Source organism: Fictibacillus sp. UD, from assembly GCF_043558025.1.
Classification (GTDB): Bacteria; Bacillota; Bacilli; order Bacillales; family Fictibacillaceae; genus Fictibacillus.
Map to the genome: position 1 here is coordinate 1 of NZ_JARUHH010000005.1, position 57,671 is coordinate 57,671.

The 57,671-nt window shown below is 41.9% G+C and carries 56 protein-coding genes, 1 rRNA gene and 1 riboswitch (1 of these 58 running past the window's edge); of the genes, 42 read left to right on the forward strand and 15 right to left on the reverse strand.

Annotation, left to right across the window (positions count from 1 at the left end; genetic code table 11):
- Positions 1–126: 126 nt before the first annotated feature.
- Positions 127–242 (forward strand): 5S ribosomal RNA (rrf, locus tag P8610_RS09815).
- 220 nt (positions 243–462) lie between these two features.
- On the opposite strand, the gene P8610_RS09820 is transcribed toward rrf, so the two are convergent.
- Positions 463–642 carry a hypothetical protein gene (locus P8610_RS09820; protein ID WP_394604240.1) on the reverse strand — a complete coding sequence of 60 codons (180 nt, stop codon included), beginning with the start codon at positions 640–642 and terminating at the stop codon, positions 463–465.
- An 18-nt stretch (positions 643–660) separates the two neighbouring features.
- On the opposite strand from P8610_RS09820, the gene P8610_RS09825 reads away from it, so the two are divergent.
- The 15 genes from P8610_RS09825 (at position 661) to purD (ending at position 15,257) form a co-directional block, all read left to right on the forward strand.
- Positions 661–1,188 (forward strand): DUF2179 domain-containing protein, encoded by a 528-nt coding sequence (locus P8610_RS09825; protein WP_066242783.1) that lies wholly within the window; start codon positions 661–663, stop codon positions 1,186–1,188.
- Between the two features lie 3 nt (positions 1,189–1,191).
- On the forward strand, positions 1,192–1,395 hold the full coding sequence (locus tag P8610_RS09830; protein WP_289497367.1) for an NETI motif-containing protein: 204 nt from the start codon (positions 1,192–1,194) through the stop codon (positions 1,393–1,395).
- An 82-nt stretch (positions 1,396–1,477) separates the two neighbouring features.
- Positions 1,478–1,580, forward strand: a riboswitch (purine riboswitch).
- 106 nt (positions 1,581–1,686) lie between these two features.
- Positions 1,687–2,172 carry a 5-(carboxyamino)imidazole ribonucleotide mutase gene (gene purE, locus P8610_RS09835; RefSeq protein WP_394604241.1) on the forward strand — a complete coding sequence of 162 codons (486 nt, stop codon included), beginning with the start codon at positions 1,687–1,689 and terminating at the stop codon, positions 2,170–2,172.
- Positions 2,165–3,319, forward strand: coding sequence for a 5-(carboxyamino)imidazole ribonucleotide synthase (purK, locus tag P8610_RS09840; protein ID WP_394604242.1), 1,155 nt, complete (start codon positions 2,165–2,167; stop codon positions 3,317–3,319). The genes purE and purK overlap by 8 nt, the downstream gene beginning before the upstream one ends.
- Positions 3,316–4,608: an adenylosuccinate lyase gene (purB, locus tag P8610_RS09845; protein ID WP_153236641.1), complete on the forward strand. Its 1,293-nt coding sequence runs from the start codon at positions 3,316–3,318 to the stop codon at positions 4,606–4,608. The genes purK and purB overlap by 4 nt, the downstream gene beginning before the upstream one ends.
- A 465-nt stretch (positions 4,609–5,073) precedes the next feature.
- A complete protein-coding gene (purC, locus tag P8610_RS09850) occupies positions 5,074–5,796 on the forward strand; it encodes a phosphoribosylaminoimidazolesuccinocarboxamide synthase (protein WP_394604243.1) in 723 nt (240 codons plus the stop codon).
- Positions 5,784–6,038, forward strand: coding sequence for a phosphoribosylformylglycinamidine synthase subunit PurS (gene purS, locus P8610_RS09855; RefSeq protein ID WP_137791366.1), 255 nt, complete (start codon positions 5,784–5,786; stop codon positions 6,036–6,038). Before purC ends, purS begins: the two co-directional genes overlap by 13 nt.
- Positions 6,035–6,718 carry a phosphoribosylformylglycinamidine synthase subunit PurQ gene (gene purQ / locus P8610_RS09860; protein ID WP_394604244.1) on the forward strand — a complete coding sequence of 228 codons (684 nt, stop codon included), beginning with the start codon at positions 6,035–6,037 and terminating at the stop codon, positions 6,716–6,718. Before purS ends, purQ begins: the two co-directional genes overlap by 4 nt.
- Complete coding sequence (purL, locus tag P8610_RS09865; protein WP_394604245.1) at positions 6,702–8,933, forward strand: phosphoribosylformylglycinamidine synthase subunit PurL; 2,232 nt, start codon at positions 6,702–6,704, stop codon at positions 8,931–8,933. Before purQ ends, purL begins: the two co-directional genes overlap by 17 nt.
- A complete protein-coding gene (gene purF, locus P8610_RS09870) occupies positions 8,909–10,327 on the forward strand; it encodes an amidophosphoribosyltransferase (protein WP_289497359.1) in 1,419 nt (472 codons plus the stop codon). The genes purL and purF overlap by 25 nt, the downstream gene beginning before the upstream one ends.
- A gap of 14 nt (positions 10,328–10,341) precedes the next feature.
- Positions 10,342–11,382, forward strand: coding sequence for a phosphoribosylformylglycinamidine cyclo-ligase (purM, locus tag P8610_RS09875; protein WP_394604246.1), 1,041 nt, complete (start codon positions 10,342–10,344; stop codon positions 11,380–11,382).
- Complete coding sequence (gene purN / locus P8610_RS09880) at positions 11,379–11,969, forward strand: phosphoribosylglycinamide formyltransferase (protein WP_394604247.1); 591 nt, start codon at positions 11,379–11,381, stop codon at positions 11,967–11,969. Before purM ends, purN begins: the two co-directional genes overlap by 4 nt.
- Positions 11,966–13,504, forward strand: coding sequence for a bifunctional phosphoribosylaminoimidazolecarboxamide formyltransferase/IMP cyclohydrolase (gene purH, locus P8610_RS09885; RefSeq protein WP_394604248.1), 1,539 nt, complete (start codon positions 11,966–11,968; stop codon positions 13,502–13,504). The genes purN and purH overlap by 4 nt, the downstream gene beginning before the upstream one ends.
- A gap of 326 nt (positions 13,505–13,830) precedes the next feature.
- On the forward strand, positions 13,831–13,971 hold the full coding sequence (locus tag P8610_RS09890; RefSeq protein WP_394604249.1) for a hypothetical protein: 141 nt from the start codon (positions 13,831–13,833) through the stop codon (positions 13,969–13,971).
- Between the two features lie 17 nt (positions 13,972–13,988).
- A complete protein-coding gene (gene purD / locus P8610_RS09895; RefSeq protein WP_394604250.1) occupies positions 13,989–15,257 on the forward strand; it encodes a phosphoribosylamine--glycine ligase in 1,269 nt (422 codons plus the stop codon).
- On the opposite strand, the gene P8610_RS09900 is transcribed toward purD, so the two are convergent.
- The 3 genes from P8610_RS09900 to P8610_RS09910 all read right to left on the reverse strand — a co-directional run bounded on the left by P8610_RS09900 (position 15,235) and on the right by P8610_RS09910 (position 16,956).
- On the reverse strand, positions 15,235–15,339 hold the full coding sequence (locus P8610_RS09900; RefSeq protein WP_353958323.1) for an EYxxD motif small membrane protein: 105 nt from the start codon (positions 15,337–15,339) through the stop codon (positions 15,235–15,237). The genes purD and P8610_RS09900 overlap by 23 nt on opposite strands.
- A gap of 67 nt (positions 15,340–15,406) precedes the next feature.
- Positions 15,407–16,678 carry an MFS transporter gene (locus P8610_RS09905; protein WP_394604251.1) on the reverse strand — a complete coding sequence of 424 codons (1,272 nt, stop codon included), beginning with the start codon at positions 16,676–16,678 and terminating at the stop codon, positions 15,407–15,409.
- A 17-nt stretch (positions 16,679–16,695) separates the two neighbouring features.
- A complete protein-coding gene (locus P8610_RS09910) occupies positions 16,696–16,956 on the reverse strand; it encodes a YgaP family membrane protein (protein ID WP_066242825.1) in 261 nt (86 codons plus the stop codon).
- 90 nt (positions 16,957–17,046) lie between these two features.
- Between P8610_RS09910 and P8610_RS09915 the strand changes: the two genes are divergently transcribed.
- From P8610_RS09915 to P8610_RS09935, 5 genes are all read left to right on the forward strand, one after another.
- Complete coding sequence (locus tag P8610_RS09915; protein ID WP_289497351.1) at positions 17,047–18,795, forward strand: adenine deaminase C-terminal domain-containing protein; 1,749 nt, start codon at positions 17,047–17,049, stop codon at positions 18,793–18,795.
- A gap of 49 nt (positions 18,796–18,844) precedes the next feature.
- Complete coding sequence (locus P8610_RS09920; RefSeq protein ID WP_394604252.1) at positions 18,845–19,873, forward strand: DUF3048 domain-containing protein; 1,029 nt, start codon at positions 18,845–18,847, stop codon at positions 19,871–19,873.
- Positions 19,874–19,891: 18 nt separating this feature from the next.
- Positions 19,892–20,197, forward strand: coding sequence for a YerC/YecD family TrpR-related protein (locus P8610_RS09925; protein ID WP_066242834.1), 306 nt, complete (start codon positions 19,892–19,894; stop codon positions 20,195–20,197).
- Positions 20,198–20,615: 418 nt separating this feature from the next.
- Positions 20,616–21,038 carry a MarR family winged helix-turn-helix transcriptional regulator gene (locus P8610_RS09930; protein ID WP_394604253.1) on the forward strand — a complete coding sequence of 141 codons (423 nt, stop codon included), beginning with the start codon at positions 20,616–20,618 and terminating at the stop codon, positions 21,036–21,038.
- A 74-nt stretch (positions 21,039–21,112) separates the two neighbouring features.
- A complete protein-coding gene (locus P8610_RS09935; protein ID WP_394604254.1) occupies positions 21,113–21,643 on the forward strand; it encodes an NAD(P)H-dependent oxidoreductase in 531 nt (176 codons plus the stop codon).
- A 1-nt stretch (position 21,644) separates the two neighbouring features.
- Here P8610_RS09935 and P8610_RS09940 read toward each other — a convergent pair whose 3' ends face one another.
- Complete coding sequence (locus P8610_RS09940) at positions 21,645–22,178, reverse strand: GNAT family N-acetyltransferase (protein ID WP_394604461.1); 534 nt, start codon at positions 22,176–22,178, stop codon at positions 21,645–21,647.
- A gap of 161 nt (positions 22,179–22,339) precedes the next feature.
- Here P8610_RS09940 and P8610_RS09945 point away from each other — a divergent pair, with 161 nt between their 5' ends.
- From P8610_RS09945 to gatB, 10 genes are all read left to right on the forward strand, one after another.
- Complete coding sequence (locus tag P8610_RS09945; protein WP_394604255.1) at positions 22,340–23,032, forward strand: heptaprenylglyceryl phosphate synthase; 693 nt, start codon at positions 22,340–22,342, stop codon at positions 23,030–23,032.
- A gap of 70 nt (positions 23,033–23,102) precedes the next feature.
- Positions 23,103–25,343, forward strand: coding sequence for a DNA helicase PcrA (gene pcrA, locus P8610_RS09950; RefSeq protein ID WP_394604462.1), 2,241 nt, complete (start codon positions 23,103–23,105; stop codon positions 25,341–25,343).
- A 21-nt stretch (positions 25,344–25,364) separates the two neighbouring features.
- Positions 25,365–27,371, forward strand: a complete 2,007-nt coding sequence (ligA, locus tag P8610_RS09955) for an NAD-dependent DNA ligase LigA (RefSeq protein ID WP_394604256.1) — start codon at positions 25,365–25,367, stop codon at positions 27,369–27,371.
- A gap of 42 nt (positions 27,372–27,413) precedes the next feature.
- Positions 27,414–28,625 (forward strand): CamS family sex pheromone protein, encoded by a 1,212-nt coding sequence (locus P8610_RS09960; RefSeq protein ID WP_394604257.1) that lies wholly within the window; start codon positions 27,414–27,416, stop codon positions 28,623–28,625.
- 563 nt (positions 28,626–29,188) lie between these two features.
- Positions 29,189–30,736, forward strand: a complete 1,548-nt coding sequence (gene pruA, locus P8610_RS09965) for an L-glutamate gamma-semialdehyde dehydrogenase (protein ID WP_289497342.1) — start codon at positions 29,189–29,191, stop codon at positions 30,734–30,736.
- Positions 30,737–30,909: 173 nt separating this feature from the next.
- Positions 30,910–31,266, forward strand: a complete 357-nt coding sequence (locus P8610_RS09970) for a DUF3905 domain-containing protein (RefSeq protein ID WP_289497340.1) — start codon at positions 30,910–30,912, stop codon at positions 31,264–31,266.
- An 88-nt stretch (positions 31,267–31,354) separates the two neighbouring features.
- Complete coding sequence (locus P8610_RS09975) at positions 31,355–31,609, forward strand: YciI family protein (protein ID WP_289497339.1); 255 nt, start codon at positions 31,355–31,357, stop codon at positions 31,607–31,609.
- 391 nt (positions 31,610–32,000) lie between these two features.
- The gene (gene gatC, locus P8610_RS09980) at positions 32,001–32,291 is read left to right on the forward strand and encodes an Asp-tRNA(Asn)/Glu-tRNA(Gln) amidotransferase subunit GatC (protein ID WP_394604258.1); all 291 of its coding nucleotides are present in this window, start codon (positions 32,001–32,003) and stop codon (positions 32,289–32,291) included.
- Between the two features lie 15 nt (positions 32,292–32,306).
- Positions 32,307–33,764 carry an Asp-tRNA(Asn)/Glu-tRNA(Gln) amidotransferase subunit GatA gene (gatA, locus tag P8610_RS09985; RefSeq protein WP_394604259.1) on the forward strand — a complete coding sequence of 486 codons (1,458 nt, stop codon included), beginning with the start codon at positions 32,307–32,309 and terminating at the stop codon, positions 33,762–33,764.
- A 12-nt stretch (positions 33,765–33,776) separates the two neighbouring features.
- Positions 33,777–35,207, forward strand: a complete 1,431-nt coding sequence (gene gatB / locus P8610_RS09990; protein ID WP_289497336.1) for an Asp-tRNA(Asn)/Glu-tRNA(Gln) amidotransferase subunit GatB — start codon at positions 33,777–33,779, stop codon at positions 35,205–35,207.
- A gap of 39 nt (positions 35,208–35,246) precedes the next feature.
- Here gatB and P8610_RS09995 read toward each other — a convergent pair whose 3' ends face one another.
- A complete protein-coding gene (locus tag P8610_RS09995) occupies positions 35,247–36,617 on the reverse strand; it encodes a short-chain fatty acid transporter (protein ID WP_394604260.1) in 1,371 nt (456 codons plus the stop codon).
- A gap of 129 nt (positions 36,618–36,746) precedes the next feature.
- The gene (locus tag P8610_RS10000; protein WP_394604261.1) at positions 36,747–37,580 is read right to left on the reverse strand and encodes a TetR/AcrR family transcriptional regulator; all 834 of its coding nucleotides are present in this window, start codon (positions 37,578–37,580) and stop codon (positions 36,747–36,749) included.
- Between the two features lie 94 nt (positions 37,581–37,674).
- Here P8610_RS10000 and P8610_RS10005 point away from each other — a divergent pair, with 94 nt between their 5' ends.
- Positions 37,675–40,758, forward strand: a complete 3,084-nt coding sequence (locus P8610_RS10005) for an efflux RND transporter permease subunit (RefSeq protein WP_394604262.1) — start codon at positions 37,675–37,677, stop codon at positions 40,756–40,758.
- A gap of 122 nt (positions 40,759–40,880) precedes the next feature.
- Here P8610_RS10005 and P8610_RS10010 read toward each other — a convergent pair whose 3' ends face one another.
- Positions 40,881–41,834: a hypothetical protein gene (locus P8610_RS10010; RefSeq protein ID WP_394604263.1), complete on the reverse strand. Its 954-nt coding sequence runs from the start codon at positions 41,832–41,834 to the stop codon at positions 40,881–40,883.
- A gap of 104 nt (positions 41,835–41,938) precedes the next feature.
- On the opposite strand from P8610_RS10010, the gene P8610_RS10015 reads away from it, so the two are divergent.
- Entirely contained in the window at positions 41,939–42,436 is a 498-nt protein-coding gene (locus tag P8610_RS10015; protein ID WP_394604264.1) for a hypothetical protein, read from the forward strand.
- Positions 42,437–42,509: 73 nt separating this feature from the next.
- Here the strand turns inward: P8610_RS10015 and P8610_RS10020 are convergent, their stop codons facing one another.
- From P8610_RS10020 to P8610_RS10050, 7 genes are all read right to left on the reverse strand, one after another.
- The gene (locus P8610_RS10020) at positions 42,510–43,442 is read right to left on the reverse strand and encodes an ABC transporter ATP-binding protein (protein ID WP_394604265.1); all 933 of its coding nucleotides are present in this window, start codon (positions 43,440–43,442) and stop codon (positions 42,510–42,512) included.
- Positions 43,435–44,415: an ABC transporter ATP-binding protein gene (locus P8610_RS10025; protein ID WP_394604266.1), complete on the reverse strand. Its 981-nt coding sequence runs from the start codon at positions 44,413–44,415 to the stop codon at positions 43,435–43,437. The genes P8610_RS10020 and P8610_RS10025 overlap by 8 nt, the downstream gene beginning before the upstream one ends.
- A gap of 15 nt (positions 44,416–44,430) precedes the next feature.
- Positions 44,431–45,366 carry a hypothetical protein gene (locus P8610_RS10030; RefSeq protein ID WP_394604267.1) on the reverse strand — a complete coding sequence of 312 codons (936 nt, stop codon included), beginning with the start codon at positions 45,364–45,366 and terminating at the stop codon, positions 44,431–44,433.
- On the reverse strand, positions 45,363–46,184 hold the full coding sequence (locus P8610_RS10035; RefSeq protein ID WP_394604268.1) for an ABC transporter permease subunit: 822 nt from the start codon (positions 46,182–46,184) through the stop codon (positions 45,363–45,365). Before P8610_RS10035 ends, P8610_RS10030 begins: the two co-directional genes overlap by 4 nt.
- Before the next feature lie 194 nt (positions 46,185–46,378).
- Positions 46,379–47,176, reverse strand: coding sequence for a CPBP family glutamic-type intramembrane protease (locus P8610_RS10040; RefSeq protein WP_394604269.1), 798 nt, complete (start codon positions 47,174–47,176; stop codon positions 46,379–46,381).
- A 164-nt stretch (positions 47,177–47,340) separates the two neighbouring features.
- A complete protein-coding gene (locus P8610_RS10045) occupies positions 47,341–47,499 on the reverse strand; it encodes a hypothetical protein (protein ID WP_394604270.1) in 159 nt (52 codons plus the stop codon).
- A gap of 54 nt (positions 47,500–47,553) precedes the next feature.
- Positions 47,554–48,045, reverse strand: coding sequence for a GNAT family N-acetyltransferase (locus tag P8610_RS10050; protein ID WP_394604271.1), 492 nt, complete (start codon positions 48,043–48,045; stop codon positions 47,554–47,556).
- Between the two features lie 263 nt (positions 48,046–48,308).
- On the opposite strand from P8610_RS10050, the gene P8610_RS10055 reads away from it, so the two are divergent.
- The 9 genes from P8610_RS10055 to P8610_RS10095 all read left to right on the forward strand — a co-directional run.
- Positions 48,309–49,217: a diacylglycerol kinase gene (locus P8610_RS10055; protein WP_289497320.1), complete on the forward strand. Its 909-nt coding sequence runs from the start codon at positions 48,309–48,311 to the stop codon at positions 49,215–49,217.
- A 71-nt stretch (positions 49,218–49,288) separates the two neighbouring features.
- A complete protein-coding gene (locus P8610_RS10060) occupies positions 49,289–49,915 on the forward strand; it encodes a class I SAM-dependent methyltransferase (RefSeq protein WP_394604272.1) in 627 nt (208 codons plus the stop codon).
- Between the two features lie 105 nt (positions 49,916–50,020).
- The gene (locus P8610_RS10065; RefSeq protein ID WP_394604273.1) at positions 50,021–51,346 is read left to right on the forward strand and encodes a S8 family serine peptidase; all 1,326 of its coding nucleotides are present in this window, start codon (positions 50,021–50,023) and stop codon (positions 51,344–51,346) included.
- A gap of 125 nt (positions 51,347–51,471) precedes the next feature.
- Positions 51,472–52,848 carry a 23S rRNA (uracil(1939)-C(5))-methyltransferase RlmD gene (gene rlmD / locus P8610_RS10070; protein ID WP_394604274.1) on the forward strand — a complete coding sequence of 459 codons (1,377 nt, stop codon included), beginning with the start codon at positions 51,472–51,474 and terminating at the stop codon, positions 52,846–52,848.
- Positions 52,849–52,891: 43 nt separating this feature from the next.
- Positions 52,892–53,089, forward strand: a complete 198-nt coding sequence (locus tag P8610_RS10075) for a hypothetical protein (protein ID WP_394604275.1) — start codon at positions 52,892–52,894, stop codon at positions 53,087–53,089.
- Between the two features lie 482 nt (positions 53,090–53,571).
- Positions 53,572–53,820, forward strand: coding sequence for an acyl carrier protein (locus P8610_RS10080; protein ID WP_394604276.1), 249 nt, complete (start codon positions 53,572–53,574; stop codon positions 53,818–53,820).
- A complete protein-coding gene (locus P8610_RS10085) occupies positions 53,813–55,207 on the forward strand; it encodes an AMP-binding protein (protein WP_394604277.1) in 1,395 nt (464 codons plus the stop codon). The genes P8610_RS10080 and P8610_RS10085 overlap by 8 nt, the downstream gene beginning before the upstream one ends.
- Before the next feature lie 113 nt (positions 55,208–55,320).
- Positions 55,321–56,772, forward strand: coding sequence for an MBOAT family O-acyltransferase (locus tag P8610_RS10090; RefSeq protein WP_394604278.1), 1,452 nt, complete (start codon positions 55,321–55,323; stop codon positions 56,770–56,772).
- Positions 56,773–56,844: 72 nt separating this feature from the next.
- A protein-coding gene (locus tag P8610_RS10095) for a hypothetical protein (RefSeq protein WP_394604279.1) crosses the window boundary here: on the forward strand, positions 56,845–57,671 show its 5' portion. 79 nt of this gene lie beyond the right edge of the window; only the first 827 of its 906 coding nucleotides appear in the window; it begins with the start codon at positions 56,845–56,847; its stop codon lies beyond the right edge, outside the window.

Genomic DNA, 57,671 nt, shown 5'->3' on the forward strand with positions numbered 1-57,671 from the left:
GAGCTGACAGATACTAATCGGTCGAGGGCTTATCCTTAAAATGCATAACGTTTGGAAACGTCGTATCTAGTTTTGAGAGAACATACTCTCTACATTTAATAAATCATGGTTAACGTCATGATAAGGTCTAGTGATGATGGCGAAGAGGTCACACCCGTTCCCATACCGAACACGGAAGTTAAGCTCTTCAGCGCCGATGGTAGTTGGGGGTCTCCCCCTGTTAGAGTAGGACGTCGCTAGGCAAAGAAGGTGGGACGAACTTTATGTTCGTTCCATCTTTTTTTGTTTATTGATAATCTAATCATCTATACTAATTTTCAAACAGACTCAATAAATCGAAAATAGACTCAATAAATTAAATTTAGACTCAATAATCATTCCGTCAGACTCAATAATTATAAATTAGACTCAATAATTGCTGAGAAGACTCAATTCCTCACAAACGAGCAGCACGCAGTCGCCTCAACCGACACCAACACCAACACCATTAATCATCAAAGCAAGAATATGGTGGTTTGGCATCGCCAAACTTCCTACCAAACCACCTATCAAACTCCACATTAAATCTACAACTGTTTTTGCATCTATTCTCCAGTTTCCAACTTGTCCAAAAAGTGTTATTCTTAACGAAGTATTTTTCACCTTGGGAGGCTTGCCATCATGTTGGATAACGCATTTGTTATGGTTGGGATCATATTATTGATCAATATTGTGTACGTTTCGTTTTTTACGATCAGGATGATCCTGACGCTTAAAGGACAAAGGTACCTGGCTGCTTTTATTAGTGTGTTCGAGGTAATTATCTATGTGGTTGGCCTCGGGCTTGTATTAGATAACTTAAATGAGATTCAAAATCTGATTGCGTATGCGGTTGGTTATGGAATTGGTGTTTTAGTAGGAATGAAGATTGAAGAAAAGCTGGCACTTGGATATACTACGGTTAACGTTATTACAACTGATCTTGCAGGCGGACTGCCGAACGAGCTTCGCAACAAAGGATATGGTGTTACAAACTGGCTTGCAGAAGGTCGTGAAGGACAGCGTTTGATGATGGAGATCTTAACATCGCGTAAATCAGAAATGAACCTATATAATACAGTAAAAGATTTGGACCCGAAGGCATTTATTATTTCACATGAGCCGAAAGCGTTTCATGGCGGATTTTGGGTCAAGGGCATCAGGAGGTAACAGATGGATAAGAAACCTTCTAAGAAGAAGTTTTCTGTTGAAGCAGGAGAAACCATTTCCGATTGTCTGGATCGTATGGCCAATGAGGGCTATACGCCAGTACGCCGTATGGAAGAGCCTGTTTTTCATGAAGTGAAGCGTAACGGAAGAATGGAACCAGAAGTAAAGGAACAAAGGATTGTTTTTGAAGGTAAACTCATCAAATAAGAGCAAAACACGAACATTAAGTATTTTATGATACATAATGTTCGATTTTTGTTGACAAAACAAAACGTCCATTGCTACAATAAAACCAGAAGAATAAAGCCCTCATATAATTTCGGGAATATGGCCCGTAAGTCTCTACCTGATGACCGTTATTTCATCAGACTATGAGGGAAAGCATCTTTCTGTCTATTTTTATCGGATACGTATGTCCAGTTGGCTGCTTTCTCTCATATTTAGGGAGAAGCATACTAACTGGACTTTTTTATTTTTTCTGACAATAAGGAGGCTGCCATGGCTAAAGTTGGCGTGATCATGGGAAGTGTTTCAGATTGGGAAACAATGAAAGAAGCGTGTGACATTCTAGATAAACTCGAAGTAGCTTACGAGAAAAAAGTGGTTTCTGCACACCGTACACCAGATCTCATGTTCCAATACGCAGAAGAGGCGGAACAGAGAGGTATTGAGGTAATCGTAGCTGGAGCAGGCGGTGCAGCTCACTTGCCAGGAATGGTTGCAGCAAAAACGATTCTGCCTGTTATCGGTGTACCGGTTCAATCCAAAGCGCTTAACGGTATGGATTCACTTTTATCCATCGTTCAGATGCCAAAAGGCGTTCCTGTTGCAACGGTAGCCATCGGCAAAGCCGGAGCAGCGAATGCAGGACTTCTAGCTGCTCAGATGGTAGCGGTACATGATGAAGGAATAAAACAGCGGTTAAAACAACGCCGTGCTACAGCACAACAAATGGCGATTGAAAGTAGTGAGCAGCTTGTATAAAACAATACGACCACAACAAACAATCGGAATATTAGGCGGAGGACAGCTCGGCCGCATGATGGCATTAAGTGCAAGAGAAATGGGCTTGAATGTTGTTGTTTTAGAGCCAGGTGAGAATTCACCATGCGGTCAGGTCGCGGATCAGCAGATTGCCGCGGCTTATGACGATCGCGAAGGCATCAAAGAGCTTGCAGAACGAAGCGATGTTGTCACATACGAGTTTGAAAACATAGATGCAGTTAGTGCGAACTGGCTGGAAGAGAATGCGAACTTACCACAAGGAAGCCGACTCTTGGCAGTCACGCAGCACCGTTTAAAAGAAAAAGAAACGCTTCAAAAAGCAGGTGTACCTGTCGCACCGTATCGTCCAGTAACAGATTTCAGCTCGTTACAAAGTGCAATTAAAGATTTAGGTTACCCTTCTGTACTCAAAACGTGCAGAGGCGGTTATGACGGGAAAGGGCAGTTTGTGATCAAGCAGGAAAGTGACCTTGAGATTGCAGCAACACTTTTAGAGAAAGAGACAGATTGTGTGCTGGAAGCCTGGGTTAATTTTGAAAAAGAAATATCTGTGATCATCACAAGAAGTGTGAGCGGTGAGGTTAAATCGTTTCCAATCGCAGAGAATATACACAAAGATAATATCCTGCATAAAACAATCGCACCGGCACGCATCACAAACGAAACTGCGGATCAAGCAAAGCTCCTAGCGGGGTCAATCGCAACGGAACTAGAGCTTGTTGGAACGCTTGCCGTAGAGATGTTCGTCGCAAAAGACGGTACGATCTATGTAAACGAACTGGCGCCGCGTCCGCATAACTCCGGGCATTATACGATCGAAGCGTGTGAAACTTCACAATTCGATCAGCACGTGCGCGCAGTATGCAACTGGCCGCTCGGCAACACGGATTTAATAAAACCAGCCGTGATGATCAACATTTTAGGAGAACATCATGAGACTGTGTTACGCGAGATCGGTAAATTAGGAGAAGCGAAACTGCATCTGTACGGAAAGAAAGAAGCGAAAGCGAAACGTAAGATGGGGCACATCACGGTTTTAGGTGATACGATTGAACAGGCACTTGAAAAAGCTGAAAAAGTGTCCGCACTATTTTTAAGTGATAACAAAACGGAGGTAACACAATGATTGAACGCTATACACGCCCTGAAATGGGAGCGATTTGGACAGATGAAAACAAATACCAAGCATGGCTAGAAGTAGAGATTCTTGCTTGTGAGGCTTGGGCTGAACTAGGTGACATCCCAAAAGAAGACGTAAAGAAGCTTCGCGAAAATGCGTCGTTTGATATTAACCGTATCCTAGAGATTGAAGAAGAAACACGCCACGATGTTGTTGCGTTTACACGAGCGGTATCTGAAACACTTGGAGAAGAGCGCAAATGGGTGCATTACGGACTGACTTCCACAGACGTAGTTGATACAGCACTATCTTACCTTTTAAAACAAGCAAACGATATTTTAGCAAAAGATCTTGATCGTTTTGTTGAGATTCTAGCTGAGAAAGCGAAAGAACATAAATATACGGTTATGATGGGTCGTACGCACGGGGTGCATGCTGAGCCGACAACGTTCGGATTGAAGCTTGCTCTATGGTACGAAGAGATGAAACGCAACGTAGAACGCTTTAAGCAAGCGTCTGACACGGTTCGTTTCGGTAAAATCTCTGGAGCGGTTGGAACGTATGCAAACATCGATCCTTTCGTTGAAAAATATGTTTGTGAAAAGCTAGGTCTAGAAGCTTCACCGATCTCAACTCAAACATTGCAGCGTGACCGTCACGCACACTACATGTCAACGTTGGCGCTTATCGCAACGAGCATCGAAAAGTTCGCTACAGAAGTTCGCGGCCTTCAAAAGAGTGAGACGCGTGAAGTAGAAGAGTTCTTTGCAAAAGGTCAAAAAGGATCATCTGCTATGCCTCACAAACGCAATCCGATCGGTTCTGAAAACATGACTGGTCTTGCTCGTGTGATCCGCGGTTACATGATGACAGCTTATGAGAATGTATCACTTTGGCATGAGCGCGACATCTCACATTCATCCGCTGAGCGTGTGATCTTACCAGATGCAACGATCGCATTGAACTACATGCTGAACCGTTTTGGCAACATCATCAAGAACCTAACCGTGTTCCCAGAAAACATGAAGCGCAACATGGATCGCACATACGGATTGATCTACTCACAGCGTGTCCTTCTCAAACTGATCGATAAAGGCATGGCACGTGAAGAAGCATACGACACAGTACAGCCAAAAGCGATGCAAGCTTGGGAAGAAGGCGTACAGTTCAGAACATTAGTAGAAGCTGAACAAAAAATCACCGAAAAATTAACACCTGAAGAAATCTCTGAATGCTTTGATTACAGTTACCATCTGTCACACGTAGATACGATCTTCGACAGATTAGGACTTTAAAGGGTTTTATATAAGAAGAATTGCTTTAATAAATGGTTAGTTGTAAATCTTTTATGTTTGAACATCACTGAAAAGTTGATTGTAGTGGAAGGTACGAGACTCCTGGGGGACGAGCGGGGCAGTCCGAAAAGCGAAAGCGGCTCGTCCAGCCCCGACAAGCAAAAGGCGAATGGGCTAAGAAGGCGTTTTTTGCCTTCATGACCGTTTGACTTTTGACCTCGAGGGGCTAGCCGCTGTAGCTGGACAGGTGAGACTCTTAACAGCGCAGAGCGCTAAGAGGCTCACCGCACGCCCCCCGGAAAGCGAGTGCCTGGAACGGAAATCAACCTCTTTCAAGCTACGAAGATTAAACAGACTTTTTTGCAGTACTTCAACTAAAAAGAGAGTGATATATCGAGCTCTCTTTCTCTTTGCCTTTTTTAAAAGATCGAATATTGGGAATCTTCATATAACGGAGGGGTCAGGATGGAGAAGCTAGAGCAGCTATACGAAGGAAAAGCGAAACGCATCTACAGCACAACAGACGAAGAAGTGGTTTGGGTAAGCTACAAAGACTCAGCAACAGCATTCAACGGTGAAAAGAAAGCAGAAATCGCAGGAAAAGGCAGACTGAACAACGAGATCTCTTCCATTCTATTTGAACTGCTGAAAGACAAAGGCATTCAGTCTCACTTTGTAAAACGCATTTCAGAAACAGAGCAGCTCGTTAAGAAGGTAACCATCATTCCCTTAGAAGTGGTTGTTCGCAACATCGCAGCAGGTTCTTTATCAAAGCGCACCGGGATTCCTGAGGGACAAATCCTTCCGCGAACAATCATCGAATTTTATTACAAAAATGATGATCTTGGAGATCCGCTTATTACAGAAGAGCACATCGACATCATGAATTTGGCGGCGAAAGAACAGCTCGATCAGATTTCAGAACAAGCTTTACAGATCAACGAAGTGCTAACATCTTATTTTGCTCAGAAAAACGTAAAGCTCGTTGATTTCAAGCTGGAGTTCGGAACAGATGCAAACGGAAACTTAATGCTCGCTGACGAGATCTCGCCTGACACATGCCGTTTATGGGATGCAGAAACGAACGAGAAGCTCGATAAAGATGTATTCCGCCGTGAATTAGGAAGTTTAACAGATGCTTATGAAAAAATACTACAACGTCTAGGAGGCCTATCATGTACAAAGTAAAAGTGTATGTAACGTTAAGAGAGAGTGTATTAGATCCACAAGGCAAGGCAGTGATGAGCTCGCTTCATAAAATGGGACAGTCAGAAGTTGAAGATGTACGTATTGGTAAGTATCTGGAGTTAACGCTTCAAAAAGGCGACTACGATCTAGATGAGAAAATCGTTAACATGTGTTCTAAACTTTTATCCAACCCGGTTATTGAAGACTACCGGTATGAGGTGGAGGAGGTTGTTGCACAGTGAAGTTTGCTGTAATCGTTTTTCCAGGATCAAACTGTGACACAGATATGTATCATGCTGTAAAAGACGAGCTCGGCGCAGAAGTTGAGTACGTTTGGCATGATGCAACGAACTTAAGTCAATTTGACGGTATTTTATTGCCAGGCGGTTTCTCTTACGGAGATTACCTCCGCACTGGCGCCATCGCGCAATTTTCAAACGTAATGACGGAAGTTGTAAAAGCAGCTAAAGAAGGAAAACCAGTTCTTGGCGTTTGTAACGGATTTCAGATTTTATTGGAAACAGGACTTTTACCAGGAGCAATGCGCCGCAATGAATCATTGAAATTCATCTGCCAGCCAGAAGAGCTTGTGGTTGAGAACGCAACGACAACCTTCACTTCTCAGTACGAAAAAGGGGAAGTGATATCTGTTCCTGTAGCGCACGGTGAAGGCAACTATTATTGCGATGAAGAGACACTGCAACAGCTAAAGGCAAACAACCAGATCGTCTTCACGTATAAAAACAATCCGAACGGATCCGTTGAAAACATTGCAGGCATCACGAACAAAGAGGGCAATGTACTCGGTATGATGCCGCATCCAGAGCGCGCGGTTGATGAGCTTTTAGGTAGCAAAGATGGTCTTAAATTATTTCAATCTATTGTGAAGAGCTGGAGGGAACGTTATGTCGCTGCAACATGAACCAACAAGTTCACAAATTAAAGAACAAAAATTATACCGTGAAATGGGTTTAAGTGATTCAGAGTTTGAACTCGTAGAAAAGATTATCGGCAGATCTCCTAACTGGACGGAAACAGGTCTATTCTCCGTTATGTGGAGTGAGCACTGTTCTTATAAAAATTCAAAGCCTGTACTAAGCAAGTTTCCGACGAAAGGTGAACGCGTGCTGCAAGGTCCTGGTGAAGGTGCTGGAATTGTGGATATTGGTGACGGTCAAGCGGTTGTATTTAAGATCGAATCTCATAACCATCCTTCAGCGATCGAGCCTTACCAAGGAGCTGCAACAGGTGTTGGCGGAATCATTCGTGACGTCTTTTCGATGGGAGCGCGTCCGATCGCGATGCTGAACTCACTTCGTTTTGGTGAATTAGAATCGCCGCGCGTGAAGTATTTGTTCGAGCAAGTGGTAGCGGGTATCGCAGGTTACGGCAACTGTATCGGAATCCCGACAGTAGGTGGAGAAGTCCAATTTGATCCATCGTACGAAGGAAATCCTCTCGTTAACGCGATGTGTGTGGGTCTGATCGATCACAAAGATATTAAGAAGGGCCAAGCAAAGGGTGCTGGAAACTCTGTGATGTACGTTGGGGCGAAAACTGGCCGTGACGGAATCCACGGTGCAACGTTTGCATCTGAAGAGCTTTCTGAAGCATCAGAAGAAAAGCGTCCGGCTGTTCAAGTTGGAGATCCTTTTATGGAGAAACTTGTTATGGAAGCATGTCTAGAGCTTATTCATAACTGTGATGCACTTGTAGGGATTCAAGATATGGGTGCGGCAGGCCTTACAAGTTCGTCTGCTGAGATGGCGAGTAAAGCGGGTATGGGAATCGAGATGAACCTTGATCTTATTCCACAGCGCGAAACAGGAATGACGGCGTACGAGATGATGCTATCAGAATCTCAAGAGCGCATGCTGTTAGTTGTTGAAAAAGGCCGCGAACATGAGGTAGAAAAGATTTTTGCGAAGTGGGATCTAGATTGTGTAACAGTTGGAACGGTTATCGAGGAACAAGTACTGCGCCTTACTCATCAAGGTGAGATCGTAGCAGATGTACCGGTAGATGCTCTTGCAGAAGATGCGCCAGTTTATCATAAGCCATCAAAAGAGCCGGCGTATTATGCTGAGTTTCAAGCGCAAGAAGATTATATCCCGGAGATTACTAGCTTCAAGTCTACGTTGCTATCTCTTTTAAAGCAGCCGACGATCGCTAGCAAAGAGTGGGTTTACAACCAGTACGACTATATGGTGCGCACGAATACCGTTGTAGCACCTGGATCGGATGCGGCCGTTGTAAGAATCCGAGGAACGAAGAAAGCGTTAGCGATGACAACAGACTGTAACTCTCGCTATCTATATCTTGATCCTGAAGTTGGCGGTAAGATTGCTGTTGCTGAGGCAGCTCGTAATCTCGTATGCTCTGGTGCACAGCCGCTTGCTGTTACAGACTGCTTAAACTATGGAAATCCTGAAAAGCCAGAGATCTTTTGGCAGCTTGAAAAGTCGGCTGACGGTATGAGCGCCGCTTGCAACAAACTGGCAACGCCAGTGATCGGCGGAAACGTATCACTATATAACGAAACAAACGGTGTAGCCGTTTACCCAACGCCAGTTATTGGAATGGTTGGTTTGATTGAAGATACAAAACATATTGTGACGCAAGATTTTAAAGAAGCGGGCGACATCATCTATCTAATTGGTGAGAGCAAAGCTGAATTTGGCGGAAGTGAGCTTCAAAAGATGAAAGAAGGACGCATTTTCGGTAAAGCGCCTCACATCGATCTAGAAGTAGAAGAAACAAGACAGCGTGAGCTTTTAGCGGCGATTCATAAAGGATTGATTCAATCTGCGCATGACGTAGCAGAAGGCGGATTGTCTGTAGCACTTGCTGAGTCTGTGATGGACGGCAAAGTAGGAGCGAGCGTTACGCTGACAGATGAGCCGATTGGAAGTCTTTTCGGAGAATCTCAATCCCGTTTCTTAGTCACTGTAAAACCAGAAAATCAAGATGAGTTCCAACAGCTTGTAAAAGACGCAAAAATCATAGGTTTTGTACGTTCTGAGAGCGGTCTAGCGATCGATAATGAGCAGGGTGAAGAGTTGTTATCCTGTACGCTCCAGGAGATGCAAGACGCCTGGAAAGGAGCTATTCCATGCTTGCTGACATCAAAGGCTTAAACGAGGAATGTGGTGTTTTCGGTATTTGGGGTCACCCGGATGCTGCGCAACTAACGTATTACGGTTTGCACAGCCTGCAGCACCGAGGACAAGAAGGAGCGGGAATCGTTGTAACAGACGGTGAGCGGTTACGCATTCATAAAGGAAGCGGCTTAGTAAACGATGTGTTCAGCAAAGGCGAACTAGAAGGATTAATCGGACATGGTGCAATCGGCCATGTTCGGTATTCCACTGCAGGCGGCAACGAGCTTGCCAACGTTCAGCCATTATTGTTCCGTTCGCAAACGAGCTCACTTGCTCTTGCACATAACGGAAACTTGGTGAATGCCAATGCGCTAAAGCATCAGCTGGAATCGCAAGGAAGTATTTTTCAGACAACATCGGATACAGAAGTTCTTGCTCACTTGATCAAGCGCAGCGGTTATTTTACTTTAAAAGAAAAAGTGCAGAACGCATTAACGATGCTAAAAGGCGCGTATGCATTCTTAGTCATGACAGAAAACGAAATGATGGTAGCATTGGACCCGAACGGACTGCGTCCATTGTCTCTAGGCATGCTTGGTGATGCGTATGTAGTCGCTTCTGAAACGTGTGCCTTTGACGTAGTTGGAGCAACATACGTGCGTGACGTGCAGCCAGGAGAACTTCTTATCATTAATGAAGATGGGTTAACGGTTGATACGTTCTCAACATCTGTTCAGCGCTCCATGTGTTCGATGGAATATATTTATTTTTCTAGACCAGACAGCAACATTGAAGGAATCAACGTTCATGCAGCGCGTAAAAGCCTTGGGAAAAAGATGTTTGAGGAAGCACCGATCGAAGCGGATGTTGTAACAGGTGTGCCTGATTCCAGTATTTCAGCGGCAATCGGTTATGCAGAGGCATCCGGTATTCCGTATGAGATCGGTTTGATCAAAAACCGCTATGTTGGCCGAACATTCATTCAGCCTTCTCAAGAGCTTCGCGAACTTGGAGTAAAGATGAAGCTATCGCCTGTTCGAGGAATCGTAGAAGGCAAGCGTGTCGTGATGGTCGATGATTCGATCGTACGCGGAACGACGAGCCGCCGCATTGTGAAGATGCTGCGTGCCGCGGGCGCGACAGAGGTTCATGTGCGGATTACCGCACCGCCGATCGCTCATCCATGCTATTACGGCATTGATACATCAGAGCGTGCAGAACTCATCGCTTCTAAGCATTCCGTTGATGAGATCCGTGAAATTATCGGAGCTGATTCATTAGCTTTTATTTCTGTTGAAGGGTTGATGGAGGGGATTGGACGTTCGAATGCAGAGCCGAATTGCGGGCAATGTTTAGCATGCTTTACAGGACGATATCCAACAGAAATTTACCCAGATACGGTTTTACCATATGAAAAAGAGCTTGTTTAAAGGGGGAGAAGACGATGGCAGAAGCATATAAGCAAGCAGGAGTGAACATCGAAGCAGGTTATGAAGCGGTGAATCGCATCAAAAAACATGCGCTCAGAACAAAGCGTCCAGAAGTGCTGGCAGGACTAGGCGGATTTGGTGCAATGTTCGATCTATCAGGCTTCTCGCATAAAGAGCCTGTGCTCGTTTCAGGAACAGATGGTGTAGGGACAAAATTGATGCTCGCATTTGCTGCTGATAAGCATGACACGATTGGTGTTGATGCCGTTGCCATGTGTGTGAACGACATTGTAGCGCAAGGCGCTGAGCCGCTGTATTTCCTGGACTATATTGCTTGCGGCACACTTCACCCTGAGAAAATTGAGCAGATTGTAAAAGGAATCGCAGATGGCTGCGAGCAGGCAGGATGCGCACTCATCGGTGGTGAAACAGCAGAAATGCCTGGGATGTATAACAGTGAAGAGTATGATCTTGCTGGGTTTACTGTTGGAATTGCAGAGAAATCAAAGCTTATAAACGGATCTTCTATCAGTGAGAACGATGTATTAATCGGGCTTGCTTCAAACGGGCTTCATTCCAATGGTTTTTCGCTCGTTCGTAAAGTTTTATTAGATAAAGCTGGTCTTGATTTGAACGAGCAGATTGAAGGCTTTTCTAAAACGCTTGGTGAAGAGCTTTTAACACCGACTCGTATCTATGTAAAACCATTGCTCGAAGTATTTAACCAGTTTGAAGTAAACGGTGTTGCCCATATTACAGGCGGTGGTTTTATTGAAAACATTCCGCGTATGCTGCCTGAAGGTCTTGCGGCAGAAGTGGACTATGGCTCATGGCCGGTTCCTGAAATCTTTGATCTGATCGAGGAAAAAGGGAACTTGACACGTAAAGAGATGTTTACGACGTTTAACATGGGAATTGGTATGGTGCTCTCGGTTTCAGAAGAAAATATGCTTCCAATCATCCGTCTTTTAGAAGAAACAGGTGAAAAACCTTACATCATCGGGCGCGTTAAACAAGGTGAAGGTGTGATCTTTGGCGGAGGAAGTATCGAATGAGAAAAATAGCTGTATTTGCTTCTGGAAGCGGAAGTAACTTTCAAGCGATCGTAGATGCGGTTGTTGCAGGAGAGCTTCAGGCGGACATTCAGCTTTTAGTGTGCGATAAGCCAGGAGCAAAAGTGGTGGACCGTGCACGAAAGCAAGGTATTCCTATTTTTACGTTCATGCCAAAAACCTTTGCAACAAAAGCTGACTTTGAAAAAGAAATCGTTAGTGAGCTGCATGCATACGGCGTGGAATTCATCGTTTTGGCAGGTTATATGCGACTGATTGGCGAGGTTCTATTAGACGCTTACGAAGGCAAGATCGTCAATATCCACCCATCCTATCTGCCTGCTTTTCCTGGTAAAAATGCTGTCGGACAGGCGCTGGAAGCCAATGTTGCAGAAACAGGCGTAACCGTTCATTATGTAGACAGTGGGATGGACACAGGACCGATCATTGAACAAGTAAGAATCCCCGTATTGCCTGGCGATACAGAGATTACGCTGCAGGAGCGTATACAGAAAGCAGAACACCAATTGTACCCAGCCATCATTAGCAAACTATTACAAAAAGACACCGTAGGAGGCATCGTACGATGAGCATCAAACGAGCACTCATTTCAGTATCAAACAAAGAAGGATTACTTCCCTTTGCAGAAAAACTAGCCAGTCACGGCGTAGAGATCATCTCTACAGGCGGAACGAAAAAAGCGTTACAAGACGCGGGTATCCCTGTAATCGGGATTTCTGAAGTAACTGGTTTTCCTGAGATCATGGACGGACGTGTAAAAACACTTCATCCTAAAATTCACGGCGGCCTTCTTGCTGTCCGTGACAATGATACACATAAAAAAGCGATGCAAGAAAACGAGATTTCTCCGATTGATCTTGTTGTCGTGAATTTATATCCGTTTAAAGAAACGATTGCAAAAGAGGGGACAACTTTTTCTGATGCGATTGAAAACATCGATATCGGCGGACCGAGTATGCTTCGTTCTGCAGCGAAGAACCATGCATACGTAACGGTGGTTGTAGACCCAAAAGATTATGGTACAGTTGCGGGTGAACTTGAGAGTGCAGGAGCGGTAAGTGAAGAAACGCGCCGCAGACTTGCAGCGAAGACGTTCCGTCATACTGCAGCATATGACGCGTTAATTGCTGAATATTTAACAACTGCTGTAGAAGAAGAGCATCCAGAATCGTTTACAGTAACTTATGAAAAGAAGCAGGATCTTCGTTATGGCGAAAACCCTCATCAGAAAGCAGCTTTTTATGCAACACCTTTGAGTTCAACGCTTTCTTTAACAGATGCTGAACAGCTTCACGGTAAAGAGCTTTCATATAACAACATCAACGACTCAGATGCAGCGCTTTCTATTGTAAAAGAGTTCACTGATCCTGCAGTTGTTGCCGTTAAGCACATGAATCCATGTGGAGTGGGAACAGGTGCGACCATTCTTGAAGCCTACACAAGAGCTTTTGAAGCGGACCCTGTTTCAATCTTCGGAGGAATCATTGCAGCTAATACAGAAGTGGATGCTGAAACAGCTCAGAAGTTAAGCGAGATCTTCCTTGAGATCATTATTGCTCCTTCGTTTACAGATGAGGCGTTAGAGATTCTAACAAAAAAGAAGAACATCCGTCTGTTAAAACTAGATTTTACAGAGAGAAACGGGATCGCGAAGAAAATCACAACCGTTTCTGGCGGAATGCTCGTTCAAGATGAAGATGTTTTCGGATTAGATGATGCGAACGTGACAATTCCTACAAAACGTCAGCCGACTGAGCAAGAGTGGAAAGATTTGAAGCTTGCTTGGAAAGTTGTAAAGCATGTGAAATCAAACGCGATCGTTTTAGCGAAAGATGAAATGACGGTAGGCGTTGGTGCAGGTCAGATGAACCGTGTTGGCGCAGCCAAGATTGCCATTGAACAAGCAGGCAATCGTGCACAAGGCTCAGCATTAGGATCAGATGCGTTCTTTCCGATGGATGACACCGTAGAAGCAGCGGCACGCGCTGGCGTAACAGCAATTATCCAGCCAGGCGGATCCATCAAGGATGAAGATTCTATCAAAAAAGCAGACGAACACGGAATCACGATGGTGTTCACAGGCGTAAGGCACTTTAAGCATTAATTCTTTTCAGAAGGTTGTTTAGCTGAAAGTAGTAGATTTCCGCTACAGGTTGCACGCTTTCCATGGGGCGAACGGTGAGCCTCCTGCCGCTTTGCGCCGTTAGGAGTCTCCACCTGACCGCTTCAAGGTTGTCTCTCTGCTCCTGCGTCTACAAATTTATGCTAACGAAGTGACTTCCTCGTCGCATGCCTTGCGAGAAGCTTCTCATGTGGCAGGCAGGCAACCTTCCGCTACAATCAACTTGCTAGAGGAAAAAACATATTAAAAAAAAGCAATAATCTTATAGATAAGAGTCTTTTCATTTCTTCATTGAAAAGTTGATTGGAGTGCAAGGTCGAGACTCCTGCGGGACAGGCGGGCGGGTGAGACACTTATACGTGAAACGTACGAATGTGGCTCACCGCCTGCCCCGCGGAAAGCGAGCACCTGGAACGGAGATCAACAGCTTTCAAAAACTTCAAAGCTAATAAAGGAGGTAGCAACCATGAACGTTCTTGTAATTGGCAAAGGTGGGCGTGAGCATGCGCTCGTGTGGAAGTTTGCGAATAGCCCGAGTGTTACACAAGTGTTTGCTGCACCAGGAAACCCAGGTATGGCGGAACAAGCAACGTGTGTTTCCATAAAAGAAAACAACATTGATGAGCTTGTGTCTTTTGCAAAATCTGAAGAGATTGCTCTGACGTTTGTTGGTCCTGAAGTACCTCTTCTAGACGGGATCGTAAATCGTTTTAAAGAAGAAGGACTTATGATTTTCGGTCCTTCAAAAGAAGCAGCGCAGATCGAAGGCTCAAAATCGTTTGCAAAAAACCTCATGAAAAAGTACGGCATTCCAACGGCATCTTCAGAAACGTTTACGGATTACGATAAGGCACTTTCTTATGTACGAGAGAATGGGGCGCCGATCGTATTAAAAGCGGATGGACTTGCCGCTGGCAAAGGCGTTATTGTAGCTGCAACACTAGAAGAAGCTGAAGAAGGACTTTACGAATTGATGGTAGACAAGCGTTTTGGGGCGGCGAGTGAAAAAGTCGTCGTTGAAGAATTTCTTGAAGGTGAAGAGTTTTCATTAATGTCATTCGTACATGATGAGATCGTACTTCCGATGGAAATTGCGCAAGATCATAAACGTGCCTATGACGGTGATAAAGGTCCAAACACAGGGGGAATGGGGGCATATTCTCCTGTGCCGCAAATTCCAGCATCCGCTGTTCAAAAAGCGATTCAAGAAATTGTACAGCCAACGGTTTTAGCCATGAAACAAGAAGGAACACCTTTTACTGGAATTCTATATGCAGGCTTGATTTTAACATCAGAAGGTCCAAAGGTGATCGAGTTTAACGCGCGTTTTGGTGATCCTGAAACACAGGTTATCCTGCCTCGGCTGGAAAACGATCTATCAGAGCTGTTATTATCTCTGTTAGACAGTAAAAAGCCGGAGCTTCAATGGTCTGAAGAATCCGTACTTGGCGTTGTTCTAGCTTCTGATGGATATCCTGTTTCATCCTCTGAACCTCAAGTGATCGAAGGACTTCAAAATATAAAGAACGAAACGAGTGTGTTTCATGCAGGTACGAAATCTGCGGATAATTCTCTTAAAACAGATGGCGGCAGAGTGCTATTAGTTGCTTCTAAAGGAAAATCGCTAAGTGAAGCACAAGAAAAGGTATACGCTGAAATGAGGAAGATTACGTGCGAAGGATCATTTTACCGTAAAGATATCGGGTTTAAAGCTATTTCACACGTTTCTTCTTAATAAAAACATACGAGATGGCGATAATTCCGCCGATGAGCAGGATATATAGAAATGCGGTGTCCATTAAGTATTCTGAGCTCATGGTTCTGTTGACCTCCTTTTTAAAGTTTTTGGCTGACTGACAGCGGACTTCATTCTCCGCTCGTTCGTCAGCCTTCTTCTATTGGATTAGGATGTGATGTTGCTGAATCGGTGTTGGGTGCTGCTGTCGGTGTCAGTTTAGGCGGTTGGATGATGGACAATGGTTTCCAGCGACGCAGCAGCTGCATGCCAACGAAGATTCCAATACCAGCTGCAGCATAAGTTACATAAGGTACTGCACTTTGACCGCCATCAGCAAATTCAAACAATCTGCCTCCTAAAGAGTTTCCGATCGCTTCACCTATACCAGTAAAAACACTTGCTAATCCAAAGAACATTCCAAGAAACTTTGCCGCTGCAAGCTGAGATATAGAAGTATCCAATGTCGGCATGATCAACATCTCACCTGTAATAAAGATAAGCCCGGCAAACACGAAGAAAAACAGGGTATTCGCAAAGTACAAGCTTCCAAGTGATAAACCGATGCAGATCGTTCCTAAACCTACAGCAGTTAAGGGGTGGATGTTGCGGATGATATTTTTGGTGATAAGTGTCTGCACTAAAATAACCGTGATGCTATTAATGGTCCAAATAATGCTGATATCTTTTCCGTTGGCCAACACATTTTCAGCACGAAGCGGAAGCACTAAAGCGAACTGAACGTAAAGTGCCCAAACAAAGATCGTGGCGATAACAAACATGAGAAAGGGAATGTTTTTTAACGCTTGCCTGTACTCACTCCATTTCACCTCACCGCAATTCTCATCCCCGCAGCCTGGCGGCAAGAAGAACCAGCTGATCATGCTCGCGCCTAAATAAATGACAGCTGCCGTAATAAAAATAAGTCTCGAATTATTTGTAAACAAGGCAAACACCATTAACCCCGCAATTGCCATACCGATATTTGCGAAAATACCACGAAGTGAAAACGCAGTAGACCTCATGTCATCTTTCACGAGTGAAGAAATAAATGCTTTCGTTGAAGGTGCGTTTAGCCCAAGTCCTAATCCACTAACTGCTGCTGTTAACAGAATGAGAGAATAGGTTGAAAAATAAGCGAAACCAATTAGCCCTCCAGCTCGTATAAGAGCACCTAATGCAATAATAAAACGTCTGCCTGTCCGGTCAGCAAATACGCCGCCGACCACACTTCCGACCTGCATAAAAACGGAGATGACAGCTAGCGTAAACCCAATCTGTGCTGCCGTTAAACCTGTTTCCACTTTTAAAAGGATGGGCAATACAGGCAGAACAAGATAAGAACCTAGATGAGTAATAAAGACAACGACCAATAAACTAAAAAGCGGTTTGTTGCCTTTTAAAATAGAATGAGTCGGCATGATGTTCCCCCTTCGGATTAAGAAGGATTAAAAGGTGAACCTTCCTTTGCGATATTACCTAGATCCATGTCGTTCATTTCTTTGCTTTTGTGAAGCAAATCCGTCATTGGGCAGTAGCGAACGATTCCTTCTGCCACTTTCATTGCCGCCATTAAAATCATTAAAATATACGATTCTTTGTATGGCTTGCGTGTAAGTTTTGCCGTATAAACCGATAGCAGTGTTAAGCCGGCAATAATCCGAATCATGCTGTTAACTAAACCAATATTTTGTCTCATAAAGATACTCCCTTCGAATTTCACCAATTTGCTTGATGAATATGGTATTCTTGAAAAAACGAAATTTTCAGAGAAGACAGGTGATCCAACATGAACCAACACATCGCGTTTTGGACAAAAGCGCAAATGCGCAAACAAGTGGCTGTCATCCAAGGTGAATCGGCACCGTCACTTGTCTTAAAAAACGCTGTTTATTTAAACACAGCCTTAAAAAAATGGGTAAAGGCAAATATTTGGATACTTCAAGACCGTATTATCTATGTGGGCGATAAGCTGCCTGCAAAAGACTCCGGAACGGAATTTACGGATCTCGAAGGTAAGTTTGTTGTGCCTGGATATATTGAACCGCATTGTCATCCGTTTCAACTTTATAATCCCCAGTCGCTCTCCCGATATGCATTGCAACGCGGGACGTCTGTATTTTTAGCCGATAACTTTATGCTGCTTTTTGAAATGAGTATTTCGAAAGCGCTTTCTTTTATGGAAGACGTGAACGATCTGCCGTCTAATTTCTTTTGGTGGTGCCGATATGACGCGCAAACAGAGCTTTTAGAAGAAGAGAATTATTTCTCTGAAAAATCGGTTAGACAGCTGCTTGAAAGCCCATATGTTCTTCAAGGCGGAGAATTAACAAGCTGGCCGCGCGTACTCCAAGGTGATGATACATTGCTTCACTGGATGCTGAAGACGAAGAAAGCGGGTAAGAAGATCGAAGGCCACCTGCCAGGTGCATCAGAAAAAACGTTAACGGCGATGACATTGCTTGGGGTAGACTGCGATCACGAGGCGATGACTGGTACGGAAGTGATGGACCGATTGAACGCTGGGCTTCAAGTATCTCTTCGTTATTCATCCATCCGTCCAGATCTGCCTAAACTTTTGCGCCAGATGAAAGAAGAAGGCATCACGAACTATGAGCGAATCTTTTTTACAACGGACGGTTCAACACCAGCGTTTTATGAAGAAGGCGTGACTGATAAAATGCTTGAGATCGCGCTTGAAGCTGGAATCGATCCAGTTGATGCGTATATGATGGTTTCCTATAATGTGGCGCGATATTATGGCCTGGATCACCTTTTCGGTATGGTGGCTCCTGGACGCGTGGCGCATTTGAACATTTTAGATGATATTTCGAATCCTCTACCTGTTTCTGTTTTGGCGAAAGGAAAATGGATGAAGCGTGATGGCGAGGATGTTAGTGAAGACAAAGATTTTGCGTTTGATTGGGAAGGACACGGTATACGAAAAAGAGAGATCAATTGGGATCTTCACGACGAAGACTTTCAGTTTTCTGGTCTCGTTGGAATAGAAATGTACAATAGTGTCATTACTCGGCCATATAATGTATCGATCAATCCTTTTTCTGAAGAAATTAACGAAGAATCAGATGAGTGCTTCTTAATGCTGATCGATAAAGATGGAAAGTGGAGAACGAACACCATTGTAAAAGGTTTTGCCAAGAATCTGTATGGCTTTGCGAGCTCTTATTCCAACACCGGAGATCTGCTCATAATTGGTAAGAGCAAAAAAGATATGGCAGTGGCGTTCGAGCGATTGAAAGAGGTCGGCGGGGGCATCGTGCTTGCTGAGAAAGGCGAGATTGTTGCTGAAATAAAACTTCCGTTAGCGGGAGGAATGTCGAATCTTGGCATAGAAGAACTAGTACAAGAAGAAAAAAGGCTGACGAATGCCCTAAGAGAGCGCGGGTATCAGTACGAAGATCCGATCTATTCTCTTCTGTTCTTTTCTTCCACACACTTGCCATACATCCGCATTACGCAAAGAGGCATTTACGATGTAAAAAAGAAAGGGTTACTCTTTCCTTCGATTATGCGTTAATATAGAAAAGGATTGGGCAAAATAATACGATACAAAGGTAGTGAGCCCAATGAAAAAATGGTACATCATCTTGATGGCGATCATCACGGTATTAACGCTGTCTGCATGTAAAGACGCAAGAGATAAAGTATTAGAAGACGGTAAAGTAGATAAAGCTGAAGCATCTGATTCTAAAAAAGATAAACAAGAAGAAGCCTACACTTCATTTTTTCCATTGACTGGCTTAGGAACGAATGACGAGGTCGACCACCGGGCGGTTGCTGTTATGGTGAACAACCACTCGAAAGCAAGACCTCAATCAGGACTTCATAAAGCAGACATTGTGTACGAAGTATTAGCTGAGGGAGAACTCACTCGTTTTCTAGCGATTTTTCAAAGTGAGATGCCGGACGTAGTAGGCCCAGTTCGGAGCGCAAGAGACTATTATATTGAACTCTCAGAAGGCTACAACTCTTTGTTCGTAGCACATGGCTTCAGTCCAGAAGCGAAAGAGATTCTCTATAGCGGCAGAGTCGATCAATTGAACGGAATGGACTATGACGGAAGTCTTTTTGAACGAGCTGATTTTAGAAAAGCCCCTCACAACTCTTACATCACCTATGAAAATATTGAAAAAGGGATGAAGAAAATCGGAGCTGAAGAATCGGATGATCAAGACATGCTTCCGTTTCTTACGAGTAAGGGTGCTTCAGATATAGAGGGAACACCAGCGGATGAAGTTGCGATTTCGTATAAAGGTGGAGATACGGTAGGTTTTACGTACTCTGATAAAAAGAAGACGTACGCGAGAAGCAGTAACAATGAACCGACTATAGACCGCGAAACCGAAACCCCAATCACTGTAAATAATGTATTCATTGTTGAAGCGGCCCACCGGGTAATCGATGATGCCGGCAGACGTGAGATCAACTTAACGTCAGGCGGAGATGCTATTCTAATACAGAACGGTGTCGCACAAAACATTTCGTGGAAAAACGAAAACGGAAGAATCGTTCCGGACGGCGGAGCGTTTGTTCCGGGTAAAACATGGATCAACATTGTACCGAGTGGCATGGCAGATTCGGTTAAGATGCATTAAAAAAGGAGTGCATGTTACATGCAAATTGATAAACTGCGAGGAAAAGCGCTAGATCAGCTGTTTGAATCAGTTCTATCGCTAAAAGATATGGAAGAATGCTATCGTTTCTTTGATGATCTTTGTACGATGAACGAGATTCAATCTCTTGCGCAAAGACTTGAAGTAGCACGCATGCTGCGTGAAGGAAAGACGTATCACAAGATCGAGAGTGAAACGGGTGCGAGTACTGCGACGATTTCACGCGTAAAACGCTGTTTGAATTTCGGAAACGACGCTTATGCGATGGTGCTCGACCGCGTTCATGAAGAGGAAGAAGCGAAATAACCTGCCAATGTGGTGGGTTTTTTTTGTTGGGGCTTGCTGTGCTTGCTGTAGAGAGCATGTCGATAAATGTCGAGGATTGTAGACTCGTGGATAAACGCCTAAAACTTGTGGATTGAAGGCCAAAACTCGTGGATTGAAGCGAAAAACTTTTGGATTCGAGACTAAAACTTTTGGATTCAACCTCCAACACGATCGTTTCAACCTCTGTAAGACTACTATAATGATTGATTTGTAAGCTTGGCAATCGCCAAGCTCCCTAATTTGGTTGGATTTCGTGTACTGTTACTAATGCTATTTATTTTAGAGCTGTTTTTTTAGCGCAAATGTCCAAAACGATTTATTATTCATTGACTTTACATGCTACACAATTTATAGTTGTATGTACAAACAACGTATCAAACGTAAAGAGGTGCAATTAATGCCCGAAAAGTATCTAGAAAACTGCTTATACTTTACTGTAAACAAGCTTTCTCGCATCATTACAAAAATGGCAGAGGAATCGTTCAGGCCGACTGGGATTTCTCCGACGCATGGTTTTCTTATGATGCTCGTGAACAACAAACCAGGAATCTCACAATCGGAACTGGCGGAAGAACTTCATATGACGCCAAGTACAATTACGCGTTTTGTGGATAAGCTTGTCGTTAAAGGACTTGCAGAACGCAAAGTGCAGGGGAAGATGTCGCACATTCATCCAACACAAGCTGGCATTGAGATCCAAACAGAACTCGAGAAAGCGTGGAAAAATCTTTACCGAACTTACTCTGATATTTTAGGAGAAGAAGAAGGGAAAGCACTAACAAAAGCTACGCATCTTGCAGCAGGGCAGCTCGATTCATAAATGAGCGCTCTTTTACTATTATAGTTGTTTGTACAACCAAACGTAATTACTTAAAACATAAAGGAGACCTATAAATGAAAAAAACATTAGTCATCATCGCGCATCCCAATCTTCAAACATCTACCGTAAACAAAAGGTGGGCTGAAGAAATCGAAAAGCAAGACCATGTAACGGTACGTAAGCTTTACGATCTTTACCCGGATGGAAAAGTAAACGTTGAAGAAGAACAGCGCATGCTGCTGGAGCACGATCGCATCGTACTCCAATTTCCGTTCTATTGGTACAGCTCGCCGTCACTGTTAAAAGAATGGCAAGATGCTGTGCTTTTATATGGATGGGCATATGGACCTGGTGGAGATTCACTTCATGGAAAAGAGTTAGTGATTGCGATTTCAACAGGAGGTCCGCAAGTTTCTTATCAAGCAGGAGGCTACAACCACTATTCGATTAGTGAACTGCTGCGACCGTTCCAAGCGACTTCTAATTTAATCGGAACTCGTTACATTGCGCCATTCGTATTCCATAGTGCGATTCGCGCATCAGAGGAATCGGTTGAACAAAGCGCAGCAGAATACGTCTATTACGTTTTAAATCCTGAAATATAATTTAGTTAAATTCATTTTTCATCAAGCTCATCTGGACTTGGTCGCGGCAATTTCCGCGGATCCATTCAGCCTGCCGGACAACTCCTTCTGCCTGAAAGCCGAGCCGGCGGGCGAGCTTGATGCTTTTTTCATTTTGAACCGCGGCGCGAAGCTCAACACGGTTCAGCATTAACGTATAATACGCATACATAAGCATTCCTCTTACCGCGCGATGAGCGATTCCGCGTCCCTCAAATCCTGTACCAACCCAATAACCGAGCATGCCGGACTGGTTGTGCCATTTTAAATCATACAAAGCGACAGAACCTGCTACTTGTCCGCGATACCAAATAAACAGAACGGTATCGGTCTGTTCTTTCATCTTTTTATTTACTGTTTTAATAAACTGTTTCATTTCACCGTTTGACTGTGTATAATCCACCCAGCTGATCCACGGGCCTAGGTGCCGCCGTGAATGCTCGAGCAATCTGTAAATGGCATCTGATTCTTTAACGTCTGCTTGCTTTAGCATGATTTCATCGTCAATATGCCACATAAGCACAGGCATTCCTCCTAAAAACGAGTATGAACTTCACAATCTTTCCACATGATGAATCATAGAGTGAGAACTTTATTTTTGATATAATGCAGAAGTACAGAATCGGCCTGTTGTAAATAGCAGGCACGGGTTGTTTTAAATAGGAAAGGAAGAACACAATGTTTGATTATCGTAAATGGAAGCATGTGTTTAAGCTTGACCCAGATAAAGAGATCAGCGAAAGCGACCTTGAATTGATTTGTGAGAGCGGAACGGATGCTGTTATTGTTGGCGGATCTCTTGGGGTTACGCTTGATAATACATTGGACCTTATGTCGCGCATCCGCAGATATGCGGTTCCTTGTGTGCTTGAAGTATCCAACATTGAATCACTAACACCAGGGTTCGATTTTTACTATATACCTACCGTATTAAATGCGAAGGATGCTAACTTTATAACAGGTCTTCACACAGAAGCTTTAAAAGAGTTCGGTGACATCATGAATTGGGACGAGATTATTACAGAAGGTTACTGCATCTTAAACCCGGATTGTACGGCAGCTGAGCGATCGAGTGCTGACACGAGTCTCTCGGAAGATGATGTTGTAGCATATGCCCGCATGGCCGAGAAAATGTTCAAGCTTCCGATCTTTTATTTGGAATACAGCGGTACGTATGGTGATGTTAATATTGTAAAAAAAGTGAAGAACGTGCTTGAAGATGCTGTTTTATATTATGGCGGCGGGATCACATCAGCTGAACAAGCGGGTGAGATGGCAGAATTCGCTGACACGGTAGTAGTCGGGAACATCATCTATTACGATCTAAACGCAGCTATTGAAACGGTTAAAGCCGTTAAAGGTAAAAGTTGATAAAATCTCAAAAATGAGTGAAAATAAATGAAATAAGAATATATGTTCGGGCGGTGAAGTGAAAATGAGTATGCATCAAATGATTGAAAAGCTATTAACAGGACTGAATCCTGAGCAAAAAGCAGCGGTAAAACATACAGACGGGCCATTGTTGCTGATGGCTGGTGCCGGAAGCGGCAAGACGAGAGTGTTAACTCATCGTATCGCTTATTTAATGATGGAAAAAGAAGTGGCACCATGGAATATCTTGGCGATCACATTTACGAATAAAGCAGCAAGAGAGATGAAGGAAAGGGTCGCTAAGATCACTGGACCAGTAGCAGAAGAGATCTGGATTTCTACGTTCCACTCTATGTGTGTTCGTATTTTGCGCCGCGACATCGATCGAATCGGAATTAATCGTAACTTTACGATTTTGGATGCGACAGATCAATTGTCTGTTGTAAAAGCGGTATTGAAAGATTTGAACTATGATCCGAAAAAGTACGAGCCTCGCGGAATCTTAAGTGCCATTTCATCCTTAAAAAATGAACTGAAAACGTCAGCGGATTTTGCAAAGGTGGCGAACGGCCATTTTGAAGGTGTTGTGAGTGAAGTTTATGAAGGCTATGAAAAGCGTCTAAGAAAAAATCAAGCCTTGGATTTTGACGACCTAATTATGACGACGATCCACCTTTTTGCGAAGGTTCCTGAAGTGCTCGAGTTTTACCAGCGCAAGTTTCAATATATTCACGTGGATGAGTATCAAGATACGAACCGCGCGCAATATATGCTCGTTAAGATGCTTGCAGACCGATTCCGCAACCTTTGTGTTGTAGGGGACTCCGATCAGTCGATCTACGGCTGGCGCGGTGCGGATATCGCAAACATTCTATCCTTTGAAAAAGACTACAATGATGCTGAAGTCATTTTATTAGAGCAAAACTATCGTTCTACGAAAAAGATTCTTCAAGCTGCAAACAAGGTAATCGAAAACAACATGAATCGTAAGCCGAAGAATCTTTGGACAGACAATACAGATGGCGCTAGCATCACGTATTACCAAGGTGACGATGAGCAAGGCGAGAGTTATTACGTAACAGGCAAGATTCGTGAAGCTGTAACTTCTGGCAAACGTTCTTATAATGACATCGCGATCCTGTATCGAACGAATGCCCAGTCCCGTGTTATCGAGGAAGTTTTGATTAAGTCGAACATTCCTTACAACATCGTTGGCGGAACAAAGTTCTATGACAGAAAAGAGATCAAAGACATCCTTGCATACCTACGTCTTATTTCAAATCCTGACGATGACATTTCACTTCAGCGTATCGTGAATGTACCAAAACGCGGAATCGGTGCTTCATCCATGGATAAAGTGGCGCAATATGCAGCGAACAATGACCTATCCATGTATCAAGCTCTCCAAGAAGTTGAGCAGATCGGTCTAAGTGCCCGTGCAACGAACTCTTTAAGAGAGTTTTCTGAGTTTGTAACGAACTGGACGCGCCAGCAGGAATATCTTTCTGTGACAGAACTCACGGAAGAAGTGTTAACGAAGACAGGTTATCGCGACGCACTTAAAGCGGAGAAAACGATTGAAGCACAAAGCCGTTTAGAGAATATCGATGAATTTATTTCCGTAACGCAAGACTTTGAAAAGAAGCAGGAAGACAAATCGCTGATCGCTTTCTTAACAGACTTAGCACTTGTTGCAGATATCGATAAGCTTGATGAAGATGCAGCAGATGATAAGCCGAAGGAATCGGTTGTGCTTATGACGCTTCACTCTGCAAAAGGTTTGGAGTTCCCGGTTGTTTTCTTAATGGGGCTTGAAGAAGGCGTGTTCCCGCATAGCCGTGCACTTTTTGAGGAAAACGAGATGGAAGAAGAGCGCCGTCTGGCATACGTTGGAATCACCCGTGCAGAAGAAGAGCTTTTCTTAACAAATGCTAGAATGCGTACTCTTTATGGCCGTACGACGACGAATCCGGAATCGCGTTTTATCGCTGAGATTCCTGCTGATCTGATTGAAACGGAAGTAAAAGAAAAACCTTCTGTTCCTTGGGGCGGTGGTGCTCGTTCAGGTGGAGGAGCAACGCCAACATTCATGGCACCGAAAAAGAAAATGGTTACACCTGTCTATCAATCTTCTGGCGGGGAAAAACTGGAGTGGAGAGTAGGCGACAAAGTCAAACACCGTAAATGGGAAACAGGAACGGTTGTGAGCATGCGTGGTGAAGGTGATTCACTGGAACTTGATATCGCATTTCCTCAACCAGTTGGTGTAAAAAGACTGCTTGCTAAATTTGCCCCGATCGAAAAAGCGTAACGAAAGAAGGAGTGGAACGGGTTGAACGAAGAACATGCGAAAAAACGCATCCTGGAACTCCGGGACATGCTGGAAAAATACAATTACGAATATCACGTACTCGACAAACCGTCTGTACCTGATGCTGAATATGATCAGCTGATGAAAGAGCTGATTGAACTTGAAAACAATCATCCAGAACTCCATGACGAGCATTCGCCTACATCACGTGTAGGCGGTGCTGTTTTGGACTTTTTTGAAAAAGTCGAGCACACTGTACCGATGCTGAGTCTCGGCAATGCCTTTAATGATCAAGATCTGCGTGATTTTGACCGGCGTGTACGAGATGGTGTTGGTTCTAATGTTTCATATGTGGCTGAATTGAAGATCGATGGATTGGCCGTGTCCCTTACTTATGAAGATGGCCGTTTTATAAGAGGCGCTACGCGCGGTGACGGCACAATCGGTGAGGACATTACGAATAATTTAAAAACGATTCGCTCTATCCCGTTTAAGCTGAAAGACCCTGTGATGCTCGAAGTGCGCGGTGAAGCGTTCATGCCGAAAAAGTCTTTTCAAAAGCTGAATGCCCACAGAGCAGAAGAAGGACAAGAGCTTTTTGCGAACCCAAGAAATGCAGCAGCGGGTTCATTGCGTCAGCTTGATCCGAAAATTGCTGCAAGCCGTAACCTTGATATTTTCCTTTATGGTGTTGGAAAGCTTGATGGCCATACGGTCGATTCACATGACGAAAGCTTAACGTACTTAAGTCACTTAGGTTTTAAAACAAATCCTGAGTGGAAAAAGTGCGGGAATATAGAAGAAGTCATTGAGTATGTGAATAGCTGGCAAGAGAAGCGTCCAGACCTTCCATATGAAATCGATGGTATTGTGATTAAGGTAAATTCTTTGTATCAGCAAGAAGAGCTAGGGTTTACAGCGAAGAACCCGCGCTGGGCGATCGCATATAAGTTTCCTGCTGAAGAAGTGGTAACAAAGCTTGAAGGAATCGAGTTGAATGTCGGCCGAACAGGTGTAGTGACACCGACTGCATTGCTGCAGCCCGTTTTAGTAGCGGGTACGACTGTAAAGCGTGCTTCCTTACATAATGAAGACTTGATTCGGGAAAAAGATATCAAGATTGGTGATTATGTAGTTGTGAAAAAAGCGGGCGACATCATTCCAGAAGTCGTAAATGTGATTACTGAACGCCGCACGGGTGATGAAACCGATTTTAATATGCCGACAGAGTGTCCAGAATGCGAAAGCAAACTTGAGCGATTAGACGGTGAAGTAGCATTGCGATGCTTAAATCCGCAGTGTCCGGCACAGATCCGTGAAGGGTTTATCCACTTCGTTTCCCGCAATGCGATGAACATTGACGGACTTGGCGAAAAGGTAGTCGCACAGCTTTTCAAGGAAAAATTAATTGAGAACTTTGCAGATTTATTCAAGCTAGAGCGCGATAAACTGTTAGAATTAGAACGTATGGGTGAGAAGTCAGCAGACAATCTGCTTGCTGCGATTGAAAAATCAAAGGAAAACTCATTAGAGCGTCTTCTTTTCGGTCTAGGAATCCGTCATGTCGGGGCAAAAGCCGCAAAGACGGTCGCGCAGCGCTTTGAAACGATGGATGGCTTGATGAGTGCTTCTAAAGACGAACTTTTAGCTGTAGAAGAGATCGGTGAAAAGATGGCTGACTCGATTCAGCTTTACTTTTCAAAGCCTGAAGTAAAAGAACTGATGGAAGAATTGAAAAATCTCGGCATGAACATGGAGTATAAAGGGCCGAAGCTTGTAAAGGTTGAGGATTTAGATACACCTTTCGCTGGGAAAACCGTTGTGTTAACGGGTAAGCTTTCAATCTTAACGCGTAATGATGCGAAGGAACAACTTGAGCGTTTAGGAGCGAAGGTGACCGGAAGCGTAAGTAAGAATACAGATATGCTGATCGCGGGTGAAGATGCAGGCTCTAAGCTTGATAAGGCGAAGACGCTTGGCATTGAAATATGGGATGAGCAAAAATTGGTGGACGAGCTTAACAAATAAGATTGGCGAGAGCTAACCAACAATATTAGAGGAGTGTCCGTAATGATGAAACGGGTTGGACTCCTTTTCTTAAGCACTGTACTTGTTTTGACCGGCTGTTTGGGGAATGATGAGCTGGAAAAAGAAGAAAAGGTCGTGCAAGAAAAGGGGAAAAAGGAAGAGAAAGCGATTATTACAGGGGAGATTAACACTGGTGAAAAGTACTATCGAAGTATTTTTCCGTTCGAACCAGGTGGAGCCCGTGGTGTAATCCGTTTTGGTGTTGATAACCGTCTAGATATTAACGAGTTTGAAATGGGCTTAATGCGTATCGCACAAGACACGTTCAACACGGACAAATATTTTTTCCAAGAAGGACAGTTCCTCAATGAGCCAACGGTAACAAACTGGCTAAGAAGAGCTGATGAAGAACCAGGAAAAAGCAAGAGTGAGTTTGACCAAACTGGTCTGAACCCTAAATTAGGTGCAAAAGTAGCCCAAAGTGATAGTGGATATGTTGATAAGATACTTGAAGCAAACAAGAACAACCCTAAGTACCTTTCCTATGTACTTGAGCATAACTATCTTGTTCAAAGCGGTGACGGCAAAGTAAAACTTGGCGGTGTTGTAATCGGTTTGTCTTTTAACTCAACATATTATTACAATGTGAACAAAGATAGCCTAATCTATCCCGGTGAAGTAAAGCTTGACCGTGCCAAGGTAAAACAAGAGGCGCAGAAAATTGCCGGACAAGTGGCGAGCCGTTTACGTACGGATTCAAAACTAAAGGATGTGCCGATCGTTTTCGCTCTTTATCAAGAAGAAGAGCGCGACTCTGTAACTCCAGGAAACTTTTTTGCGTCAGGTGTTGTAAAAAAAGGAAGCAATTCGATCAGCTCATGGGAAGACGTGGATGAAGACTACCTATTGTTCCCATCTGATACAGCTTCTAAAAAGAAACGCAGTGATTACGAGAAGTTCACGACGTTTAAATCAAAGGTTCAAGAATACTTCCCGAACTTTATCGGTGTAATCGGAAAAGGGTTTTATAAGGACGGAAATTTAGAGCGTATGACGATCGAAATTCCTGTTCAGTTCCGCGGTAAAGCAGAAATCATTTCCTTTACCCAGTTCGTTGCGACTTCAGCGCTGGGAGAGCTGCCGAATGTGCCAGTAGAGGTGTATATTGGCTCAGCCGTTGATCAGCCAGAAGCGCTTATCGTAAAAGACGAAACAACGCAAGAAGAGCCATTTGTGCATATTTATCGTAAATAGGATTTTAGAAAGCCCGCTGACGTAAAGGTTAGTGGGTTTTTGCTTTGCTGTTTTTGAAGGTGCTGATTTCCGCTCCAGGATGCTCGCTTTCCAGGGGGCGTGCGGTGAGCCTCCTGGAAAGCATGCGATGGAGTGTGTGCTCCTGCGTCTACAAGTAATTCCTATCAAAGCTGGCTTCCTCGTCGCATGCCTTGCGAGAAGTTTCTCAGGTAGTAGGCACACTGATCCCCTAGGAGTCTCGCACCTTGCGCTCCAATCAGTTTCTCAAAGAAGAAAATACTGAAAATCCTTAAACATCTGAAATTCAAGGTCATTGGAAAAATCTACTTCAAGAAGGATAAAACTCATAATTATTCGCCTACTTACTACGAAAAGCATATAAATTCACACAAAAGCTTTACTAATCATTCATCACAAAGAAAAAAGATGCACAAAAGGGCTCTATCCCTTGAAAATAAAGAATTCTGACTATTTTCTGTTTGTTTGAACAAAACGTAATGTTCATGTAGAATGAACGTGGGAAACCCAATAATGAAAACGCTTTAATAGGAGGGGAATTTATTATGACACGTGAATACCGTCATGAACCATTTATGGACTTTTCAGTTCCTGCAAACAAGGAAGCTTACGAAGCAGGCTTGAAACTTATTAACTCAAAGCTTGGTACAGAGTTTCCGCTTGTTATCGGCAGTGAAAAAATCACGACAGACGAGAAGATTGTTTCTATAAATCCAGCTAACAAAGAAGAAGTGATTGGATCTGTTTCTAAAGCGACTCAAGATCATGCTGAGCAAGCGATGCAAGCTGCATTAACAGCTTTCGAATCTTGGAAAAAGTGGGATCCTGAGCACCGCGCGAACATCTTATTCCGTGCAGCAGCGATCATCCGCCGCCGTAAATATGAATTCTCCGCTATGCTTACAAAAGAAGCAGGTAAGCCATGGAAAGAAGCAGATGCTGACACAGCTGAAGCTATCGACTTTTTAGAATACTATGCACGCCAAGCGATCAAACTTAAAGCTGGACAACCAGTAGTAAGCCGCGAAGGCGAAATCAATAAATTTAACTATATTCCACTTGGAGTAGGAATCGTTATCTCTCCATTCAACTTCCCATTTGCAATCATGGCAGGTACTGCAGCTGCTGCGTTCGTTTCTGGTAACACGGTATTATTGAAGCCAGCGAACTCAACTCCAGTTATTGCAGCGATGTTCGTTCAAGTGATGGAAGAAGCAGGACTTCCTGCAGGCGTACTTAACTTTGTTCCTGGAAGTGGAGCAGAAATCGGTGACTACCTAGTAGACCACCCGAAAACACGTTTCGTATCCTTCACAGGTTCTCGTGAAGTTGGCTGCCGCATCTATGAGCGCGCAGCAAAAGTACACCCTGGCCAAATTTGGTTAAAGCGTGTAATTGCTGAAATGGGCGGAAAAGATACTGTTGTTGTTGACCGTGACGCTGATCTTGAATTAGCAGCTAGCTCAATCGTATACTCTGCATTCGGATTCTCTGGACAAAAATGTTCTGCTGGATCTCGTGCTGTTATCCACCAAGACGTGTATGATGAAGTTTTAGAAAAAGCTGTAGCTCTTACTAAGACTTTAACAATGGGCAACCCTGAAGAAGTTGGAACTTATATGGGGCCGGTAATCGACCAAGCTTCTTTCAACAAAATCATGAAGTACATTGAAATTGGTAAAGAAGAAGGCCGTCTGATGACTGGTGGAGAAGGCGACGACTCTAAAGGTTACTTCATCCAGCCAACAATCTTTGCTGATGTAGATGAAAAAGCTCGCTTGATGCAAGAAGAAATCTTTGGACCAGTTGTAGCTGTATGTAAAGCGCGTGACTTCGATCACATGATGGAAATCGCAAACAACACAGATTACGGTCTTACAGGTGCACTTCTTTCTAACAACCGTGAGCACATCGAGCGCGCGCGTGAAGAGTTCCACGTAGGTAACTTCTACATCAACCGTGGATGTACAGGTGCAATCGTTGGATACCAGCCATTCGGCGGATTCAACATGTCTGGAACTGACTCAAAAGCAGGCGGACCAGACTACCTAACACTGCACATGCAAGCAAAAACAACTTCAGAAACACTATAATTTCAAAATTGTAACCCTTTCTCGCCTGAGAAAGGGTTTTTTTCTGTGGGGAATTTCCTTTATAAGTCTTTAAAAAAATTTATAAGTCTTTACACAATCTGCAAACAAAAATGGATTATACAGCCCGCTTAAGGAGAAATTAATCGTATAACGATATGGAAGCAGGTGTGAAAATGTCAAAAGATAAAGAGCAAAAGAAGAGTCTTCCTGAAGTCGATCTAGATGAAACGATGCCGCACCAGATCAGTTCTCCAGACTTCAAGGAAACAGGTATGAAGATGCAAGCGCCATTTGTAAACGAACATGGCGTAGTAATCGGAGACAGCTTTTACGATTCGTCCAATTCTCCTCTCAACAACTGGAGTACGGACACGGATCCTGAAGTTATGGCAGGAGAAGAGTGGGTGCATCCTACGAACGATATCGGTTGGAACACAAATATGAACCGCGATCTCATCGAAAAGAAGTCACCGCCAAAAGAAGGCATGCTCCGGCATCCGACAAAAGATTCGAGCTACGGAAAAGACTAAAAACATTCGGTAAAGCAACCGGGTGTTTTTCTTTTGGTGTTCAACACTATGTAGTAAGATGAACATAACAAATAAGGAGGTTACAAACATGGCATATTTCGCAGCAATTTTACATATGGAAAAACCGGAACTCAACCAAGAATTCCGTCAGGCGCACCTTGATTACCTAGCAGAACTTGTGGCACAGGATAAGGTTCATTTAAAAGGACCATTCTTGGATGGAGCAGGCGGTATGGTGGTTTACAAAGCAGAGTCACTAGACGAAGCTCAAAACTTAGCGCAAGAAGATCCTTACGTAAAAGAAGGAGTGCGCCGCTTAGAACTTCATGAGTGGGGAATTTAAGTTTATTTTAGAAGATTTGAATACAAATATGGAAGAATCTACGTTAGAGTAGATTCTTTTTTCTATTCGAGGGAATTTCGGTGCTGTTTTATACTGCGCGAGCGCTGTCCTCAGGTGGTGACGGTGCAATCTCAGGTGGTCACGCTCGTCTTAGCGGTGTTTAAAGCCCTTTTACAGGTGGTAACAACCGATTTAACGGCGAACGCGTAATAAAATATAAAAACACGTACCGTAAAACGAGCGCAATCCTGAAACCAGCTACAAATTCAACAAAAACCCTCGAAAATAACTCAATTCCGTGAATCTTCCTTCCTCAAGTTGCTTACAGGGCAAGCTTTTTGTTATCATCAGAATAATACTTTTCGTATAAGAAGTCTTGGAGGTGGCATGCTTGTCTCGAATTTCGAAAGAACAAGTGAAACACGTGGCTCATTTAGCCCGTTTAGCCGTTACGGAAGAAGAAGCCGAACTGCTTACTGAACAATTAGATAAAATTATCGGGTTTGCGGAAGAATTGAAAGAACTTGACACAGATAACGTGGAGCCGACTACACACGTATTGGAACTGAAGAATGTCCTTCGTGAAGATGAAGTGAGAAATTCTGTATCAGTAGATGAGGCGATGAAAAATGCGCCAGCACAAAAGGACGGCCAGTTTAAAGTTCCGAACATTTTGGAGTAGGAGGAAAGACCACGTATGTCGATTTTAGATAAAAAGATCTCAGAACTGCATCAGTTATTACATACAAAAGAATTGAGTGTAACTGACATTGTGGATGCGACGTTTGACCGCATTCATCAAGTAGATGATAAGGTAAAAGCATTTTTAACATTAAATGAAGAATACAGCCGCATTAAGGCTAAACAATTAGATGAGAAACTTGTTTCCGGTGCTGATAGAGGACTGTTATTTGGTATGCCGATCGGAATCAAGGATAACATCGTAACAAAAGGGATTCGTACAACATGTGCGTCTCGAATTCTAGAAAACTTTGAACCAATCTATGATGCGACTGTTGTTGAACGCTTAAATCAAGCAGACACGATCACGATCGGGAAATTGAACATGGACGAGTTTGCGATGGGGTCATCTAACGAAAACTCAGGTTTCCACCCGACACACAACCCGTGGGACCTATCATGTGTGCCAGGCGGTTCTTCAGGTGCGTCTGCGGCGTCCGTTTCAGCGGGAGAAGTTCTTTTCTCGCTAGGCTCTGATACCGGCGGATCGATCCGTCAGCCAGCCGCATTCTGTGGTGTTGTTGGATTAAAGCCAACGTACGGCTTGGTTTCACGATATGGTTTAGTCGCGTTTGCGTCTTCGCTAGACCAAATCGGACCTGTAACGCGTAATGTTGAAGACAATGCATACTTGCTGCAAGCGATCGCAGGAAACGACCCGATGGATTCTACTTCTGCAAAAGTAGATATCCCTGATTATCTTGCCTCTTTCACAGGTGATGTAAGAGGGCTTAAGATTGCTGTGCCAAAAGAATATCTTGGTGAAGGTGTAGAACCGGGCGTTAAAGAACGTATTATGGAAGCATTAAAGGTGCTTGAGGGACTTGGAGCAACGTGGGAAGAAGTATCTCTGCCGCATTCTCGTTATGCTCTTGCAACGTACTACTTGCTGTCATCATCTGAGGCATCTGCTAACCTTTCGCGCTTTGATGGTGTTCGTTACGGACTGCGTTCAGATAACAGTGACAACTTGATCGAAATGTACAAGCAGTCCAGAAGTGAAGGGTTTGGTGAGGAAGTAAAACGCCGCATCATGCTTGGAACGTTCGCGTTAAGCTCTGGCTACTATGATGCTTATTATAAAAAAGCTCAAAAAGTACGTACGCTGATTAAAGAAGACTTTACGAACATTTTCGAAAAATACGATGTGATCATCGGGCCGACAACGCCATCTGCATCGTTTAAATGCGGTTCTATGACGAAAGATCCGTTAACGATGTACATGAACGATATCTTAACGATTCCGGTTAACTTAGCTGGTGTGCCTGCGATTTCTGTACCTTGTGGATTCTCAGATGGACTGCCGATCGGACTTCAGATTATCGGTAAGCATTTTGACGAGAGCACGATTTATCGCGTAGCACATGCGTTTGAGCAGGCAACAGATCATCATACAGAAAAGCCGAAGCTGTAGGGGGTGCAGAAGATGAGTGAATTTGAAACGATAATTGGATTAGAAGTACACGTAGAATTAAAAACAAACTCTAAGATTTTCTGCGGCTGTTCTACAAACTTTGGTGCTCCGCCGAACACGAATGTTTGTCCAATCTGCTTAGGACACCCTGGCGTGCTGCCTGTTGTGAACCATCAAGCCGTAGATTTTGCGATGCGTGCAGCACTTGCGCTAAACTGCGAAATCAATAGAGAAACAAAATTTGACCGCAAGAACTACTTTTATCCAGACAATCCGAAAGCGTATCAAGTGTCACAGTTTGATAAACCGATCGGTGAGCACGGCTGGATTGAGATTGAAGTTGGCGGAAATAAAAAGAAAATCGGTATTACACGCATCCATATGGAAGAGGATGCTGGAAAGCTGACGCATACAGCAGACGGCTCCCTTGTTGACTTGAACCGTCAAGGAACGCCACTTGTTGAGATCGTATCGGAGCCCGATATTCGTACGCCTGAAGAAGCATACGCGTATTTAGAGAAGTTAAAAGCGATCATTCAATACACAGGTGTATCGGATTGTAAAATGGAAGAAGGTTCGCTGCGCTGTGACGCGAACATCTCTATCCGTCCAGTTGGTCAAGAAAAGTTCGGAACAAAGGCAGAGCTTAAGAACTTAAACTCGTTTGCTTTCGTTCAAAAGGGACTGGAACACGAAGAGAAGCGCCAGCGTGAAGTAGTTTCAGCAGGAGGAGAAATCCTTCAAGAGACGCGCCGCTATGATGAAGCGTCAAAAACGACAATTCTTATGCGTGTAAAAGAAGGATCTGACGACTATCGCTATTTCCCTGAGCCTGATCTTGTGTCCATTTTTATTGATGAAGAATGGATGGATCGTGTGAAGTCTGACATTCCAGAACTTCCAGATGCGCGCCAAAAGCGTTATGTAGGTGACTTCGGACTTCCAGAGTACGATGCGAAGGTTCTTACGATGACAAAAGAGATGGCAGATTTCTTTGAAGCGACACTCACGGCTGGTGCAGATGCGAAGCAGGCATCTAACTGGATCATGGGTGAAGTGAGTGCTTATTTAAATAACGAAGGCAGAGAGCTCGATCAAACAGCTCTAACAGCTGAAGGTCTTGCTGGCATGATCAAGCTGATTGCAAACGGGACGATCTCGAATAAAATTGCTAAGACTGTTTTCAAAGAGTTGATTGAAAACGGTGGCGATGCAGAGAAAATTGTTAAAGAAAAAGGTCTTGTGCAGATCTCAGATGAAGGCGCAATCCGCGAAATCGTCGTGAAGATCCTCGATGCGAACGAACAGTCTGTTGCCGACTACAAAGACGGCAAAGAAAAAGCGGTTGGATTCCTTGTTGGACAAGTGATGAAAGAAACAAAAGGGAAAGCAAACCCTCCGCTTGTAAACAAGCTGATTGTGGAAGAACTGAAAAAGAGATAAAACAACAAAAATCCTCCTTTAAAGGGAGGATTTTTTTCTTTAATACAAAAAGAGCATAAGTACACTTGTAACTATACCAACCCAAATGCAAAGGATAAAGCAGTATCCCATGATGTCTTTTATCTTCAAACCAAGTACTCCTAAAAGAGGGAGAGCCCAGAACGGTTGAATTAAATTTGTCCATGCATCTCCCCAGCCCACAGCCATAGCTACCGTAGCTGGATCTACCCCAAGTTCTAAACCAGCTGGGATCTGGAGAGGACCTTGAAGTGCCCATTGACCACCACCAGAAGGAGCGAGCAAGTTCACTAATCCAGCTGACCAATATGTGAAAATATCAAAGGTTTCTTTAGATGCTATTGAAGACATCCATTCAATAATACCTGCTCCTAAACCAGAACTACCGAGCACCGCAATTATCCCTGCATAAAAAGGGAACTGCAGTATTATTGGTGAAATCGATTGGGTTGCTTCTTTAAACCCCTGAGCAAAATTGTTTAGTGAACCATGTAAAAGTAAACCAAGGGATAAAAAGAAAATATTAATTATATTTAAGTCCAGACTCCGGCCATTAAAAAACTCGTATGCGCAATAGAAAATTCCAATTATACCAAGGGTAATACCTAAAAAAGGTGTCCATTCAAGTTTTTCAGCAAGTGTTAAGTTTTGTTTAGAGGGTTTATCAATTGTTTCATTGGTAAAGTGACTTGGATTAAAACTTACAATGTTTTTCTTGGGAGCCATAAGTACGATTATAATAGGTAATGTAATTAGGAGTGATAAAAAAATAATGATGGTGGACGTACTGAATATTGTTTCAGAGGTAGGAATAACACCCATAACATCAGCAAGGAAGTGATCTTCTGTAGCTATGGTTAACCCGATTGAACTTGAAAGACCAGCGCTATATAAAGCAGTAGGAGCATAGGCGGCAGCTACTAGAAGAGGGAAATGAGCTTTAGAATTCTTCTTTGCAACTTCTTTAGCCATAATTGCACCTACAACAACAGCTAAACCCCAGTTTATGTAATAAGCTAGTGCACTGATAAGGAACGTTAGAATATATGCTTTTTGTGGGGAATTAGCTAATTTAGCGATAGATTGTAAAGTTCTATTCATAAAAGGAACACTTGCCAGAGTCATACCGGTAACCATTAATAATACCATCTGCATGGTAAAGGCTAAATAAGTCCAGAATCCATCTCCCCATGATTTAACAATCTCTTGGGGTTTAGTAGGATTAATGAAAAATGCTATAAGAAATACGAACAATGTAAGTAATACTGCAATAACAAATGCGTCAGGTACATACTTTTGAGACCAAGTAGATAAATAGTCAGCACTTTTAGTAAGGAATGTTTCATCTTTCCGAAACTTTTCTTTTTTAAAATTGAGTTCCGTGTTATTCATAATAGACAGCCTCCTTTCAAATTTATATATATAATTCTTCCTTTTACAAAATTATCCTTTTAAATTAAAAAAATCGCAGCGCTTTCGCTACGATTTAAATGTGATATGAACTGCGGTCGAAAGTTTATGCTATAACTCCAGATAATTCCGAAGTAAATAAGAGATTTGCTTACATTTGGGGTGGTCTTTAAGGTTTGACAGAAGCCCTTTTACTATAGCTGGACTTAAGCTTGGCTCTTGAACGTGCTGTTTCAGCAGAATTAAGGATTCATTCTCAGTAGACTCTTCAACTTCTTCTATTTTTTGTTCAATAATTTCGATGATCTGCTCCTTCGTACCTTCTTCTTTCGGCATTTCGTTAAATGATTGGTAAAGCTCTTCAGAAATAAAAGTTGTCTCAGAATGCCTCGCAAGCAAATAGGTCTTTTCTGCAAGTGACTGGCTTAATAAATTCAGGTCCAATGGTACGTTAAAGAATAAAAATAGATGTGAATAGGTATGCATGAAGCCTTTCACACAATAAATCAGATCATATTTTGTATGTCTGACTTCCTCGCCATATAAACGCTCCAACATCCCTAAAATAATTTTATCGATTAGTTTGTCATAGTGATGCATTTTAGTAATGAGCTCTTTGTTAACGGTTTGCGATTGTTCTTTTATAAAAATTTTGGCAAAATCAGAATGCTTTTGAAAGGAATGAAACGCTGCTTTGTAAAATTCGTTTAATAGATTTTTGTCGTTATTATGATTTTTGACTACATGGTCAATACCTGAGATGAATTCCAGCATAAAGTGATCTATCAGTGCAATGATCAATTCGTCCTTTGACTTGAAAGATAAGTAAAAAGCACCTTTGGAAATACCGGCATGTTCGGTTATCTGCTGTACAGAAGTTGCTTCGAAACCTTGTTTTGCAAAGAGTTCAAGGGCACTTTCCATAATTAATTGTTTTTTACTCATTTCATCGCTCCTAATATATTTCATTGACAAATGACCAACCAGTCATTAGTATAAGTAATTGAGTTTGATAAGTCAATTAGGGGTTGGTGGACTAATGAAAGGTTTAGTTAATTTCGTCCTGATGAATAAATTAGCCGTATGGCTGCTTACCATCATTATAACAGTTTCGGGTATCTATTCAGGCACACGAATGAATATGGAAACAATTCCGGATGTTTCGATTCCTTACTTAATGGTGATGGACGTTTATCCTGGGGCAACTCCAGAGAAAGTGATGGAAGACGTTTCCATGCCAATAGAGAAAGCGGTTGAAGGTCTTGAAGATGTAAAAGCCGTTTATTCGAATTCATATTCAAACATGTCAAATATTCAAGTGGAATATGAATACGGGATAGATATGGATGAGGCAAAACGCGAATTGCAATCTGCGCTTGATGCGGTCGAATTGCCGGAGACAGCACAAGAGCCGACCGTTACAGCGATCAGCATGAACATGATGCCAGTTGCTGCACTAAGTGTAAGTAGTACAAAAGAGGATATCGTTGAATTAACATCAACGGTAGAAGAGATTATTCTTCCTAAGATTGAGAAGATTGATGGTGTTGCATCAGCAAAAATTACTGGTCAGCACGTTGAAGAAGTGGACCTTACATATAAGAAAAATAAAATGTCTGAGTTTGGTCTAACAGAAGATAAAGTGAAAGAAATGATTCAAGCAAGCAACATGGCGGTCTCTCTAGGATTTTATGAGTTTGAAAAAGGTGAAGAAGCGGTAGCAGTTGACGGTAAGTTCATGACTACAGAAGAACTGAAGAACATGATGATTCCTGTCACACCATCTGCACAAAATCCAACCCCATTTGTAAAACTTAGTGAGATTGCAGATATCAAAACAGTCGGAAAAGTAGAGTCAGTCTCCCGAACAAACGGAGATGACGCTATCGCTATTCAGATTGTTAAAGAACAGCAAGCCAACACGGTTGATGTTGTAGACAGTGTCAAAAAGTTAATTAAAGAAGAAAAATCAAAAATAGATGGTCTTGTGATTGATGTATCTCTGGACCAAGGTAAACCGATAGAAGAGTCCGTAACAACCATGATTGAAAAAGCAGTATTCGGAGGATTAATCGCGGTATTAATTATCTTACTGTTCTTGCGTGATTTTAAATCAACGATTATTTCAATTATTTCTATTCCGGTTTCGATTTTCATGGCATTATTGATTCTTAATTGGATGGAGATTACGCTGAACATCATGACGCTAGGTGCGATCACGGTAGCGATCGGCCGGGTAATCGATGACTCAATCGTTGTTGTAGAAAATATATATCGACGTTTGCATTTGAAAGAAGAAAAACTGAACGGACGTGCGTTAATAAGAGAAGCAACTATTGAAATGTTCAAACCAATCCTATCATCCACATTGGTAACCGTTGCTGTATTCGCTCCGCTTATTTTTGTTGGAGGTATGGTTGGCGAGCTGTTCGCACCATTCGCGTTAACCATGACGTTTGCGCTAGGTGCTTCCCTGATTGTGGCCATTACAATCGTACCTGCATTATCCCACTTCTTATTCAAAAAGAAGTTATATAGTGAAAAGACAGAAGGCAACCATAAAGAAGCTGGTAAGCTATCAAATTGGTACAAAGGAATTCTTAACAAATCACTTAACCATAAAATTATTACTTCACTTTTAGCCGTAATTTTATTAGCGGGAAGCTTAGCATTAACACCAATTATCGGCTTCAGCTTCATGGGCAGTGAAGAAGATAAAGTTATGTATTTAACATACACACCTGAAGCTGGTGAGCTTAAGGATGAAACACTAGCAAACGTTGAAGAATTAGAAGAAGAAATGCTTAAGCGTGATTATATCGATATTGTTCAAATCTCTGTTACGGAAAACGCTGATCCGATGATGGCTATGGCGGGCGGCGGAGCAGGCGGTGCATTAATGTATCTCATCTTTGACCCGGAAATGGATAACTTCCCAGAGGTTCGTGAAGAGATAGAAGACTATGTATCAGAAATTGGTCAATCAGGAGAATGGAAGAGTCAGAACTTCGCAGCATCGACAGGTCCTGAGAATGAAGTCAGCTATACCTTTTACAGTGAGGATTTGAATAAGCTTAATAAAGCGGTAAAGATGGCAGAAGATGCCATGAAAAAGAACGATCAATTGGAGGATGTTACTTCAAGCGCGAAGGATGCGTTTGTTGAGCACACTTTTAACGTCGACCAAAATGAAATTCTAAAATATGGACTGACAACAGGTCAGATCGTAATGATGCTGAATCCTGTAAAAACGGATGATGTATTGACGACGATTGAAAAGGACGGTGATACGCTAGATGTTATCGTTCAGCAGGAGCAAACAAAACAGCCTAAATCGGTGGATGATATCTTGGCAAGGCAAGTACCGACAGCGCTTGGTACAACAATGCCGTTATCTGAGCTTGTAACAGTTGAAAAAGGAACAACGCTTAATACACTTGCCCGAAGCAAAGGGGAATACTACGCAACGGTTTCAGGTAAAGCAATAGGCGATGATATATCCAAAGCCTCTTCGGAAGTCCAAAAAGACATCGATAAACTGGATATGCCTAAAGGGGTTACAGTTGGAGTAGCTGGTGTGCAGGCAGATATGACGGAAACATTTACACAGCTTGGAGCAGCAATGCTTGCGGCAATTGCGATCGTATACTTCATTCTTGTCGTAACATTCCGTGAAGGTGTCGCACCATTTGCAATTCTGTTCTCGCTGCCATTTGCTGTGATTGGTTCATTTGTCGGTCTATTGATTGCAGGTGAAACCATCTCCGTATCTGTCATGATGGGACTGTTAATGTTAATCGGTATTGTAGTGACAAATGCTATCGTTCTTGTAGACCGCATCATCCATATGGAACGCGAAGGAATGAGTATGCGTGAAGCGATTCTCGAGGCGGGAGCAACCCGTCTTCGTCCAATCTTAATGACAGCCATCGCAACAATCGGAGCGTTAATTCCGTTAGCAGTTGGCTCAGGGGGAGGCGGGCTAATTTCAAAAGGTCTTGGTATCACCGTAATCGGAGGATTAGCAAGTTCTACGTTATTGACGCTGATCATCGTACCAATCGTGTATGAAGTTTTATCCAAAATCTTTAAGAAGAACCGAAAAGAAGTAGAAGAAAATTAATGAATAAGCCCTGCAAGTTGACAGTCAACTTGCAGGGCTTGTTGTTTTTATGTGTTCCAAAATTCTAACTCGAACAAAGGAAAAGCCAACTTTAATAAATTATAGTCGAATCTTTTTGTTCTCTAACTACTACCGCAACCGCCTCCGCAACTGCTTCCACAGCTGCTGTCACTGCCGCTGCTGTCATGACCGCCGCCATCGTCACGATGATTGCCGCAACCACTTCCACACGCTGTCGTGTTGCCAGAGTAATAGCTGGATGCTGGACTTAATTTTCCCATGTACATCTCATATTGTTCTGAATGGTGATAAGAATAATAAAGCATTGCCCCAGCTAGTATAGGTGCACTATCAATGGAATGAGGGGACACTTTCAATCCTTTGTAGGGATCGTGTGCTTTAGAGATGCGTTTTATATCGCCTTTAATCTTCGTCAAGAGCGAATGAACCGTATCCTGATCTGCGTTTTCTCTAAAATACCTTTTTCCTAGCTCCTCAACAGATAATGTGTGCAGTTCCTGTAAAAGGCCTTGGTGGAGAGGATGTTGGAAGAAAGTACCCCATGCGATATGAGTGAAATCGGTAAACGTAAAAAGTTTAGCGTACAGAAGGTCGAACCATGCTCTTCCGTGCGGATCTGGTTCCACTGCATCATTTGGAGCGTGATGAATGTGCTCTCCGCAAAGATCAGATGAAAACTTTTCGTATTCCTTCGTATACATCAGCATCTCGTGCCAGATCTCATCGACCTTTTTACTGAACATCGGTACATTATTTAAAAGCGAGCACATGATAAAAAAACGTTGAAGTTCGTAAAAGGTGGCTTCAAAATAAGCTTCTGTAGCCTTTGAATGTTCAGCTAAATATCTTCGCTTTATTTTTTCTTTAAACTCATGAGGAAGAGCTCGCTCCATTTTTCGAACTGTTTTTTGCAGTGACAGGTCATCTCGAATTCCTAGTTGAGGCGGAAGCACCGTCATTTCTGCAACCTTTTGATAGTTCGGTTTTGTTGTGTATTTCAGCACAAGCGGAGCAATTACGGCAATCGCTATAAATAATAATATCAGTTCAAACATCGTTGGCGCCTCCTTTAACTTCTCCTACCAAACAGCTATATTCTTAATCTCTCTTTTCATGATAATATAAGATGTAATAATTGTAAAAAAGTGGGTGTTTTTTAATGACTATCATTTTGTTAGCAGGAATTGTGTTCACCATTATTCTTTTAACAAAACAAAGAGAGTTTGCTTCAGCAGGTATTGTAACGAACATTAGCGATAAGTTACAGAGAAGCAGCTTAAGTAAAAATTATTTGTTTGCCGGTGCAGCCTTGTTTGCAGCAAATGCCGCTTTGTTTGCCATTGCATTTGTAATCCTTTTCTTCATACCATACGGTTCAACTTTTGGTTTACTGTTGTGCATACCATTAAGCTTAATGACATGGCTTGTTTTTTCTGAAATTTGGAGTGGGTCTTTGAAAGACAAAATTAAGATGGCTCGAATAGGAAACTCTTTTTTTCTTTTCTTTATTGGCTGGATTATGTGGTATTACACAACGCTTGAACCAGCCTATCCAGGAGATGATCTATTTATGGCATGGATTGGTGCAGGAATTGCGGTAATTGGAAGTTTAGGTGCTATGTCGGTGAGTACGTTTGTGCTGTTAAAGAACAGATAAATCGTTGTTGCTCTTGAAAGTAGTAGATTTCCCCAAGTACAAAAAAAGGCTAGCCCGCGCCAGCCCTCCACTTTTAAATAAAACTCACCTGTTTTTCAGTATTCTCAATCTCAAAATCTTTAATGTTGATCATATTTGCTGATACATAATGATCGTTCCCGACGTGTACCAGCTGAGGGGGATATAGCGGCTTCTCAGGCAATATGATCGGCTCACGATATGGGTTTCGCCGCTCTGGATCGGCAACAGGGATAGAAGCGAGCAGTGATTTTGTATAGGGATGTATCGGGTTGCGATACAACTCCTCTTTTGGAGCTAATTCGATTAAATGGCCCAGATACATAACGGCAACACGATCACTCATATAATGAACCACACTTAAGTCGTGCGAGATGAACAAGCAAGTTAGATTCATCTCTGTCTGCAGATCTTTTAATAGATTAAGAACTTGAGCTTGAACGGAGACATCCAAAGCGGACACAGGCTCATCTGCAATAATAAACTTTGGCTCTAGCATCAGGGCTCGTGCAATGCCCACCCTTTGGCGCTGACCTCCTGAAAATTCGTGAATTCTTTTCTGATAAGAGGTTCGCGGCAGTCCCACTCTTTCAAGCATTCTGTAAGCCTTCTCTGTTCGTTCTTTTTTTGTCCCCATCTTTTGAATGCGTAACGGTTCTTCGATAATCTCTCCAACAGTTAAACGGGGGCTCAAAGACTCATATGGATCTTGAAATATCATTTGCATGTCTTTCCTGTATGGTCTGATCTCTTTTTGATTCAATGTTGTGATTTCTTTGCCATTAAACCAGATATTGCCGTGTTCTGGTTTATACAGCTGCATAAGGGTACGGCCAAGAGTAGTCTTTCCTGATCCCGATTCTCCTACGATTCCGAGCGTTTCACCTCTGTTAATATCAAAAGATACTCCATCAACCGCCTTTTGTATGCCCGTTCTGTCTGTAAAATATTTTGAGAGATTCTGCACTCTAACAAATGGATTATCCAATCAGGCTCACCTTACTTTCATCAAAAAAACGGACATAATGAAGCGGCTCGACCTCAACTAAAGAGGATGGTTCATCAAAGGATTTACTTTCATACGTATATTTTTCTGGAGCAAATCTTCTTCCATCATATCCGGTATCTTCAAAAGTATAATCCTGAATGCTTTTTAAACGTTCCTGACCAAGTTCCGGATTTGGAATGCTACCAATTAAAGCTTTTGTATATGGGTGAAGAGGGTTTTTAAATAGTGTATAAACATCAGCAGATTCCACGATATGTCCGCCAAGCATCACGTAAACCCAGTCAGCGTACTCAGCAACGACACCAAAATCGTGTGTAATCAGTAAAACAGAGGCATTTGAATCCGTTTTATATTTATCGATTAAATTGAGCACTTGTCTTTGGATCGTTACATCTAGTGAAGTCGTTGGTTCATCGGCAATGATAAGCTGAGGCTTGCACGATATAGCCATGGCGATTAATATCCTCTGCTTCATACCTCCCGAAAGCTGACTGGGATATTGATTATAAGTATGTGAAGGATTACTGAAACCAACCTGCTGCAGCAGCTGAAGAGCTTCTGTTTTTAAATCCGCCTTCGGAATAAGCTTGTGATATTTAAGTCCTTCTGTAATTTGTTCGCCAACCTTCATACTTGGATTAAGAGAAGCGATCGCATCCTGGAAAATCATCGAGATTTCATTGCCTCTTATTTTGCGCATCTCTTTTTCTGATTGATGCAGCAAATTAATGCCGTTAAAAGTAATAGATCCATTTTCAATTTTGCCGAGAGAAGGCAAAAGGCGTAAGACGGAAAGGGAGGTAATGCTTTTGCCTGAACCAGATTCTCCGATAAGGGCAACGGTCTGTCTTTTTTCAATATGAAGGCTAACATCACTGACAGCGGTTATTTTATTTTTGTGCTGGTGAAAAGAAACACTTAAATTCTTGATTTGTAATAGACGCTGATCCATATTCTGCACCTCTCTTTACGACTTATAGATATCTGCATAATTTTTGATGCCATTAATAATCAAATTAAGGGCAAGTATGGTTACTGCAAAGAAAGCAAGTGGGATTAAAATAATCCAAGGCGCGGCTTGTAGTTTGGTATAAGACGTTCCTATGATCCCGGCCCATTCACCAGCTAATGGGATGATCACTAGGATAGGGTCGAGGTGATCGCCCAGTACCAATGTTTCTGACCCGCCAATGAATATAGCTAGAACTCCTAAATGTGCCAAGAGGATTAAGGTCTGTATCATTTGCTGCGCAAATAGAAGAGTCAATTTTGTCAAAAGCTCAGGAAGGACATGCTTATAATACACATATGTTTTTCCAGAACCCATCGCAAAGGTGTTGATAATATAATCCTTGTTTAGGATTGTTTTGATTTCTTTTGTAAAAGTAGATACTAGTGGAGGTACACCAATTCCAATTAAAATCAGACATTGAATCATAATTAATTTCATAGAACTCATCGGGGCAAAGTTAAGTCTCATAGTCAGTGAAGTCAAAAATAAATATGCCAGAATAGTAGTAGGAATATACAAGGTTGCTTGGACGATATCATTCAAAAAAGTAAAGTTGGATTTTGGATTAATTAGTACGATTCCAACAGAAATAAAAATCCTGAAAAAAGCAATGCCCACTGCAATAAGAATTGTATATTTTGCCCCATCTATAATCTGATAAAACAGCTGTTTGCCATACAGGTCTGTTCCAAAAGGAGGAACCTGTGAAGGGGAGAAAGGTATGAATGCTGTGATGTTTCCATCATCGTCATATAAAAAATCTATCTTTTCCAGTGATTCAGCTTTATCTACTTCTAATACATTGGGCCAAGTAAAACTAAAAACTAATAGACTAAGAATAAAGAGCAGACCTATGATGAACTGAGGCTGCCTTATCAGTTTCAAAATCATGCAGCATCCTCCCCCATGGATTTTGTATTTTCAGAAACGGTATTGCTTTCCACAAATTCAAACAGCAAAGAAAAAGGCAGGGCAATGATAAGAGCTGTTCCCATAAATGCAACACCCTTCGTATTCAGTAACAAATACATAATTCCGTTTAAATTAAAAACAAACTCCACGATAAATAGATTTGATAGCATAAAAACAAAAATGGTTTTTGAATATTGGAAAAGGCTAGTAATGATGTTTATGAATACATGCTTTAACGTAATATAAAGACGGCCAAGCCCCATGGCTCTGGCTACGGTTACATAGAGCTTGTGCTGTTCTTCTTGCATTAATAAAAAGGTAATTTTAAATAGCTGAATAGCAGGCAGTATTGAAAGCACCAGAATAGGCATTAAATAAATAGGATTACTGAAATCATTGTAAAAATATATGACTATACCAGTCTTCTTATAGATGTATACAATAGACACTTGTAATGCAACTACTATGAAAAGATCCGGCAATGATTCTAATAACGTTAAAAAACCGACAATTGCTCGCTGTAGAAACCGTGGAAGCAATGTAGCAATGAAAGTAAGGACCAGGGCAAAAACTAACCCGATCAGCAATGCACTGAAAAAAATCGTCATTGAGTATTGATACTTATCAATAATATCTGGAAAAATTAAATACTTAGTTCCTGAAATGTAATATTCCCATACCCTTTCCTGAAGATGAGTGTTTACGCCGAACAAAAGTGCAGGTAGAACACTGATGATTAAGATGCCAAGTATTATAGATCTTAGGCGTTTTAAATAACTTCGAAAAGAAAACCTCATGCCACACCTCTCTCTAAAGTATTAATTAGATAATTTAGACTTTGTAATAAGTATAAATCACTTGACATTTTTTGGAATTAAATATGTATTAATTTTCCAAAGATGTCTCGTTATTTTATTTGACGTACAACATGCGTAGAATTCTTCAAGTAGTAAAAAAAATACTGGAGAATCTCCAGTATTTTAAAAAGTGATTATATTAGCTTTAGTAAAGGCAGCAGTACCATCTGTGTTATGATATGCACCATCATATGGGCGACTATCGCGTATTCCAATCCTTTTTTCCAATACAGAAACCCGAACAAAATACCAAGAACACCGTTTAGAACCAATGCCCGAGTTATGATAAGAGAATTGAGATCTCCGTAAATTGCCTCGGTTGCAGGCAGATGGCCAGCTCCGAAGAGAAGTGCGGCTAAGGTGATTCCAATCCAATAAAAGGACGTGGGGACGGAATCCTTCCGCTTTTTAAAAATAAATGATAACAGCCAAATGATCAGCGTCATCAGGAATAGACGGATAAATACTTCTTCAATGATACCTCCGTAAAAAACACCGCCCAGTACGGCTTTCCACCAAACCACGCTTTCGCCTGTTCCGATCTTAGGAAGGTACGGCTGAAAGAGCAATAAATCCATGATTACTAGAAAAATAGCACCGATTGCCCCTCCGATAACAGCTAGTTTTACGGCTGAACGGTCAACAGCAGGCTTCGTTTTTTCAATAAGCCACGCCTGCAGCAGCGGAAGAGATAGTCCTGTCCGCTCAGTAAGTTTTAAGCCGATCCATCCTAAAACTGTTGTCATTATTCCGAGCTGCAGAGACATCATCGTAATCATGATCGGAATCGAGACCGGTATCTCGCTTATGATTTTTTTGTATTCTGCTTCACCAAGTGTAGTTCTCATTAATTCCATTTGGTAAGGCACAACAAAAGCCCCGGCGATTATACCGAGCAATCCAAGAAATAATGCGATATTTAAATGTTTCATCTAATAACCCCCATGTATCTATTCAATTTTTAAATATCTTTCTATAACCAATGTATGCCTTCTATAAGAAATTCTTTCGAAGGATTGGAGTGTGTTGTAAGTATTATAATCCATACTCTCTTCAGTTTTTCAGCGTGAAAAAAGACAGGATCGGCATCCTGTCTTTAAAATCCTGCTCCGCCACCGCCAGAATGGTGATTTAGCTGTAAAAAGTTCCAGGCAACAGCATTGTATCTCTTATACCTTTGTTTCGTACGCCAATGTACAACTCCAAAAAGCAAACGGACCGTAGCGAGTGCTGACAAAATAAATACCCAAAACATTTAAAAACACCCTCTATTTATAGTCGTGCACTGGTTAATCTATGGATGTAGTCATTAGATATGCTTATAAAGCAGTAAATCGTCTATAAACTGACCATTTAAATGAAATTCTCCAACAAGTCGTCCTTGCTCTAAATAGCCGCATTTTTTGTAAAAGTGTATTGCCTTTTCATTCGTTGATAAAACCCGCAGTGACAGCTTTGTTTTGCCATTATCTTTTGCTGATTTTTCAACAGCCAGCATAAGCTCTGTTCCGATGTTCTGCCCATGAAAATCGGGATGAACAGCAAGTGCGACGTCTGCAACATGCAGATTGGACGGGATGGGGAATACATCTTTGTAAAAGATATAGCCGCACACTCTTCCGCTGCAGCGTGCAACAATTTGACTGCCTGCAGGAAACTGCCGTCCGTAATCCTGTGGAGAATCCCATCGGATATTAGGAGCAGGTGTGGTCTGTTCATTCCAAACAAGATGATCTATTTCAACCAAACCTGCGTAATCATCTGGGGTTGATAGTGAAATTTCTAACGTGAGTTTTTCCATCGTACACTCTCCTCTAAATAGAAAGTTCCCTATTGAGAGGAGAAATTCCTTTAAGGGGTCTGTCCCGGGACAGACCCCCTACAATTTAGACACAATTTTAACACATACTGGCATATTCCTTCTTTGCAATTTCAGACACGTATTACTATAATATAAGAGGAATCGGCAGAAGCAGTCCAAGTACGGGCTGTTTTTTGTGGTTATACAGGAAATAGATTTAGGTTAAAACGTTATAGAGAAGTCACATAATGAAGGTGAAAGATATGAAACGAGCAAGACTGATATATAATCCAAGTTCCGGAAGAGAAACAGTTAAGAAACAGCTTCCATATATACTCGACAGACTAGAGAATGCAGGCTATGAAACATCTTGTCATGCAACAACACCAGAAGATGGATGCGCTACACGTGCGGCGCGCTCAGCAGGAGAAAGAGGTTTTGACCTAGTTATTGCAGCTGGTGGAGACGGCACAATCTATGAAGTGGTAAACGGACTTGCAGGTCTTGAACAACGTCCGATGCTTGGAATTATTCCAGCAGGTACAACAAATGACTTCGCGCGTGCAGTAGGCGTTCCGCGTACCATTGAAGGCGCATGTGACGTTCTTTGCGGGGGAGTTCATATGCCGGTAGATATCGGTAAAGTAAATGAAAAGTTCTTCATTAACATCGCCGGTGGCGGACGTATTACAGAGCTTACCTATGAAGTTCCTAGTAAGCTCAAAACGATGATTGGTCAACTGGCTTATTTCTTAAAAGGGATTGAGATGCTTCCATCAATTCGTCCTACATATGTAGAGATTGAGTTTGATGATAAAGAGAAATATGAAGGCGAGATCATGCTTTTCTTAGTAGCAAACACAAATTCTGTTGGGGGCTTTGAAAAGCTTGCACCATCATCTGAATTCCATGACGGTCTTTTTGATGTTATCATTTTAAAGAAAACAAACTTGGCCGAGTTTGTCCGTATTGCTTCTCTTGCGATACGAGGCGAGCACATTCACGATGATCACGTGATTTATAAAAAAGCGAAGCGTGTTAAAGTAACGCCTCGCGAAAAGATGCAGATCAACTTAGATGGAGAATTAGGCGGCATCTTGCCTGGTGAGTTTGAAAACTTGCACCATCACTTTGAATTATTAGTTCCTAAAGATCGAATCAAACCAGAATAAATGCAAACGAGATCGAACACCTAAGGCAATGAAAAGCTGAAGGTGTTCTTTTTTTATGGGGGGGAATACAGGTGAAGAACAGTACAAACGTTACGAAATATAAGGTGCTTGCACCACTTTATGATATGTTCATGGGTAACCGCTTATTTCGAAAAGCACGTCAGCAAGCTTTTTCAGAAATTCGTATAAATAGAGGAGACTCGCTTCTTTTAGTAGGGGTTGGTACAGGAGAGGATTTTGCTTTCCTTCCACACCATGCTTCAATAACCGGCATCGATCTTTCTCATGATATGTTAAAAATTGCCGAAACGAAAAAGGGGCATCGGGACATAAATCTTCTGCAAATGAATGCAGAAACGATGGTTTTTAACCAAAAGTTTAATGTTATCGTCTTAAACTTAATCTTAAGTGTCGTTGAGCATCCTGAAAAAGTACTAGAGAAAAGCTTGAAGTATTTAGAGTACGGAGGAACACTTTTAATATTTGATAAATTCGTAGAATCCAATAAAAAGCCAAACTTGCTAAGAAGGGGATTAAACATAGTTACGTCAGTGGTCGGCACTGACATAAATCGCGATTTTAATGCAATAAAAAATGATCTGCCTATTGAAATACATAAACAGTATCATACGGTATATGGGTTGTATACAATCATAGTGGCTCGTGAAAAGTATACAACTAACGATATACCAGAATAGTCCATTAACAGTACCTGGATTTATCCCTTTGCAGGATTGTCTTATCCTTTATTATGTTAGAAAATTAAAACAATTCATAATTTAGGAAGCGGAGGGGTTTGAATCATGAAAAAATTTCTATCAATGTGTTTAACGGTGATGCTTGCCGCTGCATTTTTTTTACCGCAGCAAAATGCTAAAGCCGCTGCTGGGTTAGAGGTAGATCAAGAGCTTACTAAGGTACTTGGCGATCTTACATCTAACGCGCTCGTCGAAGCGGTGGTTACGTACGATACGCTCCCAAGCTCAGGTGATGTATTAGCGTTAAAAAATCTGGGGCTTGAAACAAAAACGTTCAGCAAACTGCCTATGGTTGCTGTTAAAGGGACGAAGCTGGAGTTAACTTCTCTTTTATCAAGCAGCTTAAATGCGAAATCGGTCTACTACAACAAAGATTTAAACTTCTTAATGAAAGACAGCAGAAAGTTAATTGGGGCAGAACGTGTATGGGAAGAGTTAGGATACACAGGTAAAGGCACAACAGTTGCTGTCATTGACAGCGGTATTGATGCAACACATGCTGATCTCCCTTTTGGTGAAGAAAAAGTCATTCAAAATGTAAAGTTTCTAGCAGGAGATTTGTTCTCAAATGAGCCATTGTATCTTGAGAATGTTCAAAATACAGATACTTCGTCGGGCCATGGTACACATGTTGCTGGTACCATTGCAGGACTCGGAACAGCGAGTGAAGGTTTATACAAAGGTATTGCACCAGATGCAAAGCTCGTTGGCCTTAGTACAGGAGAAGGAATCAATATCTTCTGGGCACTTGAAGCATTCAACTATGTGCTAGAAAATCATGAGAAATACGGAATTAATGTTATCTCAAACAGCTGGGGAACAACAGGTGATTACTCAGAGAACGATCCGATTAACGTTGCAAGTAAAGCGGCGCATGACGCTGGAATGGTCGTAACGTTTGCGGCAGGTAATGAAGGACCGGACGATAACACATTAAATCCATACTCAGCAGCACCTTGGGTTATATCAGTTGCTGCAGGTACGAAAGATAAGCAGCTAGCAGACTTTTCATCCCGCGGGGTAGAAGGTGATAATTTGCTTCACCCGGATATTACAGCACCAGGAGTGGACATCGTTTCAACAAAATCAAAAACTGGCGTGGTTATGAACGCACTTGGTTCAGTAACAGATGCAGAATATATTGCGCCGGAACACCTTGCAAATTACACAACCGCAAGCGGTACAAGCATGGCTACCCCTCACATTTCGGGTGTTGCAGCACTAATGCTTGAAGCGAACTCGAACTTAACACCGGATCAAGTTCTACAAATATTAGAATCAACAGCTGATCCAATGGCAGGATACAAGCTTCATGAAGTTGGAGCAGGATACGTGAATGCGTATGAAGCGGTAAAGGCAGCAGGTAACTAAATAGATACTAAGAACAAGAACAGGCCTACTACCTAGGTCTGTTCTTTTTACATATTGCCATTTGGTGTCCACTAACAGTTATGCTACAATCAGTAAAGCATAAGTGACAAAAAGGGACGATGACAATGACAAAGGCTGATTTGCCTGTTCATAAAAATGAGAGTTATGAAGTAGATATTGTAGATTTAACCCATGAGGGAGCGGGAGTAGCTCGTGTAAATGGGTTTACTTTGTTTGTGCCAAATACACTACCTGGAGAGCGTGCGAAGATTAAGGTTGTTGGGGTGAAAAAAGGATTTGGTTTTGGACGTTTAGAAGAATTGATTGAAGAAAGCACCGAACGTGTTGAACCGCCTTGCCCGATCTATAAATGGTGTGGAGGCTGTCAGCTGCAGCACTTATCATATGAAGGCCAGTTAGAGTACAAACGCAAGCAAGTAGAAGATGTGCTCACACGAATCGGAAAACTGGAGGGAGTACACGTGCTGCCAACACTTGGCATGGGTGACGAACCTTGGCGCTATCGCAACAAAGCGCAAGTACCTGTTGGTGAACGTAACGGACGAATCATCACAGGGTTTTACCAAAAGCGAAGCCATGAGATCGTAGAGATGGATAGCTGCATCATTACAGGTGATACGAACGATGATGCCGTTCAAGCGGTAAAAGAAATCGTAAACAAGTACAGTATAACTGCGTATAACGAAGAAAAACATAAAGGTATCTTGCGTCATATTATCGCTCGATACGGTAAAACGACAGGCGATTTGATGATTGTACTTGTAACAAACGGAAAAGATTTGCCACAGCGTAAAAAGATTATTGAAGATATTCGTGAAGCACTGCCAGAGATAAAATCAATCGTGCAGAACGTCAACTCAAAACGCACGAACGTGATTTTTGGTGAAGAAACAAGAGTACTCTGGGGAGCGGAGTACATCTATGACTTTATCGGTGACATCAAGTTTGCCATTTCAGCTCGCTCGTTTTATCAGATTAACCCTGACCAAACAAAGGTGCTTTATGACAAAGCGTTACAGTACGCTGAGCTGAATGGAGACGAAACAGTCATTGATGCGTATTGTGGAATTGGAACGATATCACTTTTCCTCGCTCAGCAAGCAAAGAAAGTGTATGGTGTTGAAATCGTTCCGGAAGCGATAGAAGATGCGCGACGCAATGCCGAGCTGAACAACATTACAAACGCTGAGTTTGCCGTTGGAAAATCAGAAGACGTAATTCCTGAGTGGAAGAAACAAGGTATCACGCCAGATGTAATCGTCGTCGATCCACCGCGAAAAGGCTGTGATGAGGAGCTTTTAAAAACCATCATCGAAATGAAGCCAAAGCGTGTTGTGTATGTGAGCTGCAATCCGTCAACACTGGCACGTGATCTGCGCATTTTAGAAGATGGCGGATTCAAAACGCAGAAAGTTCAGCCGGTTGATATGTTTCCGCAGACGACACATGTGGAAGCAGTTGCGCTGCTCGAGTTAGAATAACCCGCTTTTTCATATTGAAAATCCGAATGCGGCGGTTTGTTATATGGATGCAAATAAAAAATGGCTTTCTATTCCTAAAGAAATAAGAAGCCGCCTTAAAAATAATGTTTACTGTTCGAATTGTAAGGATGCCGTAGAGATTAAAAATTTTACGGTAGAGGACGATGATTTTGGCATTGTACTTAAGGGAAAGTGTCAGCAGTGCGGACAAGAAGTGGCAAGATTAATTGAAAATGAGTAGTGATAATAACAGTGAGTGAGCCTTCATGAGGGCTCACTTTATTTTTTGTTTTTATGTATCCTTGTTGGCAGCCTGTGGATGTGAAGAGTTATTGCTGAAAGTTTGTTCAATTCACTGAGGATTTAATTGGTGTGACGAGAAAAGTAACTTAGAAGGGAGGATACCGAATTTTAACAGTTGGCCAGTTATTGTTTTTCAAAAGGCGATATGCTAGAATCATGCTTGGGAATGATAATTATTATCAATAAGAGTTTTAAAATGTAATAATAATCGTGTCTCGATTTAAATTTGATGTACTGGTTGTAAAGTTGCCCATTATAACTTCTGCAAGCCAGACTCTATGACTACTTAAGAAGACAAGCTAAAGTTAGTATTTTTGACAGAAAAACCATAATCTCCGAAGAGACTGGAAGATTGTTAGATATATAGAAATTGTTTTTTCCCAAAATGCAGAGTCAGTCATTATGGAAAGGGTGTAAATGATGAGAAACCTCGAAAAATATAGAAATGCTTTTATTAATGTGTTGGAACTAGAGGAAGATGAAGTAGTTGAGAATTTAGTATTAGCAGAATCAGCAGAATGGGATTCAATTGCCCATATGGGGCTAATTTGTGAGATTGAGGATGTATTTGATGTCTCATTAGACTCAGAATGGATGACTGAGTTCAATTCTTACCAGTCGGGAATTGAGCTATTGGAACGTTTGGGAGTGGACTTTATTAATGAATAGCTTTAAAAAAATGGAGCAGTTTGGAAACCGCATCGCTGTATATGCTGACCGAGAATATTCTTACTCTGAAATGGTAGAAATATCTGATGCAATCTGCGGTGATGTGGGTGAAAGAACGCTCGTTTTTTGTTTGTGTTCAAATAATAAAGAGTCTTTATTTGGCTACGTGGGCTTTATTAGAGGTGGCGTTGTGCCCGTGCTTTTGGATGCATCCATTCATATGGATCGGTTACGCAGACTGATTCACCTTTATAAGCCAGCATACATCTGGGCGAGTAGTGAGAATCAAGATCTATTAAAAACAATGGATCGTTCATTTGTATATGGAGATTACACATTATATAAATGTCCGACCAATTTTCAACATAATCTTCATGAACATCTTGCCCTCCTCTTAACAACCTCTGGAAGTACGGGGAGCCCCAAATTTGTTCGTTTAAGCTATGAAAATATTTATGAAAACGCTAAATCAATAGCAAAGTACCTTGATATCAATGAAAACGAAAAACCGATCACCACACTACCAATGAATTACTCTTACGGGCTTTCTATTATTAACAGCCATTTCATATGTGGAGCCACCGTCGTTGTAACGGGGGAATCTATCATGAGTAAGGAGTTTTGGAATTTATGTAAGGAACAGCAAGTCACAACTTTTGGTGGAGTTCCTTTTGTGTATGAGATGCTTGACAGGCTGAAGTTTGAAGAGCTTAGTCTTCCAAGTTTAAAAAAACTAACTCAAGCAGGTGGGAAATTGAGCGAAACTCTATCCCGCAAATTTGCTGATGTGTGTAATCAGAAAGGGATTCAGTTTTTTACAATGTACGGTCAAACTGAGGCGACAGCGCGGATGACCTATTTACCATATGAAAAAAACTATGAAAAAGCGGGAAGTATTGGTATCGCTATTCCAGGTGGAGAGCTGATCCTTCAAGATGACAAGGGAAACAATATTACAGCACCTCATTTGATAGGCGAATTGATATACAAAGGGCCGAATGTTTCCTTAGGGTATGCTGAGTCGTTATTCGATCTTTCGAAAAAAGACGAGAATCATGGTGTTTTGCGTACGGGAGATATGGCTTACTTTGATGAGGATGGGTATTTCTTTATATCGGGACGCATCAAAAGAATGATTAAAGTGTATGGAAACCGCATCAGCCTTGATGATGTAGAAGCATTTTTACATGAGCATGGCCACAATTGTATCTGTGCTGGAACGGATGACCAAATGTATATCTACACATTAAGAGATGATTATGTTCAGATAAAAAAAATAGTAAAGGAAAAATTAAACTTAAAGGGCTTTAAAATTATGAGAATTGAGGAAATTCCACGTAATCATTTTGGGAAAATCCTCTATTCAAACCTTCCTAAACTTGGCTAATTTATAGTCGGTGATCTCTATGGCCGACCACCATCTTTTCAACGTGTTGCAATGCCATTTGTGCAGTTTATTTATCAGAAAAATTATAAGTTGATTTATTATCAGGTGATTGGATGACTTTTATATCAATTGAGTTTCTTCTATTTCTCGTAATAACCGTTTTTTTGAATTATTTACTCCCCCATCGATTGAGATGGGTTCTTTTATTGGTTGCAAGTTATGTTTTTTACGCTAGTTTAAGTATTCAATTTATACTTTTACTCTTAATTAGCACAGCTTTTACTTATTTTACTGGAATCTTCATTGAAAAACAGGAGACAAAAAAACAGAAGAAAAAAGCCATGGTCTTTGGTATTTCTGTATTGTTGTTTTTTCTTGGTTGGTTTAAATATTTAAATTTTGTGAATGAATCGCTTCGGTCGATGGCAACTTTCATGGGTTGGAATTATTCGATACCCTACCAAGAGATTGTTCTGCCATTAGCCATTTCATTTTATACATTTCAGGCTGTAAGTTATCTTGTGGATATTTTCTATGGAAAGCAAAAAGCTGAAAGACATTACGGGTATTTTTCGGTCTATTTTGCATTTTTTCCACAACTGGTTGCAGGGCCGATTGAACGTGCCAAAAAATTAATTCCACAATTGAAAGTCGAACAGCGTTTAAGCTATGAAGATTTAGTATATGGAATGAAGAGAATTGCATGGGGTTTCTTTAAAAAGACATTGATTGCAGATCGACTAGCTCCAATCGTTGCTAGTGTTTACGATAGTCCTAACCCGTCTGGTTCTGAAATCGTACTAGCTACTATATTATTCTCGATACAGTTATACGCTGATTTTTCAGCATGCAGTGACATTGCCATCGGTAGCGCAAGAATGCTGGGGATAAATTTAACAGAAAACTTTAAACAGCCGCACTTTGCCGTTTCAATTTCAGATTTTTGGAGCAGATGGCATATAACGCTCTCCACATGGCTTAGGGACTATATTTTTTTCCCGTTATGTAAGAGGAAAAAGAAGAGAAGTGAAATTTATTTTGCCATTGTGATTACTTTTTTAGTAAGCGGCATTTGGCACGGAGCAGCTTGGACTTTTGTATTATGGGGTCTCATTCATGGGTTTTATCGCGTGTTTGGAGATGCAACAAAATCTTATCGTGAAAGTATGGCTTCGTTTATTAGATTGGATAGAATACCAGCGCTCCATAGGTGGTTAAAAATTGCAATAACCTTCCTGCTCGTTTGCTTTTCCAGAGTTTTTTTTCGATCGGATACCGTCGCACAAGCATTTGATCATGCAAAACTTTTCTTAAGCATCAGCTCTTGGAGCCCGGTGGGTATGATTAAAGCTTTTGAGATTTTTCCGTTATTTGATCTGCTACTTTTCATTTTTTTCTTTATTATTCTACAACTGTTTCAATATATAGAAAGAAACAATGGTTCTACATGGGAATTTCTATCAAAGCGCTCCACATTTACTAGGTTGGCATTTTATATTTTTCTTATTTTTTCAGTTCTTGTATTAGGTGTTACAGGTGATGGATTTGTTTATGGTGGATTTTGATACAAATACAACTTCCATGTGTAGTTTAGGTGAAGATTTGATAAAAGAAACACGGTGTTGAAAGGATTTGCTATGGTACGTTTATTCATCAAGTTAACAATTATCATCGGTGTTGTGATTCTGCTTTTTATGCCTATCAATCAATTTGTTAAGGATTCATATGATTACAATATTGACCATGACATACTGGCATTTAAGAAAGAACCACATCCTGTTGATATCATCAATCTAGGTGCATCTCATTCAATGTATGGTTATTATTTTAAGCCCACTGGTCTGTCCCATCTGGACTTAGCGCTTCCTTCTCAGACCATTCAATACGACTCTAATTTGTTGAAAGAGTATGGTGAGCATCTTAAACCTGGTGGTGTAGTTCTCGTTTCAATCTCTCAAATGACTTTCGCCAATACTGAGGCTAAGAACATTGGGAACTATTATAGAGTTTTGGATCGAAGTGATATTGAACCGTATAATATGGTTGATTATTACACTTACTTGAACTTACCTGGGACAAATACTGCCAGTCTTAGCTCGGCAATCACGGGTAAACTAAAAGACTTAAGATGGAATTCTCATCAACCTTGGTCAAATAATGGTAAAGATTATTCGGAAAGAAAGTATGAAAAAATAGAAGAACAGTACCGGGAAGCAGTAGAAAACAATAACATCGAACCAAATGTAAAGCAGTTAGAAGAAATTGTAGATTATTGCAGCGATAAAGGCTACCAAGTCGTGTTGACCATGGAGCCCGTTCATCAGTCTTATCAAGAACATTTCAATGAAGAAGTAATGAATAGACTTGTTTTTCAGCATTTAGAAGCTCTAAATTTAGATGTTCCATTTTTAAATTATATGAGTGATCAAAGAATCGTAAACAATAAAGAATATTTTATCGATCC

Excerpts from the sequence above, each read along its gene's own strand:
- P8610_RS09825 (WP_066242783.1), top strand. The coding sequence starts at position 661 with ATGTTGGATAACGCATTTGTTATGGTTGGGATCATATTATTGATCAAT.
- P8610_RS09830 (WP_289497367.1), top strand. The coding sequence starts at position 1,192 with ATGGATAAGAAACCTTCTAAGAAGAAGTTTTCTGTTGAAGCAGGAGAA.
- purE (WP_394604241.1), top strand. The coding sequence starts at position 1,687 with ATGGCTAAAGTTGGCGTGATCATGGGAAGTGTTTCAGATTGGGAAACA.
- purB (WP_153236641.1), top strand. The coding sequence starts at position 3,316 with ATGATTGAACGCTATACACGCCCTGAAATGGGAGCGATTTGGACAGAT.
- purC (WP_394604243.1), top strand. The coding sequence starts at position 5,074 with ATGGAGAAGCTAGAGCAGCTATACGAAGGAAAAGCGAAACGCATCTAC.
- purS (WP_137791366.1), top strand. The coding sequence starts at position 5,784 with ATGTACAAAGTAAAAGTGTATGTAACGTTAAGAGAGAGTGTATTAGAT.
- purL (WP_394604245.1), top strand. The coding sequence starts at position 6,702 with ATGTCGCTGCAACATGAACCAACAAGTTCACAAATTAAAGAACAAAAA.
- purF (WP_289497359.1), top strand. The coding sequence starts at position 8,909 with ATGCTTGCTGACATCAAAGGCTTAAACGAGGAATGTGGTGTTTTCGGT.
- purM (WP_394604246.1), top strand. The coding sequence starts at position 10,342 with ATGGCAGAAGCATATAAGCAAGCAGGAGTGAACATCGAAGCAGGTTAT.
- purN (WP_394604247.1), top strand. The coding sequence starts at position 11,379 with ATGAGAAAAATAGCTGTATTTGCTTCTGGAAGCGGAAGTAACTTTCAA.
- purH (WP_394604248.1), top strand. The coding sequence starts at position 11,966 with ATGAGCATCAAACGAGCACTCATTTCAGTATCAAACAAAGAAGGATTA.
- purD (WP_394604250.1), top strand. The coding sequence starts at position 13,989 with ATGAACGTTCTTGTAATTGGCAAAGGTGGGCGTGAGCATGCGCTCGTG.
- P8610_RS09900 (WP_353958323.1), bottom strand. The coding sequence starts at position 15,339 with ATGAGCTCAGAATACTTAATGGACACCGCATTTCTATATATCCTGCTC.
- P8610_RS09905 (WP_394604251.1), bottom strand. The coding sequence starts at position 16,678 with ATGCCGACTCATTCTATTTTAAAAGGCAACAAACCGCTTTTTAGTTTA.
- P8610_RS09910 (WP_066242825.1), bottom strand. The coding sequence starts at position 16,956 with ATGAGACAAAATATTGGTTTAGTTAACAGCATGATTCGGATTATTGCC.
- P8610_RS09915 (WP_289497351.1), top strand. The coding sequence starts at position 17,047 with ATGAACCAACACATCGCGTTTTGGACAAAAGCGCAAATGCGCAAACAA.
- P8610_RS09920 (WP_394604252.1), top strand. The coding sequence starts at position 18,845 with ATGAAAAAATGGTACATCATCTTGATGGCGATCATCACGGTATTAACG.
- P8610_RS09925 (WP_066242834.1), top strand. The coding sequence starts at position 19,892 with ATGCAAATTGATAAACTGCGAGGAAAAGCGCTAGATCAGCTGTTTGAA.
- P8610_RS09930 (WP_394604253.1), top strand. The coding sequence starts at position 20,616 with ATGCCCGAAAAGTATCTAGAAAACTGCTTATACTTTACTGTAAACAAG.
- P8610_RS09935 (WP_394604254.1), top strand. The coding sequence starts at position 21,113 with ATGAAAAAAACATTAGTCATCATCGCGCATCCCAATCTTCAAACATCT.
- P8610_RS09940 (WP_394604461.1), bottom strand. The coding sequence starts at position 22,178 with ATGTGGCATATTGACGATGAAATCATGCTAAAGCAAGCAGACGTTAAA.
- P8610_RS09945 (WP_394604255.1), top strand. The coding sequence starts at position 22,340 with ATGTTTGATTATCGTAAATGGAAGCATGTGTTTAAGCTTGACCCAGAT.
- pcrA (WP_394604462.1), top strand. The coding sequence starts at position 23,103 with ATGCATCAAATGATTGAAAAGCTATTAACAGGACTGAATCCTGAGCAA.
- P8610_RS09960 (WP_394604257.1), top strand. The coding sequence starts at position 27,414 with ATGATGAAACGGGTTGGACTCCTTTTCTTAAGCACTGTACTTGTTTTG.
- pruA (WP_289497342.1), top strand. The coding sequence starts at position 29,189 with ATGACACGTGAATACCGTCATGAACCATTTATGGACTTTTCAGTTCCT.
- P8610_RS09970 (WP_289497340.1), top strand. The coding sequence starts at position 30,910 with ATGTCAAAAGATAAAGAGCAAAAGAAGAGTCTTCCTGAAGTCGATCTA.
- P8610_RS09975 (WP_289497339.1), top strand. The coding sequence starts at position 31,355 with ATGGCATATTTCGCAGCAATTTTACATATGGAAAAACCGGAACTCAAC.
- gatA (WP_394604259.1), top strand. The coding sequence starts at position 32,307 with ATGTCGATTTTAGATAAAAAGATCTCAGAACTGCATCAGTTATTACAT.
- gatB (WP_289497336.1), top strand. The coding sequence starts at position 33,777 with ATGAGTGAATTTGAAACGATAATTGGATTAGAAGTACACGTAGAATTA.
- P8610_RS09995 (WP_394604260.1), bottom strand. The coding sequence starts at position 36,617 with ATGAATAACACGGAACTCAATTTTAAAAAAGAAAAGTTTCGGAAAGAT.
- P8610_RS10000 (WP_394604261.1), bottom strand. The coding sequence starts at position 37,580 with ATGAGTAAAAAACAATTAATTATGGAAAGTGCCCTTGAACTCTTTGCA.
- P8610_RS10005 (WP_394604262.1), top strand. The coding sequence starts at position 37,675 with ATGAAAGGTTTAGTTAATTTCGTCCTGATGAATAAATTAGCCGTATGG.
- P8610_RS10010 (WP_394604263.1), bottom strand. The coding sequence starts at position 41,834 with ATGTTTGAACTGATATTATTATTTATAGCGATTGCCGTAATTGCTCCG.
- P8610_RS10015 (WP_394604264.1), top strand. The coding sequence starts at position 41,939 with ATGACTATCATTTTGTTAGCAGGAATTGTGTTCACCATTATTCTTTTA.
- P8610_RS10025 (WP_394604266.1), bottom strand. The coding sequence starts at position 44,415 with ATGGATCAGCGTCTATTACAAATCAAGAATTTAAGTGTTTCTTTTCAC.
- P8610_RS10030 (WP_394604267.1), bottom strand. The coding sequence starts at position 45,366 with ATGATTTTGAAACTGATAAGGCAGCCTCAGTTCATCATAGGTCTGCTC.
- P8610_RS10035 (WP_394604268.1), bottom strand. The coding sequence starts at position 46,184 with ATGAGGTTTTCTTTTCGAAGTTATTTAAAACGCCTAAGATCTATAATA.
- P8610_RS10040 (WP_394604269.1), bottom strand. The coding sequence starts at position 47,176 with ATGAAACATTTAAATATCGCATTATTTCTTGGATTGCTCGGTATAATC.
- P8610_RS10045 (WP_394604270.1), bottom strand. The coding sequence starts at position 47,499 with ATGTTTTGGGTATTTATTTTGTCAGCACTCGCTACGGTCCGTTTGCTT.
- P8610_RS10050 (WP_394604271.1), bottom strand. The coding sequence starts at position 48,045 with ATGGAAAAACTCACGTTAGAAATTTCACTATCAACCCCAGATGATTAC.
- P8610_RS10055 (WP_289497320.1), top strand. The coding sequence starts at position 48,309 with ATGAAACGAGCAAGACTGATATATAATCCAAGTTCCGGAAGAGAAACA.
- P8610_RS10065 (WP_394604273.1), top strand. The coding sequence starts at position 50,021 with ATGAAAAAATTTCTATCAATGTGTTTAACGGTGATGCTTGCCGCTGCA.
- rlmD (WP_394604274.1), top strand. The coding sequence starts at position 51,472 with ATGACAAAGGCTGATTTGCCTGTTCATAAAAATGAGAGTTATGAAGTA.
- P8610_RS10075 (WP_394604275.1), top strand. The coding sequence starts at position 52,892 with ATGGATGCAAATAAAAAATGGCTTTCTATTCCTAAAGAAATAAGAAGC.
- P8610_RS10080 (WP_394604276.1), top strand. The coding sequence starts at position 53,572 with ATGAGAAACCTCGAAAAATATAGAAATGCTTTTATTAATGTGTTGGAA.
- P8610_RS10085 (WP_394604277.1), top strand. The coding sequence starts at position 53,813 with ATGAATAGCTTTAAAAAAATGGAGCAGTTTGGAAACCGCATCGCTGTA.
- P8610_RS10090 (WP_394604278.1), top strand. The coding sequence starts at position 55,321 with ATGACTTTTATATCAATTGAGTTTCTTCTATTTCTCGTAATAACCGTT.